The organism is Longimonas haloalkaliphila (genome assembly GCF_055379825.1).
This window is the reverse complement of record NZ_AP043948.1, coordinates 288358-346028: the sequence shown is the minus strand read 5'-3', so window position 1 is coordinate 346028 and position 57671 is coordinate 288358. Positions and strand designations below refer to the sequence as shown.

The following is a 57671-nucleotide window of genomic DNA, read 5'->3' as shown; positions in this document are numbered from 1 at the left end:
TAGACCAGGGTGCAGTAGTAGGTCCGGGCAGGGTCATCCGGGTAGGGTCATCCGTACCGTTCCACGAAGTCGTGGTACTGCTCGTCGGTGCCCACCATGAGCAGTTCGCGTTCGGGTTCGAGCGTTGTACCGGCGTTTACTTGCGTAATAACATCTTTATTCGGGCAGAGCACGGCAACAACCGTGAGCCCTGTTTGGGCACCGATGTCGCTCTGAGCCAGCGTTTTGTGATGCAAGGAGGGGGGAACCTCTCGGGTAAAGAGGTCGAGCCCTTCGCCCATCACGACCAGCTCTTTATCCATGAGCACGGCCCAGACAGATTCGATGCCGAGCATTGCGTATCCGAGTACAAAGTCGGCCCCTGCGCGATGAATGGCTTCCATGTTACGCCGGTGCACGATTCGACTTACGATGCGAAGGCGCTCGTTCAGGCGGCGGCAGTACGAGGCCAGGTAGATGTTGACGGCATCGTCGTGGGTAGTGAGAAGCACCGACGGGGCATTCTGGATGCCGGCTTCGTCGAGCAGGCTGTAGTCGGAGGCATCGCCCTCAAATACGTTGACATCCAGGCGGCGCAGTGCCTTACACCGGGCGGGATCACGCTCTACGATATTTACATCAATGCCCCGATCAAGAAGCGCCCGGGCTGTTGATTCGCCCACGGTGCCGCCTCCGATAACTAGCACCGGGTGGTCGCTGATATCGTACGAGTTGAGGCGCTGGTCGAGTGCGTCGATCTGATCCTGCATTCCGATAACGACGGGCACGCTCGAGGCGGTAAGTTTATGGTTTGGCCGTGCAGGTTCAAGCGCGCCTCGTTCCCATACGCCGATAATGCTTACTCCTGTGTCGGCACGCAGGGTGGTTTCGCGGATCGTGCGTCCTTCCAGCGGGGTATTCTGAACGGGAAGTTCGGCCAGGACCAGTTCCTTATATCTACCGATGGGATGCACCTCGCAGTGCCGTGCATTAATGCGATTGGCGAGCTGTTCGCCCAGCATCTGCTTGAGCGACAAGACATGGGTGCATCCGACCAGTTCAAGGATGTCTACGGCATCGCGCGAGTGGGCGATCGCGGTGATCGGAGTATTGGGGGCAACCTCACGGGCGGTAAGGGCGATATTCGTATTTTCGACATCGCTTCGATTGGCAAGGATCATGCGGGCCTCGGAAGCACGCGCATTCTCGAAGGTCTCCTTGCTGTCAAAGTCGCCAAGAATGACCGATATGCCATCCAGGTAGTAGTCGGATGCCTGATCGGCATCGGTCTCAATAAGCACATATGGGATACCATCGGTCTCCAGACGGTCGATAAGTCCGGGGTGATCGGGTCATTGTTGCAGATAACGACGTGGTTTTGCATATCGCTGGACACGAAGCGCGGCGCCCGCGCGTGGATCTGGGCTTCCAGCCACGGCGCATAGAAGTACCGGATAAATGCAAACGGGAGCACAATGAGTAGCAGCACGATGCCCGACCCCACCACAAACATGCTGTAGAGGCGCCCGATGTCAGTGTAAAACGTAATATCCCCAAACCCGAGCGTACTCATGGTGACCAGGGTCCAGTAGAATGCAGAGATCCAGCTATGATCCTGGCCCTCCACATGCCACATGATCAACTGGAAGCCTACCGACAGCAGAATCATTGAGACGATCAAAAAGGCAATGTACTTGGAGAGCGCAATAAGATTGCGCCGGGCCTCCTTGTCATCAAATAGATACGCGAGCTGGGTGCTGTAGAACTTCATGAGGTATGGAACGGGGCGATAGGTTACGATGGTGCCAACGAAGACCAATGGGCGAATGCTCTTAATGGGAGCGTTACCAATGGTTCACCTGTGGCGAAGTGAAAACAGTGCGTGCAACCAAAATATCCCGACACCTCGATTGCAGGAGAAAGGAATGGGCTGTCTTTCGCCATTATCATACTGTTAGCGCTTCCAGATTCGTTGAGATTACGCGCACGGGGTCTTAACAAAGTAAGTTGCAATCACTATAAATATGTATGCTGCACACCGTAGCTTATCGCGCACCGTGCAGCACCCACCGTTGCTCCGTTTTACTGTACCTGTTTCATTATGACGCTTCGATACGCCCCGGCGGTCTGGACCGCCGCATTGTTTTTCGTGGTTGCTACGCTGGCTCCGCCAGCCGCCGCCCAGGACCTGCTCCACTACTGGAACTTCAATGACCCGGTGGAGAACGGCAATCCCTGGCCCGCTCCGATAGCGGCTACGCAGGGAAGTGGCGAGATTACGTACTCGTTCGACACAGAAAGCCTAAACAGCTTCGGGGGTACCACAAATAACGCGCAAGGGGGCGACTCGGCTGGATCGAGTTTCGTGCCGACAGGACAGAGCGAAAACGGGGAGCATTTCGACCTCGCCGTTTCGACTGAGGGCTTTGAAGCAATCGAAATGGTCTACGCGACCCGCGGCACGGGTACCGGATTTGATACACAGACGATCTCATACAGCATAGACGGAGGCACCTCATTTAGCGAACTGACGACGTTCACCGAGCGGAACAACACCGGATCCTCTTTTGAGATTCTTGCCGCCGATTTATCTGATATCGAGGCGGCCAATGACAATCCCGACCTTGTCATACGCATCACGGTTGATGGTGCCTCGTCAGGCCCCGGCAACAACCGCTTCGACAATATCACCATCGAAGGCTTTCCGCTCGGGGATGCCCCCGATGACGGGGACAATGGCGACAATGGTGACGACGGCGGCGGAGACAATGATAATGGAGATGGCGAAAATGGGGATGATGAGGGGTACCAGCCGCCGGGTGACGTAGACACGATCAACGAAGCCCGTGAGCAGGGCGAGGGAGCTACGGTTACGATTCAGGGCGTGGTAACGCGTGCCTTTGGCGACTTCGTTCGCCTGCAAGACGGCACCGGCTCCACTGGGGCGAGTGGCATGACGGTGCGCCAGAACGACGGCGCCTTGGCGGATGCGTTTCAGAACGACATTGCGGATGGCACCATCGCTCCAGGTACCATCCTGCGTGTTGAAGGCACCCTATCGGCATTCAACGAACTGCTTCAGATCAACGACGCCGACCTGGAAAGCTACTCGGTTGAAGGGACAACCGAGGTGCCAAGTCCGCAGAACGTAACGCTCTCTACGCTGGATAGCGACGGGGTCAACTATGAGAGCGTCCTGGTGCGGGTCGATGGCGTGACGATTGATGAAACAGGACGCTTTCAGGAAGCAAGCAACTACACCGCCCGGGATGGCACCGGATCGCTAACCCTGCGGGTACAGCGTCCGGGCGAAACCGACGTGATCAACCTGCTGATTCCCTCTGAACCGTTCGACTTTGAAGGCGTCATCGGCCAGTTCAACGGCGATATTCAGCTCATCCCGATGCTGGCAAGCGACTTCATTACCGATGAAAACCTCGACGACCCGGGCGATGCCAACGTCATGCCCGTCGCCGATGCCCGTGCTGAGTCCGACGGCACGCAGGTGACCGTGGAAGGCATCGTGACCCGCGCACGTGGACGCTACGTGCGCTTCCAGGACGACAGCGGAGGGCTTACGATCTTCGACGGCGGTGCCAACTTTAGCGGCACGGTATCGCCCGGCGATAGCATACGTGTTACGAGCACGCTCAATTCGTTCAACGACGCGCGCCAACTCGATACGCCTGTAGACGATCTGCTCATCCTGTCGTCCGGCAACCCGCTTCCTGATCCGCAGGAAATTACGCTCGAAGAGCTTAACGCGAACCTTGCCGACAACGACGGACTGCTGGAGTCGCAGCTTGTGCGCGTAGAAGGCGTCACGATCAATACGAACGATATCGTCTTCCAGTCCAGCACCACCTACGACATCGAAGACGCTACCGATACAGGCTCGCTGCGTCTGCAGCAAGATCGCGATACAGCACTCGACGGCGAGCCGGTGCCGCAAGACGCCATTACATTCCAGGGTATTGTTGGTCGTTTTCAAGACAACTTGCAGCTTGAGGCGGTGCGCGTGAACGATGTGCTGGGGGATAGCGAGCCGATCGACCTGGCTGATGCGCTCATCTGCGAGATTCAGGGGACCAGCTTTACCACGCCGGTCGATGGCGAAGAGGTAACCACCCGAAATAACGTGGTAACCGTACTCGCCGACAACGGCTTCTTCATGCAGATGACCGAGCGCGAAGAAGAGTGCGCCGAACAGGCCTCGCGCGGACTCTTCGTGTTCACCAGCGGAAGTCCCAGCGTGTCGCCCGGCGACCTGGTCGACATTACGGCCACCGCGGTTGACTTCAACGGCTCAACGCAGCTTACCGACAATCCCAACATTAATGTAGTCGGCAGCGCGCCCATTCCAGAGCCCGTTACGTTCAACGCAACCACCCCCGACCCCTCCCCGCGCATCGTGCCCGACCTGTACCGCTACCAGAGCATGCTGGTGCGCGTAAAGAACGCGATCTCGACAAGCGGATCGGACCGCTTTGGTAACTTTTATGTGGATGCGGGCGGTGAGGTTGATGTGGAGCGCAACTTCCGCCAGCCCGGGCTTCCGTTTCCGGGCCAGCCCGGACTGCCAGTGTGGGGCGGAAGTCAGCAGCTCTTTGAGATTGCCACGCGACCGGGTGACTTCCCAAGCAACTTCGACATTGAAGTGCCGCGTGGCACAACGATCCTCGAAGCCGAAGGCCCGCTCACCTTCGCTTTCGGCGAGCATGTGCTCTGGCCTTCGGATCTCGTTATCGAAGACTTTGACATTGAAGACACCGTTTCCGGTGTTCGTCCGCTTGAGGATAACGAGTTCAGCATCGGCACGCTGAACCTCTTCGATGTATTCGGGCCCAGCGGAGGCGGCTCAACACCAGGCGGATACAACGACCGGCTGGCCAAGCACGCGGCTTACATATGCGACTTGATGCAGGCGCCTACCATTCTCGGCGTTCAGGAAGTGGGCGGCCAGGAAACACTTGAAGAGCTCGCCGACGAAGTTGAAAGTACATGCGCTGTTTCCTACGACGCATATACGCCCTCCACACAGCCCACGGCGTTCACAACCGGGGCACTGGTGCAGACCAGCGTGCAGAACGTAACGACGGAAGGACTCGGCGCCGGTGAGACGTTTGGCAACAACAGCCGCGTGCACGATCGCCTGCCCTTTCTCGTCAACGGCGACATTACGACCGACGAGGGCCTCTTTCCCGTAAGTGTGCTCGTGCTGCACAACCGATCACGGATCGGGCTCGATAGTGGCGATCAGTTCGTGCGCGATAAGCGCCTGGCGCAAAGCGAGTCGATAGCACAGATGGTGCAAGACCTGCAGGATGCGAACCCGGGCATTGCACTCTCGGTTGTCGGCGACTTCAACGCGTTCGAGTTTACCGATGGCATCGTTGACGTCGTCGGCGAAATCAGCGGCACGGTGACGCCCGGCGACCAAGAGCTTGAAGGCAACGTAGCGGTGTCTCCGCCGCTGGTCAACCAGGTTACCGAGCTCCCGCCGGAAGAGCGCTACTCGTTTATCTTTGAGGGGGCGGCGCAGGTACTCGACCATATTCTGACCAGCGAAACGCTCACTGCGGGCGTTACTGGGCGCCAGTACGTTCGGGCCAACAGCGATGCGCCTTCGTCCAACACCTTCCTGTCGGATCCGAACACCACGCTGCGCTCGTCCGATCATGATGGGATGGTCGTGTACGTGAGCCCCGGTGCCACGGAGGTCACCAGCGTATCCATTGACGTAAACCGCACCTTTGACGACCCGACCAGTAGCGCCAGCTACCGACTGGTCGGGCTACCCGGGCAGGTGAGCGCTGACCTTGCGGATACGGTAACCGGCGAGCAGGGCCCCGACTGGCGCGCCTTCCGCGAAACGGGCACCACCGACAGCGCAGATGCCTTCCTCGACGCGTACGACGGGAGCGCGGCCTTCACCTTCCGCCCCGGACGCGGCTTCTGGATGCTCGCGCAGAACGGCTGGAGCTTCACTGGAGACGTGGTCACGCTTGAGTCTGCCGTTGCAGGCGACCCCTCGATTGAACTGCAGGACGGATGGAATATTATCTCGAATCCTCTCCTCGCTGATCTCGACTGGGATGCGGTGCAAACCGCAAACAATATCGATGTGCCGCTCTGGCAGTGGAATGGGGCCTGGCAAGAGGCCAGCACGTTTGCTAGTGCATCCGTCGACGGCGAAGCCTACTACGTGCTCAACGAGGACGATCTCGGCACGCTTACGCTGCCGGTCGACGAGGCTGCATCTGGAACTGCCGTGCGGGCTGCTGCTACCGAGCAGGGCTCCGACGAGGCGGAAGCCCGATCCATCGCCCTCACAGGCACCGTAGCGGGCGAACCGTTCTCCGGGTTTACCCTCACGTTCGATGCAAACGCGACAGGCACCCGGTCGCACCTCGCTCCGCCCGCCCACTTCGAACAGGGCGCGCTTCGTGTTGAGGAGGGCGATGCGCGCTATGCATCCCGCGTTGTGCCCGCCGACACCGACCAGCATCAGCTTACCCTTACGCTGCGCGGTACCCCTGGCGCCACCGCTTCTATTGACCTAACGGCACGACACGGCTGGGAGACCAGCGCCGACCTGCCCGGTGTGCGCCTCACTCATGCCGACACCGGACGCGAGTACGCGCTAAACACCGGACCGGCAACCGTCGATATCGGCGATACCGGTACCGTGACCCTGCGTGCTGAAATCGGTGCTCTCGACGCCGTCAGCGAGGTGGTACCTGAGCAGCTCGCACTGCGCCAGAACTACCCGAATCCGTTTCAGGGGCAGACCACCCTGGAGTACGCGGTCCCCGAGTCGATGGATATAGAGGTCTCCGTCTACAACGTGCTGGGGCAGCGCGTCACCACGATTGAGCGCGGCACGAAGACAGCCGGCACGCACCAGGTCGTGTGGGATGGCAAAGCCGACGGACGGACGCTGGCCAGCGGGGTCTACTTCGTGCGCATCACCGGCAATGGGGATTCAGATGTTCGCCGGGTGACCATCGTGCGATGACCTGGCACCCCCCAACCTCTTTGCTGCCTTTTGGATACGAACGCTCTCTTATTATGCATACTCCGTCACTCTTCCGCGCCCCTTTCGCCCCCTGGATGCTTCCCCTCATGATCGTAGGGGCGCTCCTCTTCTTGCCCGCATGTGGCGACGATGGACTAAGCCCCAACGAACGCCCCCCCATTGTCGATAACGAGATCGAGGACCAGCGCGTGAAAGCCGATGACGGGCCGCTCACCGTCGACCTCAACACCGTATTTCGCGACTCTGAAGGGCGCTCCCTTAGCTTTGAGGCCTCGTCGTCCGACGAGGCGGTGGCTACCACTGCCGTGAGCGAAGCAACACTCACGGTCACCTTTGTCGGCGGCGGCTCCACAGAGATCACAGCAACAGCGACCAACGACGACGGCTCGCGCGGAACCAGCTTCATGCTGGAGGTTGATCTGCCCGATCCACCCACCCGTCCGTAAGACATCCATCCACAAGACGGGTGGGCGATATTTGTATGCGGTGCGCTGGCGCTACATATCTGCAGAAGCAAGCGGAGTGACCTGGTGCGGCTGAGGCGGCTGCGGGTCGCTCAGCAGGCCGTGCTCTTCGGCGTATGCACGGCATGCCTGCACAAACGACTGGAAGAGCGGGTGCGGATCGCCAACGGTGGTGCGGTACTCCGGATGAAACTGCACACCCACAAACCAGCGCTTCTCAGGAAGCTCGATGATCTCTACAAGATCCAGATCTGGGTTAATGCCGGTAAACCGCATGCCGCCCTCGCGCAGTCGGTAGCGCAGCACATTGTTCACCTCGTAGCGGTGGCGGTGGCGTTCATGTACCGTTTCGGATTCGTAGACACGGTGCGCTGTAGAGTCGGGATACAGGTCACAGGCGTACTGTCCCAGACGCATGGTGCCGCCCAGCTCCGATACCGTTTTCTGTTCCTCCATCAGGTCGATAACGGGATGCGGCGTATCGTCTTCGAACTCTGTTGAGTGGGCATCGGGCCAGCCGCACACGTTGCGTGCATACTCGATAACGGCACACTGCAGCCCAAGGCAGATGCCGAAGAACGGAATATCGTTTTCGCGTACGTACTGAATAGCGGTGAGCTTTCCTGCTACGCCGCGCTCGCCAAACCCGGGGGCAACGAGCACGCCACTTACATTGCCAAGAAGTTCGTCGACGTTTTCTTCGGTCAACGTATCCGACAGCACAAACCGGATGTCGACCTGCAGTCCGTCGGGGACGCCCGCCAGCATCAGGCTTTCTGTGATCGACTTGTACGCGTCCTGATGTTCTACGTACTTACCTACGAGCGCAATGGTGAGCGTGGACTCCGGGTTTTTCAGGCGTCGAAGGAATTCGATCCAGTCGCTCAGGTCGGGCACCGCCATCATATTCGACTGCTCCTCGTCGCTGAAAAGCGATTCAACGACGAGCGTCCCCAGCCCTTCTTCTTGAAGCAGCAGCGGCACTTCGTAGATAGTCTCTGCATCCAGCATAGGCGTTACCGCCTCGGGGGGCACGTTGCAGAAGAGCGCAATCTTCTCGCGGATGGCCCGGTCCAGGGGCTGCTCAGAGCGGCACACGAGCATATCGGGCTGCAGGCCGTACCCGAGCATGGTTTTGACAGAGTGCTGCGTCGGCTTCGTCTTGAGCTCGCCAGCCGCGCGCAGGTAGGGAACCAGGGTAAGGTGAGCGATGAGCGTATGCGGACGCAGCTCGTTACGCAGTTGGCGAATGGCTTCCAGGTACGGCTGGCTTTCAATGTCGCCGACGGTGCCTCCAATTTCGGTGATGACCACGTCGTAGTCGCCACTGGTGCCCAGCTTCCGCATCCAGTATTTGATCTCGTCGATAATGTGGGGAACGACCTGCACGGTTTTGCCAAGGTAGGCGCCTTCGCGCTCTTTGGTGATGACCTCCATGTATACGCGGCCGGTCGTCACATTATTGGCCTGGCTCATGGAACGCCCCAGGAAGCGCTCGTAGTGGCCGAGGTCAAGATCCGTTTCGGCACCGTCGTCGGTTACGAACACCTCTCCGTGCTCGTATGGGTTCATGGTGCCGGGGTCGACATTGATATACGGGTCGAACTTCTGGATGGTAACGCGCAGACCGCGTGCTTCAAGCAGCCGCCCCAGCGACGCGCTAAAGATGCCTTTGCCTAATGACGACGTGACGCCGCCGGTCACAAAAATGTATTTTGTTTCCACGGGTAGATGCGATGCAATGCAATAAAGTAAGCGAGCGAAAAACCTTGCATACAAGGTACGCTACGGAAGCGGTTGGAATCAATGCAGGCATGCGTCGGGCACGGGAAAAGCGCGTGGAGAGCAGCCTGAATTTGCACTATACCGGTCTGAGAGCATGAGCACCGCTGCCTAACTTTTGTCAGAAGGTGCATCGTGCACGCGCATGAGTCCCTCCTGCGCCACCGAGGCCACCAGCGTACCGTCTCGGGTAAAGACCTGCCCACGCACGAACCCACGCGCGCCATGCGCGGCCGGACTCTCGGCGCTGTAGAGCAGCCACTCATCCATTCGAAACGGGCGATGAAACCACATCGCATGGTCGAGCGACGCCAGCTGCAGGTTGGGCTGCAAGAACGAGCGTCCGTGCGGACGCAGGGCGGTGCTCAGTAGGCCATAATCTGACATATAGGCAAAGATCGCCTGATGAAGCAGTGGGGTGTCGGGCAGCGTGCCGCGCGTGCGTATCCACATATGGTTGATCGGCGATGAGGAGGTGGGGTTGAATGGGTCAACCGGATCAACGCGTCGCACTTCAATGGGCCGCTCTTCCGTGTAGAACGAATGCAGGTGCTGGGGGATGCGATCGGCAATCTGTTCGAGCAGCTGCATGTCGGAGTCGAGTGCATCGGGAGGCGGCACGTCGGGCATCGGCGTCTGATGCGTATCGCCCGGTTCTGGCGTTTGGAACGACGCGGCCATGTTGAAGATGGCGCGTCCGTGCTGAATCGCAATGATGCGGCGCGTGGTGAACGACGACCCATCGCGCAGGCGGTCGACCTCGTACACAATCGGGGCGTCTACGTCGCCGGGCAAGATAAAGTAGCCGTGCATGGAGTGGGCCACGCGGTCGGCGCTGTCGAGGGTGCGTTGTGCTGCTACGAGCGATTGCGCGAGCGCCTGTCCGCCAAACACGCTTCCCGATCCAATGTCGTAGTTCGTGCCGCGAAAGATGGTGTCTTCGATGCGCTCCAGGTCGATGAGCGTGCGCAGATCGTTAAGCGTGTAAGCCATACAGAAGAGAAAAATGTGAAGGTAAGTAAGTCGGTAAAGATACGTTTACACCTTGTCATCGCGAGGAGGGAGCTTGTGACCGACGCGGCGATCTCATGCGCCAGTTAGAGCGGGTCTATCCGGTTCATAAGGCCCAAGATTGGCGCGTCGATGGCGCTCTTCGCAGTGACATGCAAAAAGATGCTTGTGGGGCTCTACTTAAGAGGAGGCGACATACGAAGCAGCAACAAACAGAGCGTTGCTCCTACGTAAAGCGCGGGGGCAGGTGGAGTCCGCCAAGACGGGCAGAGGCGCTTGCACCGGTCACCGAGGGCATAGCCGTTGCCACGCCATTCACCCATTCGTACGCCAAGACAGCCATGCAGAGGGCCTCTTTCATATCGGGGTTAACGCCCACGGTTGCAGTAGAAGCGACCGGAATGGGCGAAAAGGCATCGCATAGCATCTGCATAAGCGCTTTGTTATGCAGTCCGCCGCCGCTTACGAGAACGCGCTCGGCCGGTGCTTCAGGACGAACGAACTGCGCGTAGGCCTGATAGACCGATGCGCTTGTAAGCAGCGTAGCCGTGGCCAGTGCGTCATCCGGATTTCCGCCGGCTGCCTGTACTGTCTTCCAGAGCTGCTCTGCAAACGAAGCACCAAACTGACGGCGCCCGGTAGAGCGCGGCGGTGGCTGCTGAAAGAACGGATCTTGCAGCAGATCGGCGACGACTTCAGCATGTGCGCTGCCGGCCTGAGCGTGCGCGCCGTCTGCATCGTATGGCATGTCGAGCAGAGACGATGCGAGCGCGTCCATCACCATATTGGCGGGACCTGTATCGAAGGCGTTCACATCGTGGCGCGTGCTGTTGGCCGGCACCACCGTAAGGTTTGCAATGCCGCCCAGATTGAGCATAAGGCGTGTCTCGTTCGTATCCCCAAGCAGCATGTAATCGAGATACGGCACGATGGGAGCGCCCTGTCCGCCAAGCGCCATATCGGCGGGGCGGAAGTCGCCAATGACCGGACAGTCGAGGAGCGCGGCAAGAGCGCCGGGGGCCCCGAGTTGCAGCGTGCCGCGTCCGGTTGGGTTGGTGCGGGATGCAGGCGTAGGGCAATGCGCCAGGGTCTGGCCGTGCACGCCCACGAGGTCTACATCCGAAAGCGTGCTATTGGTTGCTGCGAGAAGCGCCCGGGTCGCCACAGCGTATTGCGCCGACAGGCGGCCCTGCAGACGGGTTACATCGTCCAAGGAAACCGTGCGGGCCGTGCTCAGCGCATGGAGCTGCTTCGTTAGATCGTCGGGGTAGGCGATGTGGCGCGCAGCAACCGTATCGACCTGAAGCGTGTGCTCAGATCCCGAGAGGTCGACCAGGAGTGCGTCTACGCCATCGAAAGAGGTACCGCTCATCAGCCCGACAACCCGAAGCGTGGAAGCCGAGCAGAGCGAATCGAGTAGTTCAGGGAGCGACATGGAAAACAGTGCGCAAAGACAGAGTGAAAAAGATTGGCTGCGTGGTGCATGCAATACGTAGACGCGGGGGCTAAACGTTCATCTGGATGTATGTCCGGGTTCCAACACCTCTCCAACGCTACTGTAGGCGTTGCGGTTGGCAGCATTGTGGTTAGTAACCCCTTTGTGCGTAGCGAGACCATGCTCAGGTGTCCGCCATACGAGTCGCTCAGAGGCGACTCAACGTATTGCTCAACGTGGTGCGCTTCAGCGTGTGAAGAGCAGTAGCCATAGCTACCTTGACATTTGAGTTCCTGATATTTCCTGTACAGACCGTACGATATACAAGTTGACCACGTTATGAGGTGGATATACCACAAAAACCACACAGGTGGTCTCTTGGGGCGCTTCAAAGTGAGAGAATTAGCGTACCAGGAGCGGGTGCATCTGGGGGCAGGTGCGGACTGGTGGTAGGATTGATGGGTTGTGCTAATGGGTTGTGATTTGGAGCTATGCTGCAGTGCTGTAGCCAGCCGTTTCCTCGTGCACAAAAACAGCCAGACAAAGCACCTACGCACACTTTGCAGCGCGCTGCGCATCCCCTTAGGCAGGTTACAGACGGAACGTTGCATTCTTCGCGGTGTAACGGAAACGTCCATTGCGAATCTGCAACACATGTATTTCCCTCTTCTGCTCATCGACAACATTTGACGCCTGTGATCCCGTTTCGGTCTTCTTTCTTGTGGTGTGTGGCCTTATGGTGGATTATTTTGGGGATGAGCGGCGGAGCCGTTGTGACATCTGCTTCGGCACAGAGTTTGGACCGTCTGCAGGAGACCGAGACCAGCGTAGCGTACCACTACTACGCACGTCCGGGGGATGCGACCGTGCAGGTATCGGTATGGGGCACCATTGGCAACACCGGGATCTATGAGGTGCCCGAAGATACGCAGTTAGACAAGCTCGTGACAATGGCTGGTGGCGCACCGATTGACGCGCGGCAGCGGGGGCAAGACCCGGATAACATCCAGATAAAGCTGTACCGGACTGCCGAGAACGGGGAGCGCAGCGTGATCTACGAGGCTTCGCTGGAACGCCTCATCGCAGATACGCAGTATCCGGTGCTTCAAGACGACGACATACTGGTTGTCGAACTGGAGCGCGCGCGCACCCCGTTTCGTTTGCGAGACGTGCTCAGCATTACAAGCAGTCTTGCCAGCCTGACGCTGCTCACGTTGCGTCTGATAGACTTTTTCTAAATGCATTGATTGGGCAGTACCGGTGCGCGTTGTGTTTGAGAATGCGCTCTGGAGAATGCGCTCTGGTCCGTAGAGTCGGTGTCGCGGAACCTGCATCGCATACGCCAAGACATTAAACGCGGCTTGCCGGCATCTCTCCAGCCAATCAGTGTACTTAATTTACATACGGGGCGCTACGCTTCTGTCGCATCAGAAGGGAGACGACTCGTACAGAAACTGACAGACCTATGGCCTCTTCTTCGCTGCCTTCATCGAACGGACATAACGGACAGCATGGGCCGAACGGCGCCAACCCTGCTCCATGGCCGGCGCAGGGCCAGCTGTACGACGATCCGTACAGCCAGGAAACCGGTGCTTCGCAGCTGCGCGACCTGCTCGCGATGCTCTGGTCGTACAAGTGGTTCATTCTGGCCGTGCTGATCGCCGTCGTCGGGGTTGCAGCTGTATATACCTACTCGCTACCGAAGCAGTACCAGACGTCGAGTACGGTGCTTATCAAGCCCGATGACCCGACGGTTATGACCACGCGTGCTGGGTCGCGGCTCATGGGCGACCGATCGATTGCCAACCAGCTCTTCGTGCTGCGCCAGTCCGACGAGCTGGCCGAGCGCGTAGCTGTGCGCATGATAGAGGAGTACCCGGAAGGCGAGCGCGCAGGGCCGCCCATCATGTACTGGGGAGAAGAGGATGAACAGGAGCGCCTCTCGCAAGAACAGTTAGCCCGCCGGCTTTCGGGGCGCATACAAGCGCGTTCGGGGGGGGAAGAGATTGACGTGATTCGGCTGAGCACCACGAGCACCAACCCACAGGAAGCTGCGCTTATCGTCAATCTGTTTTCGGAAGAGTATGTTGAGTACTCACGTGACCAGAGCCGGCAGAGCGTGCAGGCCTCGTATGATTTTCTGGAACGACAAGCCGAAACGCTACGCGAGGAAATCGCGGAGGCCGAGCAGCGTGTCGTTGACTTCATGCGTGAAGAGGAAGCGGTTGCCCTCGACCAAGAAACCAACTCAACGGTGTCGCGCATCACCAGCCTGGAGACGGAGCGTGCTCAGTTGAGCATTGAGCTGGATATGCACCGTTCGCGCTTGCAGGCGCAGCAAGACAACGTGGAGTCCATCGAGCCCCAGCTGGCCGAACGGCTCGCCTCCGACATCGACCAGGAGCTGGCTCGCATTCAAGAGCAGCGCGCCGAACTCAAGGCGCAGCTTGAGCGGGCCCGCGAGCGGAATCCAAATCTTGTGGCCAACGCAACGGGCGGACCGCTGGAGCGCGAGCTGGCGCGGATTGAAGAACGCCTGCAGGCGCTCGATGAGCGCGCCGAAGAGGTGGCCACGCAATATGTAGACCAGGCGCTGGCAGCCGGGGGCGCCGGGCCCGGGGAGAGCAGCAGCCGGGGCGTAGGATACGTTGCCCAGCAACGCGAGCAGCTGGTGCGCCAGCGCATTGAGATCAGCGGTATAGAGGCACGGCTGGCGAACATAGACAGCCAGCTCAGAGAGAACCGGGCGCGTCTTCAGGAGCTGCCGGCTCAGTCGCTTCAGCTTGCACGCCTGCAGCGCGAGCGACGCTCTTCGGAAAGCGTGTACAACTTTGTGCAGCAGCAGATGCAGGAAGCCCGCATGACCCTGGAGTCGGAAATGGGCAATGCCGAGGTGGTACGCTTCGCCGGCGTGCCCCGTACACCCGTCTCGCCCGATCCGCAGCAGAACATAATGCTTGCAGCGCTTCTTGGACTGGTGCTGGGAGGCGGGCTCGTCTTCATCTGGGAGATGATGGACACCCGCGTGCGTCAGCCGGAGGACGTTCGGGAGACGGGCGAGAACCTGATGGGTGTCATTCCTTCAATGAAGACACTCATTGAGCGCGACTTCGACGGAGCCGATCACATCACGATCGATGGGCGTAAAGTGCCTACAACGCTGCCCATGCTCGTAAGTCCTATGTCGGCAGTGGCCGAGTCGTATCGTCGATTGCGAACCAACTTGCGCTTTGTACGCCCTGACGACGAGGTGCGCACAGTGGCTGTTACTAGCTCCCACAAAGGCGAAGGCAAAACAACAACCGCTGCAAACCTGGCACTTGCACTGGCCAGTGCAGGACAGCGCACGCTTCTTATCGACGCTGACCTACGCCGGCCACGCCTGCATACCATATTTAACGCGTCTGACGCACTTCCCTTGATTGATGTGCTGTACGACGGCCTCGCTGACCCCGAAGCCCTGTCTACTTCCGTAGACCACCTCTACGTAATGGCCGGAGGCGAGAAGGTGCCGAACCCGGCAGAACTGCTGGGTTCGCAGCGAATGAAGACACTCATCGATGACATGGAGGCCGAGTTTGATTATGTCATCATTGATACGGCGCCGGTGCTACTGTTTAGCGACGCTATTGCGCTGTCGCCGTTCTGCAAGGGCGTTGTCATGGTTGCCTCAGCAGGCCAGACCGATAGCCGGGCGCTCGATCATGCCCTGCACCAGTTGCGCGACGTGGAAGCGCCACTCATCGGGTGCGTGCTTAATGCATACACATCAGATCAGAGCGGAAGCCGGTATGCGTACAATTATGACAACTACGGGTATGCACAGAGCCTGAAGAGCCTGGGCGAGTATTACAACGAAGACACCTCCTCGAAGAGCCGCCTGCGCCAATGGCTCGGGCGTTAAGCGACGTCTGAAAAGTGATTGCGCCAGCCGCCTACAGTTTGTGAAGCGGTCTCAAACGGAGTGCGCACTTGCCCCGCATCGTTCCTCCTGCGCGTTGAGCAACGGCTATCTCCATAGGTGGAGTACGACAGACACACTGGCTTGCACGTGCGTGCAGGACAGATACCACTTGAACGTGTTTCGTCGCGTATTACAGCGCTGTGTTATAAAACAGGTTGCGCGGATGAGGTGGGTGTTCGTACCTTACAGCAATTGACCCCCCGCCAAACCAACTATGCTGTATGATTCGATCGCTGTTACTCACTGCACTTCTCTGCTGCATTGTCGGAACCGCCGCCGCGCAGTCTGACGACGACTGGGACGTAAATACCGCGCTTGACCCCGAGATCGACGTGTCGTTCACCGTCGACGAGGGCACATGGATGAACGTAGATGTGCATCCCGACGGTGAGGAGGTCGTCTTTGACTTGCTGGGCGACATCTATACGCTTCCCATTGAAGGCGGCACAGCTACCCGCATCACCAGCGGTCCCAGCATGACTATCCAGCCACGCTACAGCCCGGATGGGAGCCGCATCGCGTTTACCAGCGATCAGAGCGGGGGTGACAACATCTGGACGATGACGCGCACCGGAGATAGCCAGCAGCAGGTCACCGACGAGTCGTTCCGCCTGCTCAACAATCCGGCGTGGACGCCCGATGGCGACTACATCGTAGCGCGCAAGCACTTTACCTCTCGACGGTCCCTTGGTGCTGGCGAGATGTGGATGTATCATCGCGCAGGCGGTACCGCGGGCATCCAGCTGACCGAGCGGCGCACCGACCAGAAAGACGCCGGCGAACCGGTCGTTTCGCCCGACGGACGCTACCTGTACTGGAGTGAGGATGTTACGTCTGGGCAGACGTTTGAGTACGATAAGGATCCGAACGGGGTCATCTACGCCATTCGGCAGCTCGATCGCGAAACGGGCGATATTACCACGTTGATCAGCGGACGGGGCAGCGCCATGGGGCCACAGGTGTCGCCCGATGGCGAGCAGATCTCGTTTGTCCGGCGTGTGCGCAACGAGAGCGTGCTCTTCCTTTACGACATGGAAACCGGTGCGGAGACGCCGATCTTTGAGGGACTGAGTCGCGACCAGCAGGAAACATGGGCGATCTTTGGACCCTATCCGAGCTACTCCTGGCATCCGAACGGCGAAGAGATAGTCATCTACGGCAAAGGTAAACTGCATCGCGTCGATGTTGAAACGGGCGATAGCCAGATCATCCCCTTCGAAGCAGAGGTTGAGCAGCAGCTGGCCGAGACCGTTCATTCGCAACAGGAGCTTCCCGGCGATACCTTCCGCGCACGCATGCTGCGCGACGCAGTCACTTCGCCCGGCGGGCAGACGCTCGTTTTCCATGCAGCAGGCCATCTGTACCGCATGACGCTGCCAGATGGCACGCCCGAGCGCCTCACGTCGACCGATCACTTCGCATACGCCCCCGCGTTCAGTCCAGATGGGCAGCGCATCGTGTATACCACCTGGAGCGACGAAGACTTCGGCACCGTGCGTTCGATTGGAGTAGACGGAAGCGGCGCACGCACACTGGTGGATGCGCCAGGGTACTACCACAGTCCGCAATTTTCGCCCGACGGGGCAACCGTCGTCTACAGACGTGCGAGCGGAAACAGCCTGATCGGTACGCTCCATAGCACCGATACCGGGCTCTACACAGTAGATGCCACGGGCGGCGAGCCGACACACATTACCGACGACGGGCGGGCGCCTCGCTTTACGGCTGATGGCGAACGTATTTACTACCTGACAGGCGGCGGACTCAGCAAAGCATACCGCAGTGTGGACCTCAATGGTGGCACGGAGCGCACGCACTTTACGATGCGCGACGTAAGCGCTGTGGTGCCCTCTCCTGATGGCAACTGGGTGGCCTTCCAGGAGCTCTTCCATGTCTACGTGGCCCCGTTCCCCCAAACAGGCGGTTCGCTGGAGCTCACCAAAGATACGCCGGCGATTCCCGTTGCAAAAGTGAGCGAGCAGGGCGGTAGCTATCTGCATTGGTCGGGGGACAGTGAGCAGCTGCACTGGATGGCGGGCCCTGAGCACTTCACGCTGAATCTGGACGATGCATTTGCATTTCTCCAGAACGGCGATGATGTAGATCCGACCTCGGCGGCAAGAACTACGGAGGTAGACCTGACGCTTCCCGTTGACCGGCCCAGCGGGCAGGTCGCGTTCACGAATGCGCGTATCATTACCATGAACGGTGATGAGGTCATTGAAAACGGCACACTCATCGTTGAAGAAGATCGCATCGCCGCAGTGGGCGCGGCCGATGCCATTGACGTGCCATCAGGGGCGCATGTCGTAGACGCTGACGGCCATACCCTGATACCGGGCCTGATCGATGCCCACGCCCACGAAGGGCACTTCTTTGGCGGCATAATGCCGCAGACCAACTGGTACTACCACGCCAACTTGGCGTTTGGTATAACAACCATCCACGACCCATCAGCAAACACCGAGAACGTGTTCAACCAGTCCGAGATGGTGCGAGCCGGGCATTCCGTCGGGCCGCGCGTGTTCTCGACCGGGCGCATCCTCTACGGCGCTGATGGTGACTTCCGGGCCGAAATCGACGGGCTCGACGATGCGCGCTTCCACCTGAACCGGTTAAAAGCGGTAGGCGCCTTCTCAGTAAAAAGCTACAACCAGCCGCGCCGCGACCAGCGCCAGCAGGTGCTCCAGGCCGCCCGCGAACTTGACATGTTGGTCTATCCAGAGGGCGGGTCAACCTTCTATCATAACATGAACATGATCCAGGATGGACATACTGGAATCGAGCACAACATCCCGGTTGCCCCGCTCTACAGCGACATGCTTCAGATGTGGGAGGCGACTGATGTTGGCTACACTCCTACGCTGGTGGTGAGCTACGGGGGCTACCGCGGCGAGCACTACTTCTATCATCACGACAACGTATGGGAGAACGACCGATTGCTCACGTTCGTGCCGCGCCCGATGGTTGACGAGCGTTCTCGGCGCCGCACAATCGTGCCCGAAGAGGAATACTTTCACTTCGAGACGGCTGCTGCAACTAAAGATGTGTACGACCTGGGGCAGACCGTTCAGATTGGTGGGCACGGGCAGATGCAAGGCATCGCCCCTCACTGGGAGCTCTGGATGTTTGAGCAAGGTGGCATGACCCCCCACGAAGCGCTCCGCAGCGCTACAATGCACGGCGCGACCTATCTCGGCATGGATCACGAGCTCGGGTCGCTTGAGGCAGGCAAACGTGCCGATATCGTTGTGCTCCGTTCAAGTCCGCTCGACGACATACGCAATAGCGAGGACATCGCGTACGTGATGAAAAACGGACGTCTCTACGATGCGGAAACCATGAACGAGGTGGGGAATCACCCGCGTGAGCGTAGCACATTTTACTTTGAACGTGACGGAATGAGCGATCACATGGTGTGGGACGACCAGGCCCTGCAGCAGTGCACCTGCGATGCACACGGCCATGTGCATGCTGCACACTGAAGAACCGCTGGAGTAACGTGGTGACCTCCATACGCGTATCGGCATCCGTCCATACAGACCAGCCGTGCCCCTCATTACAAAGGAGCACGGCTGTTTTTTACGGACCTACTTTGCGCAAGTATACCATACAGCGTTTGCAGGCCATCTGAGGCCGCATTAACTGCTACGAATCCGGGTGAAAGAGACATATTGTGAAGAAAAGAAAAATGAGTAGGCGCCCCTGTTACCTTGCTGTTTTCACGGGCGGCTTCGCCGTTGTCTGCAAGTGCACTCAAAGTTGCCTTGATAGATAAACGACATTAAACAACCTGGCCGGTTTGCCCCCACACCGCCAGCTGGGTAGCCCCTGTTGAGCAGCACGCTATCGCACCAATCCTGCATCTGTTCTGCGAGAAGTTGTTACGACATCTTGCAGAGGCTGTAGGTCTGGAACGCCAGAATTACGGATCAGCCTTCCGGGCAGGCGGTTTGCACGCTCAGAGAAACGCCATGCTATACCCTCCAAAAACGCAATAGCGCACAGCCGAATGTCTCATCCGCTTGCCATATCGGATCAAGAAGCAGCCGCACCCAAACGGGTTGCGCTGTTCGCTGGGGCATACAACCACATTGCAGATGGTGTGTCGCTTACGCTCAACCGACTGGTAAAGCACCTTGCAGCGCAAGATGACACGGCGGTGCGGGTCTTTGCCCCAACCGTCGAAAACCCTGCACTTAATCATGCAGGTACGTTCTGTCCGGTGCCTTCGGTGCCGGCGCTCGGGCGCCCGGAATACCGGATTTCTCTGGGACTGTCTACAGAAGCCCGACAGGTTATCCAGGCGTTTGAACCGACGATCTTCCACATTGCTACCCCCGACCTGCTGGGCTTTCATGCGCTCCAAACAGCGCGACGAAGAAAGCGCCCTGTAGTGGCTTCCTACCACACACATTTCAGCTCGTACCTGAAATACTACAAGCTTACTGCGCTTGAGCCGGTACTTTGGAGCTACCTCCGCGCGTTTTACACGCAGTGCGAGCACATCTACGTCCCTTCTTCTGCGATGGCCGACATTCTGCGAGCACACGGAATTACGGAGGGACTCCGGCCGTGGGAGCGCGGCATTGATACCGAAGCGTTCCACCCGAAGCACCGCAGCCTATCGTGGCGACGCGAGTGTGGGATTGAAGACCGCGAGGTCGTCATCGGATTTGTGAGCCGGCTTGTATGGGAGAAGGGGCTGGCGCTCCTTCCAGAGATCCATGATACACTCAAGCAGCGTGGATGCGATGCGCGTATGCTTATCGTCGGCGATGGCCCCGCGCGCGAGGAGCTGGAGGAAGCGCTCCCCGATGCCCATTTTACAGGGTTTCTTCGTGGCACAGAATTGGCAACAGCATATGCCAGTGCCGACGCATTCGTCTTTCCAAGCGATACCGAAACCTTTGGAAACGTAACGCTCGAAGCCATGGCCTCAGGCGTTCCCACCGTATGTGCTGACGCGGTAGGAAGTCGTGACCTCGTGGACCAAGGGACTACCGGCTTCCTCTGCCCGCCCGGAAACGTACACGCCTTTACGGATGCACTCGCCCGGCTTATTCAAGATGATAGCGGCCGCGCTGCCATGGGAGAGGCAGCTCGCACACGCGCCCACAAGTACGAATGGGCAACCCTCCTGAAGCGCATGGACCGATACTACGATGAGCTGATCGCTCGTTCTGAAGAGCCGAGCGCGGAACGAGCCCCGGCCCTTGCCTCGCAACCTGCTTAACAGCCCACCTTGCATCGTGCACCTTCTGTACGTTTCTCACTCGTTGCCGCCCAAAGGACGCCCCATGGCAAATGTTGGGGGGATGCAACGCGTTTCGCTTAAACTGCACGAGGCGCTGAATGCGCGCAGTGCGCCACCACATGTCGATGCCGTTCTGCTTCGCAGTTCGTGGAAGTGGACACCATACAAGGTGCCGTTCTTCCTTGGACGGGCTGCCTGGCGCATCCGCCAAGCCGTGTTAAAGCAGGAAGCCGACGTTGTTCTCTTCTCCTCGATGGTAACCGCGTCGCTCGCGGTACCACTGCGCCGCTTCTTTGACCGGCATGGCGTGAAGGCCGCAACCATTGCACACGGACGTGACGTAACGCTCGACTTTCCCCCTTATCAATGGTTCGTTCCCAAAGTGTTCAACGCGTTGGACGCAGTTCTTCCGGTAAGCCGGGCCACCGGTGCGGCATGCACGGAACGAGGCATGGCCGCGGAAAAAGTGCACGTGGTACCAAACGGAATTGACTTAGATCGCTATCCTCAGCCGCAGAGCAAGTCAGAGATGCGGGGCGTACTTGAGGACGCTCTCGGCACACCGTCGGCGCCTCTTCCCGACGATGCGCTGCTGCTCTGCAGCGTAGGGCGTCAGGTGAAGCGCAAAGGCTTTGCCTGGTTCGCCGAGAACGTCATGCCAACGCTGCCCGAAAATGTGCATTACTGGATTGCAGGCGACGGCCCCGAGTTCGATAAGATCGGACACGTCATCCGGCGCAACAATCTGGGGCATCGCGTGCGCCAGCTCGGTCGCATCTCAAATGCTGATCTGGCACGCCTGTATCGGGGAGCCGACCTCTTTATTATGCCGAACATTCCGGTGGAAGGCGACATGGAAGGCTTCGGCGTTGTAATGCTCGAAGCTGGGCAGTGCGGATGCCCCTCGGTAGCGTCGCGCCTTGAAGGCATTCAAGACGTCATCACCGAAGGACAGAATGGGCATCTCGTGGAAAGCGAAAATCCGGACTCGTTCCGCGAGGCAATCATGCAGTACAAAAACGCGCCACAGCGTCTCAAGCGTGCTTCTGCGCGGGCCGTGCGCCACACAGAAGACACGTTCGGGTGGAGCGCTGTCGCCGAACAGTACGTTGACACGCTCTGCCAGCTCGTTACGTCGCCGGCGTTCTCAGGAGACACACTCCCAACTGCTGAAGTCGACGTTGCACTTGCATCATCCCCAGATGCATCATCCCCAGATGCATCATCCCCAGATGCATCATCCCCAGATGCACTATCCTCGCAAGCATCATCCTCAAGCGAGGCATGCGAGACAGCCGCAGATCACGAAAACGCGTCAGCGCCTGTCTCCAACACCGTTTCGTAAGTTCAACATTGATTCTGTGCAGGACAGATGCGCCGCAAACTGGACCTGCGCCGAACCGGGTGTTGCACAGAAGTATGCCATCTCTCAGCTTTTGCGTGAAGCGTGAACTGCATGTGGGTATCGTGCATTACAAACCCGCGAAAGTGCCTATGCAGAGGTGCTCTTTCAGCCACGCGCTGCAGATCATGCCGAATAGCCTGATGGTGGTACCGAATCAGCCCACGGGTATCCGGTCTATCGGTTTGGAATGAGCGCGCCCGTTGTGCTTCTCATGCTTGTACGTTGCTTATGTCGCGTCGCAACCTTACCCGCGAACTCGCCGAACTCCGAAACCTTCTGCTCACGATGTCAGACATCGTTGCAGAGCAGTTTACAGATGCGACCGAGGCATTGCTCAGTCGCGATATTGAAAAAGCCAACGCCGTCATCGAGCGCGACAATGAAATCGACAGTCTTGAGCTGCAGATTGATCGGCAGTGCGAGCGTATCCTGGCACTCTATCAGCCCGTAGCAATTGATCTACGCCTCATTATTGTCGTGGTGAAGATCAACACAGATCTGGAGCGCATGGGTGATCACTGCCGCAATCTGGCGCGTAACGTAAAGCACGTAGAAGACGTGCCTGAGGTGATTGAGCATACCCGGCTGCGTGAGCTTTCGGAGGCGTGCAACGATATGCTTGTGGAGGCGCGTCGCTCGTTTCTGGAGCGCGACCATTCGCTGGCAGAGCAGGTGCCTTCGTTTGATGAACGCATAAACGCGCTTCACGAAGAGAACTTCGACCGCCTGGTAGACTTCTGCCGCTCACATCCAGAGAAGGCTGAGCCGGCAGCGTATCTCATCACCGCAAGCAAAGCTATTGAACGCATTGGCGACCATGCCAAAAACATCGCTAAGTGTGTCATTTTCCTGATTGAGGGCGAAGACGTGCGCCACGCTTCGCTGCAAGAAGAGGCCGAGGAGTAAAGAGAAGAGAGATAACCTCTGGCCCCAGCGTTTGGCCCCAGCGTTTGGCGGGGAGCTGAGTGAGGTTGCGCCTACAAGCATATCGTCTTACTCATTTTCAGCAATCTGCTCCATGCATCGCACAATGCGTGCGGGCGTTCGCTCCACGCGATCACGGTATGCAGTGCTGCGGAGCGTGTATGAATGCTCGCTGTGTTTGAGCAGGCTGCTTAAGTCGAACCGATCGGCACGCACACCTGCACCAGACCGTACGGTATCGTAGGCGTTGCACAGTTGCTCGTAGTGATTCGCTACCGGCACGACCTGAACGGGCGTGTTCAGATACATCGCCTCGGCTACCGACTCAAATCCAGATGTGCAGGCGAGTCCGCGCGCGTTTGCCATTGAGGTGACGAAGCAATCATCGCTCAGCGGGTAAATCGTAAGGGTGCGGTCTACGGATTCGGGCTTGTCGATACCGGGGCGGGCCCAGAAGCAACGTAGCGGCACATGAGGGTTTGCCTTGTGCCACTGCATGATCTGCTCCGCATAGCTGCGGTTCATCAGGTACACTTGTAGGTACGTGTTGCGCTGCCTTACAGCGGACTTTTCCCGTATCAGAGGGCGTACGAGGGGGGCCACAACGATAAGGCCCGAAGCAGGAGAGTCAGGGGCCGGGTAGAGCGAAAGGGCAATGCGTGCAGAAGCGCCCCAGGCGGTAAGGCGGGTAAACCAGTGGGTGAGCACGCGCTTGCCCCGGTGCCCCGGGGGAAACCGGTAGCCAGGATGCAAGAACATGTATTGATGCGCTATCGCGACAATCGGAGGGGAGATACCCCGCTTGGCAGCAAGCACCCCCAGCATCGGCTCGAAGAAGTTCACGATGATGTCGGGCCGGGTGCGCTCAATGGCCTTCTGCAACGTATCGAGCGACCGATCGTCGCACAGCACGCGCCGGGCCCCACGCGCAAGTGTTGCAACAGGGCGTACGTGGCCGTGCTTCGGGTCGGTTGCAATGGTGAGACTGCGAAGCGGAATGATGGGGGGCATCGCCTCCACAAAAAACGCAGGCCAGTCAGCGTCTCCGCTGTGTCCGACTACGGCCTCCACAACGCGGTGCCCGTGTGCGCGAAGCGCATCATAGAGCGTAAGGGCCTGGGTGAGGTGGCCTCGCCCTTCGCCTTGGATCACAAACAGACATCGCATATATCGACTGCTTTTTGTTGGGCAGGTTGAACAGGTTCGTTGGAAGCCGGACTGTACGCCGGATGTATTCACAACGAAAGCAGACGTTCAAAAACGAAACTCCGTCATATCTGCGCCTATGCCAGTCGGATGCCGAAACCCCCGTGTATCCGATTCGTTGAGCCTCCGATCTTGAAGGGGACCCTCTCGTGCCGTGGCCGACCAAAAAGGCAATACGTATTTCATCCTGTTTGCGCTCTGGCTGATGATGTTTTCAGCCAGCAGCCAAGTTGTTATTGTTATCCCCATCCTTCCCGAAATCAGCCAGACGCTCGGAGTCAACGAGTTCTGGCAGGGGGTGCTGCTCGGGTCCTACGCGTTTGCGTTGGGCGTATCAGCCGTCGTAACGGGACCCATATCTGACCGCATCGGCAGGCGGCGTATCCTGATTATTGGGTCGGCGCTCATGGCGGTGGCGCTTACGCTCCACACGGTGGCTGCCGACTTCACGCTGCTCCTGGTGATGCGCACACTGGCGGGCATCGGCGGCGGTATCTTGAGTGGGGGATCGGTCGCCTATATCGGCGACTACTTTCCCTACGACCGCCGCGGGTGGGCTAACGGATGGGTGATGAGCGGCACAGCGTTCGGGCAGATCGCTGGCGTACCCATCGGAAAAATCTTGGCCACATCGTACGGCTACCGGTGGCCCTTCCTGCTGTTTGCTATCACGATGGGGGGAGCAACCGTGCTCATCTGGTACTTCCTGCCTGCAGTCAATGCATATCTTGATCCGAAGCGCCTTACGCTGCGCCGCATGGTTACAAAGTATGTGCGGCTTGTGCGGCGCTCCGAGGTTGTAGCCGCAGTGGCCACCTACTTTCTTATGTTTCTGGGCATCGGGCTCTTCGCTTCGTTCTTGCCTACCTGGCTGGAGGTGGAAATCGGCATCTCAGGTCTCCAGATTGCACTGCTCTTCGCCATTGGGGGAATGGCTAACATCGTGGCGGCGCCCGTAGCCGGACATGTCTCCGACACAATCGGACGTAAGCCGCTCGTCATTGCCTCCTGTATCGGGCTGAGTGCCGCTATCGTTGTGGCGCCTTACCTGATTGACGGTTTTGCTATGGCCGCTTTCCTCTTCTTCCTGGCTATGGTTGCTGTAGGCATTCGTATTAGTCCGCTACAGGCGCTTATGACGGCGCTTGTGAAAGACGAGCGGCGGGGACTCCTGATGGGGCTTGCTATCGGGTTTGGGCAGGTTGGGTTTGGTGTTGGTAGCTTCATCGCCGGCATTACGTATGGTCCGTATGGATACGTAAGTAACACGTTCATGGGGGCGGCTTCTGTGCTGGTTATGGCTGCCATCGTAAAGTGGGGGCTCCCCGAGCCCGACTTGAATGCGGCCCGACCGGCCCAGGTCGAAGACGCAGCATCTTCCGATGATCGCGACACCCCTCCAGATGTCGTGAAGGCTTCGTCGTGAAAGGTGCTCAAGCAGGAGGCAACGGGTGTAACGGTGGATGGGGGAGGCCAACGTAGTCTGCGTACGCTTCTCATCCAACAACATCTGCAGCCTCATGGCAACGTCATATGATCTTCTGGTAGTAGGAACGGGGGGCGGCGGGTCGGTCGCAGCACGCCGGTGCAACGACGCGGGCTGGTCGGTCGCCCAGATTGATAACCGTCCGTTTGGGGGTACCTGTGCGCAGCGCGGCTGCGACCCCAAGAAAGTGCTCGTCGGAGCCTCGCATATTGTCGACCAGGCGCGCCGGCTCGAAGGATACGGCATTGCCGGTGCGTTGCAGGTCGACTGGCCTGCCCTGATGGCCTTCAAGCGCACCTTCACGGCACCCGTCTCAGAGGCGCGCGAGCGGTCGCTCCACGATGCAGGTATCGACGCCTATCATGGCACCGCACGTTTCGTAGATGAGTCGACGCTTCAGGTCGGCGAGCACACCGTGCACGGTACACACATCCTGCTTGCTACAGGCATGCGCCCGGCTCCGCTGCCGTTTGAGGGGGGCGATCTGCTCGCGACGAGCGATGCATTCATGGAGCTCGACGAGCTGCCCGGATCCATTACCTTTATCGGTGGGGGCTATATCTCGATGGAGTTCGCGCATATGGCGCTTCGAGCAGGCGCCTCGGTGCGTGTCATCCAGCGCGAGTCGCACGTGCTTCCGCCCTTTGATTCCGACTGCACCGATCGTCTGGTTACGCACTCGCGTGAGCTCGGCATGCAGATTCATCTGAACACCGACGCGACGCACGTCCGCCAGACCGAAGAGGGATTCGAAGTAGGCACACGTAGCCGCGACGGCAGCGAACAGACGTACGCTGCCGACCTGGTGGTGCACGGGGCCGGGCGCGTCCCCAACGTAGATGCGCTCAACCTGGAGGCCGGGAGCGTTGCAGCCGGGCGCGGAGGCGTTACGGTGAACAAGTACCTGCAGAGCACGACGAACCCCCGCGTGTATGCTGCTGGAGACGACGCCGATACGCCAGGCCTGCCGCTCACGCCGCTCTCTGGGCACGAGTCGCACATCGTAGCCGACAACCTGCTGAGCGATACGCCGCAGCCCGCCACGTATGGACTACAGCCCAGCGCAGCGTTTACTCAGCCGCCGCTGGCTACCGTCGGACTCACTGTTGCGGAGGCCGAACAGGCCGGCCGCAGCGTGCGCATCTCCGAAAACGACCTGAGCAGCTGGTACAGTTACCGGCGTATTCGGGCCGACGTAGCGTATGCCAAAGTGCTGATAGATGAGGAAACGGATGCGCTTGTTGGTGCACACCTTGTTGGCGAGCAGGCCCCCGAACTCATCAATCTGTTTACCCTCGCTATCCGTCACGAGATGACGCCAGACGACATTCGCGATACGACATTTGCGTATCCCACCCACGGGTCTGATCTCAAGTATATGGTATAGCGCAGCGCGCTACCTTCGTGCTACAGCAGCACTGCGGCTGAGCCTTGTGACACTGAGAGGGCATTCAGTCGGGGATGAGCGTTGTAGTGACTTGCACCGACTCGGCCTCGCGCAGAGGGACGGTAAGCCGGGTGCGGAAGCGGAGATCGCGGGGGAGCCATGTGCCATCGGGGCGGGCCTGAAGCGCAATGTAGAATACGCTGTCTTCGCTATACAGCAGCGCCCGCTCAGCACGCACGAGATAGGTGCTCACCACCGTGTTGGTGCCTGGGAGCACGTCGACGCGCGCGTAAGGAATTGGCACGTCGCGCCCATCGTCGGTGTCACGGGCCACCACCTCGATGCGGTCGACAGGGATCTGCGGATCCAGCGTGTCGCGGCGTATTCCGTAATGATAGGCGGGCTGGTTGCGGGCTTCCAGAAACGAGGGGGTGTCGGGATACGCGTCGCGCACCACGTTCTGGGGCAAGGCCGATGCATCCGCGCGCGGCGCCAGTCCCCATAGGTCGCGGTCGGGCACCGTGCCGCTGCGTTCCTCATCAAGCAGTTCAGAAGCCGCATCGGGGCGATGGGCCCAGGTCTGACGCAGCCGTCCACGCAGCGAGTCGTCGGGCGTAAATATATCGGTGCGGGTATGCCGCGTCAGGGGGATGCGGGGGAGGGCGGCAAAGGCCGAGTCCATCACTGCAAAGTCAAGCGTCTCTAACCGGTCGATCACAGGCGCCCCGGTGGACGTCCAGGCTGTGGTATCAGCTGCCGGTGCATAGCGTGGTGGAGTCCCCTCGTCCGAAGAACAGCCCGAGGCTCCTACAAACGCAGCCAGCGCTGCACCAATGAGCAGAACGGGGCGTATCCAAACAGAAACGGAAGGCATACCAGAGAGGCGAGAACAAGCAGGAACGCGAGGGGGCGATTCGACGAAAAATCGAGAGAGCGCAGGGGTACGGCCTGCACGAGTCGGCGCCGATGCCTATGTTACAAATGTTGTAGCTAGCACAACTGGTACAGCACAACGTTGATCAACGACCTACCCCACACCCGCACCCGCTGAAAAGTTTCGGAAGGCGGGTATTTGTTTCAACTGGTTGTACACACTACGTTATGGATACCTCTGCTTCGCATCGACATGCACGTTCGGTCGCTGAGGCGGCAGCGCGTGCTGCGGGCGCCGTTATTCGCCGCTATGTTGGGGCCAACCCGTCAGTAGAGGCGAAGGGCACCAACGACTTCGTGACCGAAGCCGACACAGCCGCGCAGCATGCCGTCGTGCGGGTGCTCAACGACGCGTTTCCTGACGACGCCATTCTGGCTGAAGAGCAAGACGACGCTGAGTCGGCCTCGCCCGATTATGACGGGCGGCGCTGGATCATCGACCCCATCGATGGCACCACGAACTTTATGCACGCGTTGCCCCCGTATGCGGTGAGCATCGCGCTGCAGGAAGGCCCCGAGATCGTGGCTGCCGTGGTGTACGACGTTGCACATGACTGGCTCTACGCTGCTGCCAAAGATGAAGGCGCCACCCGCAACGGGGAGCCGATCCATGTGAACGCGTCGGCTGAGTTGTCGGATGCGCTTGTCGCAACGGGCTTTCCGTATCGGCGCTTCGAACATATGGATACGTACCTGCAGGTGCTGCGTGACGTGCTGCTGACAACACGCGGCGTGCGGCGCCACGGGGCTGCAGCCATTGACCTGGTACGTGTGGCAGCCGGACACGTAGGCGCCTTCTACGAAACGGGTTTGCGTCCGTGGGATGTAGCCGCAGGTGCGCTCATTCTGCGCGAGGCAGGAGGAACGCTCACCGATTTTGAAGGAAACGGAGCCCTAACACCGGTCTTCGGTCGGCAGGTTATGGCTACAAATGGCATTCTGCACGAGGCGCTGCAACCCACGCTCGCACCGCTCATTGATACCCACGCTTAACGACTTACGTAAGTCGGCAAAAATACGTTTACACCTTGTGGTAGCGGTTCAATGGTAAGTGATTGTCGTATAGCTGACATGATCGGATCCGGCTCAACCCCCTCTGTCTACCGAGCTTCGCCGCAGGCGTGATCCTGTGGACATCTCCCCTTGGACAAGGGGGAGAAACCCGACACGAGCCTGCAAACCAAAACCCAAACAGGTTATAAGAGGGAGAGGGTTCGAACAAGACAAACCTACAGTGTCTGATAGCTTTATCACTTAGCGTCTACCCACTACCCACCTTGTCATTGCGGGGAGGGAGCCTGCGACCAACGCGTTGCTGGCGCGCCTCGCAGTGACAGACTCGAAGACTCTTTTGTGGACCTACTTAACCGCTCCCCTTGCGTTCTTACGGCATCGTTAGGCGCGCTCTCTACACACTACTTTCCCTCCAACCCCTATTTGTATGTCTGATTCTGGATATGGACTCCTCGAAGGCAAAACCGGCATCATTTTTGGCGCACTGACAGAAGACAGCATCGCCTGGCATGTGGCTGAGGCCGCCCACCGCGAGGGCGCGAAGTTTGCGCTCTCGAATGCGCCCGTGGCACGCCGCCTCGGCAGCATGGATGAACTCGCTGATGCCACCGATAGCCCCGTCATCTGGGCCGACGCGACCAGCGACGAGGATCTCGAGTCGCTCTTCAACGAGCTCAACGAAACCTATGATGGCGGCATCGACTTCATCGTCCACTCTATCGGCATGGGCGTGAACGTGCGCAAAGACAATCCTTACGAAGACCTGAACTACAACTGGTACCAGAAGACGCTCGACATTTCGTCGGTGAGCCTGCACCGGATTGTGCACCACGCGCTCGAAACAGGTGCGCTTAACGATGGCGGATCGGTCGTAGCCATGAGCTACATTGGTGCACAGCGCATCTTCTCGAAGTACTCCGAGATGGGCGATGCCAAGGCGCTGCTCGAAAGCATCGTACGCTCCTTCGGCTATCGCCTCGGCAAGCGCGACATCCGCATCAACGCCGTGTCGCAGAGTCCGACTCGCACCACAGCCGGTTCAGGCATTGAAGGCTTCGACGCCATGTTCGAATTCGCCGAGCGCGTGTCGCCCATGGGCAACGCCGACGCCGCCAGCTGCGCCGACTATACAGTTACGCTCTTGAGCGACCTCACGCGCATGGTCACCATGCAGACCCTCTACCACGACGGCGGCTTTAGCACCATGGGCATCTCCGATGAACTGGTGGAGGCGATGCGCGATGCCTTCGAAAACGCCGACGACGCGTAATTCAGTACGCCTTGCTTCGCTTGAAACCGTATGCCTCGCATCCGCCTGTTTGTTTCTGATATTGACGGCTGTCTCGCGGCCCCGTACACGCCGTACGACCTGGACACGCTGCACACGCTGGCCACCTACGCCCATAAAGCAGGGTCTATGGAAGCCCGTGCCGATACGGCGCTTCCCGTGCTTTCGTTGTGCTCTGGGCGCCCGTATTCGTACGTCGAAGCCATGGCACAGGTGCTGGGACTTACCACGCCGGTCCTCTTTGAGAGCGGCGCGGGGATGTTCGACCCGGTCGCGGCACAGACAACCTGGCATCCGGCGTTTACCCCTGAACTACAGGAGCAGGTAGCCGCCATGCGCGACTGGTTTGCGCGTGAGGCCGTACCTGGTACCAAAATATCGATCGATTATGGCAAGCGTGCCCAGGCAGGCATCGTAACACCCGATCCCGACGAGATTAAAGCCGTGCGACCGCGTACGATCGCGTTTGCCGAAAAGCATCTGCCCGATCTGAAGGTTTGCACGACCGACGTCTCGATTGACGTGATTTCGCCTGCTATCACGAAAGAGGTCGGGTTGCAGTGGCTGGGCGAGCATCTGGACGTGAGCCTCAGCGAAATGGCGTTTATCGGCGACACCGATGGCGATATCGAGGCGATTCAGGCAGTAGCCTATGGCTTTGCTCCGGCCAATGCCCACGACGTCGTGAAGGATCAGGCTGACTACGTAACAGAGAAAGCCGTTGCAGCCGGTACGCTGGAAGCGTATCGGTGGTGCGTAGCCTCCTACAAACAATCTGTATGAGCGTTAAGCCCGCAGGTCCTCAAGCAGGTTCGTACCGTCCTCAAACCGTTCCCCACCGCTGAAACGCTTATGTGTGTAGTTCGCCCGCTCCTTACCGCATGGATCACTGTCTGTATCGGCATCCTATTCGGGGTGGATGTATACGGACAGCCCGCTTCAGAGCGAATGGAGCGGGCCGTGGCCGAAGAAGAAATATCCGACGTCAACCTCTACTACGTAGCAGGGCATCGAGGGGCTACGCTCTACCGGTACGCAAATGAAAATGCGCCGCTACGCCGCATGCCGGTACGTACGCCCCTGCACGAGCTGGGATGTAACGGTGACTGGTGCCAGGTGCAGCTGGAAGATGGAGAGCAGGGATACGTGCGCGAGGAGGCGCTTTCGAATATCTGGATTCGTGTCGACAAAGACCAGCGCCGTGTGCGCCTCTACGCCGGCCCGGATCTGATCAAAACCTACAACGCCGACTTTGGCCCCAACGTGTTTCTCGACAAAGAGCGCCGGGGTAGTCAGCAAGATAGCGACCACTGGCGTACTCCCGAAGGGCTGTTTCACGTTGTAAATCGCAATCCGAATAGCATGTACTACAAAGCGCTGGTCATTGACTATCCGGGACGCGACGATGCCGAGCGTGGCCTGCAGCAAGGCATTATCTCTGAAGCTGAATATGCGTCGATCATAGAAGCGCACGACGAGCGCCGCATGCCGCCTATGTCCACGAAGTTGGGCGGGTGGATTGAGATCCATGGCGATGGCACCGGCGCGTCGACAGACTGGACGCGCGGATGCGTTGCGCTCCATAATACCGACATGGATCATATCTGGCAGTACGCGGAGGTGGGCACACCGGTGCTGATAGAGTAGCGGCCGGCTCGAACAGGCTCGCGATGTGACGGAGGCGGAACTGCCCCGATCCCGCTTGGATTCATGCGCATAAACGAGCTTCACCATACGCAACAAGACGATCCTCCATGCGGGCGTGCGCACTGCTATGAGGTGTCTGTGCGGCCCCCATCCAGCACAATCTTTGCCATTATCCTGAAGAGCTTATGCACCGACTTTCTTTTTATGCGATTTCGACCTCTCTGCTGGCGCTTATGCTTTTGCTGACAGCCTGTGGCGAGAGCGACCCTACTGCTCCCCCAGACGGATGGGAGACAAACGGTGACCGCTGGTGGACCGCCGACGCCGATACTGCAGAAGCCTTCCGTGATCTAAGCGACCTGCGTGCCATGGGCGTATTCAGCGAGGAAGAAGCAGCTGACCTCGCCATTGAAGGCGATCAGGTGAGCGGCGAGCAGTTCATTCGCGGCGTGAAGCAAGGCCTGAACGACTTCTATCAGAGCAATCCACAGGTCATTGATGATCTGTTCGAACAGTATGCGCGCGAAGAAATCGGGGAAGAGCCCCGCACCGGCGATGTAGAAGAGCTGGTGCAAGAAGCTGTTCAGGAAGCTCGTAACCTGCTCGACAGCTACTACCAGCGTCCACAGGTACAAGAGCAAGAGCCGATTAGCTACCCGCGTGATCTTTACGAAGAAGGCGTTACCGGTACTGTAGAACTGCAGGTGCGTGTAAATAGCTCCGGCGAGCCTGTCGCCATAAAGGTGGTCGAGTCCGTTCATCCTCAGCTCGATGCGATTGCAATGCGGTCGGCCGCGTTGATGCGCGCCTCCTCGCCGCAGGTCCGCTACTCGGAAGACGAGGAGTGGGAAGATATCGAGGGCTGGATTCACTTCAGCGTGCCGTTCCAGGTGTAGCGACAGCCATTCATTCTCTTTAACGTTGCCTCCAACGGTCGTAACCACCGCAGGGCGAGCCTCCATCTGGAAGCTCGCCCTGCTTTGTTGTGCTCATTGGCGAAACAGGCTCCTATACGGCTACCGCCTCTCGCTTGTCCTGGTACTCCGCCGGGTCGTACGCGAGACGGTCGGCCAGCCACTGCTCGATTTCGGCCACCTTCATGTTTTTGCGGGATGCGTAGTCTTCGATCTGGTCGCGCTGGAAGGTGCCCACGTTGTAGTAGCTCGCTTCCGGATGCGCAAAGTAGACGCCGCATACCGACGCACTGGGGTACATCGCAAGGTTCTCGGTGAGTGAGATATCGGTGTGCTTCTCCACACCCATCAGGTCCCAGATAAGCGGCTTCTCGGTGTGGTCGGGACACGCTGGGTAGCCCGGCGCCGGACGAATCCCGCGGTACTGCTCGCGAACCAGCTCCTGGTTGGCGAACTCTTCGTCGGGGGCATACCCCCAGTAGTCGGTGCGCACCTGCTGGTGCAGGAACTCGGCAAACGCCTCCGCCAGCCGGTCTGCCAGCGCCTGTGCCATGATGACGTTATAATCGTCCTGCGCGGTCTTGAAGTCCTCGATGATGTGCTCCAGGCCGATGCCGGCAGTAACAGCAAAGGCACCGATATAGTCGTTGACGCCGCTGTCTTTGGGAGCTACGTAGTCGGAGAGTGCGCGATTGGGCATATCGCCGCGCTTCTCGGTCTGCTGGCGCAGTGCGTGCAGCACGGTGGCCACTTCCGTGCGGGTGTCGTTGGTGTACACCTCGATGTCATCGCCTACGCGGTTAGCCGGATATAGCCCGATGATGCCATTGCAGGTAAGCGAGCGGCGCCGTGAGAGCCGGTCAAGCATCGCATTGGCATCCTCATAGAGCCGGCGAGCTTCCTCGCCTTTCTCCTCATCGTCGAAGATCGCCGGATACTTGCCGCTGATGTCCCACGCGATGAAGAAGGGCGTCCAGTCAATGTAGTCGCGCAGGGTACTCACGGGTACCTTGGGGAGGACGGTGGTGCCGAGCTTGTTTGGTTTCGTGATGGGCACCTCGTCCCAGTTGCTGGTGAAGCGGTTGGCACGCGCCTCGTCGATAGGCAGATACGTCTTGCGCCGCCCGCCCCGCTTATGACGCTCGCGGAGCGTCTCATAGCGCTCCTCCACTTCGCGCAGGAACGTGTCGCGCAGGTCCTCGGCCACCAGGTTGCCCGTTACGTTCACGCTGCGTGAGGCATCCAGTACGTGCACAACCGGACCGCTATAGTGCTCGGCGATCTTTACAGCGGTGTGGATTTCGGACGTGGTGGCGCCGCCAATCAGGAGCGGAATATCGAATCCCTCTCGCTCCATCTCTTCGGCCACATGCACCATCTCATCGAGCGACGGCGTGATGAGTCCGCTCAGCCCGATGATGTCCACATCGTGCTCGCGCGCCTTAGCAAGGATCTCCTGGGCCGGCACCATCACGCCCAGATCCACCACATCGTAGCCGTTACACTGCAGCACTACCCCGACAATGTTCTTGCCGATGTCGTGCACATCGCCCTTTACCGTGGCCAGGAGCACCTTCGGATTGTCGGTGTCTTCGCGCGGAGCCTCCCCAGCAGCCTCGCGACGGGCGTCTTCAGCTGCCTGTTCCTCTTCGATATACGGACGCAGGTGGGCCACGGCTTTTTTCATGACGCGCGCGCTCTTCACGACCTGTGGCAAGAACATCTTGCCATCGCCAAACAGATCGCCGACCACGTCCATGCCGTCCATGAGCGGGCCTTCGATCACGTCGAGCGATTCGTCGTATTTCTGGCGTGCCTCCTCCGCATCGTCTACAATATGATCGAGAATGCCTTTTACAAGTGCGTGCTCAATGCGCTGCTCGACCGGCTCCTCGCGCCATTCAGCGGTTTTTTCCTCCTGCTCGGTATCGTCTTCTTGCGCGGCAATTTCTTCAGCCAGGTCCACTAAGCGCTCGGTGGCATCGTTGCGGCGGTTGAAGAGCACGTCTTCGATGTGCTCACGCAGGGTCTCGTCGATCTGGTCGTACACCTCGATCTGCCCCGCGTTGACGATCGCCATGTCCATCCCGCGCTTGATCGCGTGGTACAGGAAGATCGTATGCATGGCCTCACGGACGCGGTTGTTGCCGCGAAACGAGAAGCTGATGTTGGAGAGTCCGCCACTGACTTTGGCGTGGGGCAAGTTCTCCTTAATCCACTCGGTGGCTTCGAGAAAGTCGATGCCGTAGGTGGCGTGTTCTTCGATGCCGGTCGCGATGGCAAAGATATTCGGGTCAAAGATGATGTCCTGCGGAGGAAAGCCGACTTCGTCGACGAGCAGGTTGTAGGCGCGCTCGCAGATCTCGATTTTGCGTTCGTACGTGTCGGCCTGACCGTCTTCGTCGAAGGCCATCACGATAACGGCGGCGCCGTAGCGGCGGCAGAGGCGAGCGTGTTCTAAGAACTCCTCTTCGCCCTCTTTCATCGAGATCGAGTTTACGACCGGCTTGCCCTGCACGCAGCGTAGTCCAGTTTCGAGCACCTCCCACTTTGAGGAGTCGATCACGATAGGCACGCGCGAGATGTCGGGTTCAGCGGCTACAAGCTGTAAGAAGCGCTTCATAGCGGCCGGGCCGTCGATCATGCCCTCGTCCATGTTCACGTCGACCATCTGCGCGCCGTTTTCGACCTGCTGGCGCGCCACGTTCAGGGCGGTCTCGTAGTCATCGTTCTTGATGAGGCGCTTGAAGCGACGCGAGCCCATCACGTTAGTGCGCTCGCCAATGTTCACAAAGTTGAGGTCGTCGCGAAAGACCAGCGGTTCGAGTCCACTCAGGCGGAGCGTAGTCGAGGGCTCCGGACGCTCGCGCGGCTCGTGGTGGGCCGCCACCTCCACAAACTGCTCGATGTGATCGGGCGTGGTGCCGCAGCAACCGCCGACGATGTTGAGCCAGCCTTCGCTCAGATAGCTGTCGAGCTGCTCGGCCATGAATTCAGGCGTCTCGTCGTATCCGCCAAACTCGTTGGGCAAGCCCGCATTCGGATAGAGACTCGTGAACGTTTCAGCCGCATTGGCCAGCTCCTCGATAAACGGACGCATCTGCTTGGAGCCGAGCGCGCAGTTGAGTCCCACGCTCAAAAGCTGCGGCTGGTGCATGACCGACGTGTAGAAGGCTTCGGGCGTTTGGCCCGAGAGCGTACGCCCGCTCATGTCGGTGATCGTCCCCGAAATCATGACGGGCCACTGCTGGTCGCGATCATCGAAGAGGCGCTGAATGGCGTAGAGCGCCGCCTTGCAGTTCAGCGTATCGAAGACCGTTTCCACAAGCAGAATATCCACACCGCCATCTACAAGCCCGCGAGCTTGCTCGTAGTAGGCCGTCTGCAGCTCCTCAAAGGTCGCCGCACGGTAGCCGGGGTCGTTGACGTCGGGGGATACCGAGAGCGTCTTGTTGGTCGGCCCCATAGCGCCGGCTACGAACCGGGGCTTGTCGGCGGTTGAGGCATCGTCGGCAGCCTCGCGTGCCAACCGGGCGCTGGCCACGTTCAGCTCGTACGCGAGATGCTGCAGCGAGTAATCCTCCTGCGCAATGGCGGTGGCGCTGAAGGTGTTCGTCTCAATGATATCGCTGCCCGCTGCAAGGTACTGCCGGTGGATGTCTTGAATGACATCCGGACGCGTGAGAGAGAGGAGATCGTTGTTGCCTTTCAGGTCGGCTTCGACATCGGCCACCTGGGCGTTGCGGAAGTCATCTTCTGTAAGATCGTGGCGCTGGATCATCGTGCCCATCGCGCCGTCCATTACCAGGATGCGCCGGGTAAGCAGGGTGCAGAGGGTCTCAAACGTCGTTGCCATAAGAGCGGGAGCGTACATGAACGAGAGGATATCAGGCTAACGTACCTATCTGAAAGCAGGGATGTTGCGACAACTTGAAGTGGAACCGCTTCCACAAAATACTTCACAACATCGGAAGATGTATTCAGGATGTATTTAGGGGGATACGGACCTTTCTGCCCCATCAGATGCATTCAACGGGACGTGTAATACGCTGATCATATGGTCGCTGAGTTCTCTATATAACCCCGGTTTCTCATGCAGGAATCTCCCACGCTTGTCCGTCCTCGCTTTCTGAACGATCGTTTCCAGAGCGCAATTATTCTGGAGCACCCCGATCCCTCGCTCGACGACTACCTGCGGGAGCAGGGGATCACGCCCGAGCGCGTCCCCCACGAAGAAACGTCGGATGTCGATTCTGTCATTGCCCGGCTTGAAGAGGGGCAGCACGACTTGCTCTACAAGCGAAGCAAGTTTCCCGTCACCGAAGAAGTGCTTGCAGCATCGCCCAACCTGGCGGCGATTATGCTTTGCTGTATCGGCGATGACACGGTCGACAAGCAGGCGTGTGCCGAGGCGGGCGTGCTCGTCATGAACGACCCGGTGAGCAACGGGCGGTCTGTCGTGGAGATGGTCTTTGGTGAGATGATTGGTATTGCACGACGTATTTTTACCGCGAATGAAGCGGGACGCCAGCATCTATGGACGAAGTCGAGCTCGCGTCGCTACGAGCTGCTGGGCAAAACGCTATCGATTATCGGACTCGGTAGCATTGGTAAACAGATTGCCAAGCTTGCCGACAACTTTGGTATGGACATCTGTTTCTACGACGCCTCAGAGGTGGCCAGCGAGGTGGGGGAAACGCTGGGATGGACGGCCTGCAACAGCATTGAAGAGGCGTTTGCTAAAGGCGATTTTGTAACGCTGCACGTGTCGGCTGAAGACCCAAAAGGCCGCTCCAACCAGGGCCTTATCACGTACAACCACTTCAAGCGATTGGCCGCCGACCGCCCTGAGAACAGCCCGCGCGGGTTTATCAACGCAGCGCGCGGCTTTCTCTACGACCCGAACGACCTGAAGCGCGCGATCAAAGAAGGCCATGTGCGTGCCGCTGCGATCGATGTCTTTCCGGAAGAGCCGGGAAGTAGTAACGAAGAGTGGCAGAACCCTTATGCAGAGGTCGGAGAGGTCGTTACCACCCCGCACATTGGCGCAGCCACGCAAGAGGCGCAGCCTCGCATCGCGTCGCGCATCGCCACCACCACGCGGATGTTCAACGAACACGCTACGGTGCGCGACACCGTGTTTGCTCCGCAAGAGACCATCGGCGCCCGCGTAGAGCCGCCGTACTGGGCGCTCTCGGTGGTGCACAGCGACGTGCGGGGCACGAAGAAAGCCATCGACGACTCAGTGTATGAAGCCGGAGCGAGCAATCTCAACTCAAATCACTGCGACTTCCCCGAATACGGTATCGCCTACGACGTGAATGCGCTCAACGAGCCGCTGTCGGATGTGCAAATCGACGACCTGGTCGAGCGCGCCGTCGAGCTATCAGGAGATCCGCACGCCATCCGGTCCATCCGGCAGTTCAAAGTGAATGGGGACCAGGCGTGACAGTAGGAACCCACAGGCGCTGTGTGCTCAATCGCACATAGAGCACATAGAGATGGACGTAGAGCACGAAAAGACTTGCCTGAAAGTGCGCACCCCCCTACTTTAGGTGCATGGGTAGTATCCCAGATGAGCAGGCGATTCCGTACTAATGAGCCCCAACGCAGTAATACACAATGTCCTCCTCTCGTGTTGAAGCTCTTCATGCATATGGTATTCTGGACACCCCTCCAGAAGAGGCGTTCGATCGCTTCGTAGAGCACGCGGCGGACTTGCTTGATGTGCCGATTGCAGCGATCAACTTTGTTGATGCGGAGCGGCAGTGGGCCAAGGCAGCCATTGGAACTCACATCCAAGAGACAGAACGCACCCTCTCGTTTTGTGCACACACCATCCAAGATGCCTCGCCGCTTATTATTCAGGATGCGGCAGAAGACAAACGCTTTGCTTCAAACCCACTGGTAGCTGAGCCGCCCCATGTTCGTTTCTATGCGGGAGCGCCCCTCGAAACCGCAGAGGGATATCGTGTTGGCACGCTATGTGTGCTGGATACTAAACCACGCGTCTTTACGGATTCGCAGGTGCAGCAGCTTCGCACGCTGGCTCGAATGGTGGTAGACCGGCTGGAGCAGCGCCGAGAGGCGCTGCAACGCGAGAAAGAGCTGCGAGAAAGTGAGGCCCGCTATCGGGTGCTTGCCTCGCATTTCCCCAACGGCCTTGTTGCCCTTTTTGACAGCAACTTGCGCTACCAACTGGTACGCGGACAGGGACTGCAGGACCACGGGTTGGATCCAGAAATGGTTGAAGGGCGCCGGGTGCAGGATCTGTTCGAAGAGCCGCTGTCAAGTGTGTTGGCGAAGCACTATCGAGACGCGCTTCAGGGCAACACGTCATCATTTGAAGTGACGTATCAAGATCGGCGTCATCGGCTGTACGTAGTTCCTGTTGGAGAAGATGGGACTTACGGGATGGCAATGTCGCAAGACATCACAGAGGCTGAAGAGTACAGGCACCAGCTTGACACGCTCGTTGATAACCTTCCGGGTATTGTGTACCGTGCTCGCCTTGAGGAGGAGTGGCCCCTCGAATTCATTAAAGGAGACGTCGAGGGAATTACCGGGTATACTGCCTCTGAGTTGCTTGATCAGATGGGTGGTGGCATGCTGGTACACCCGGACGACCGCGCGTATGTGAAGAAAACAGTTGACGCGGGCGTTCGGCGCGACGGGCATTACGACCTTACGTTTCGCATCCTGACCAAACAAGGGGAGGTGAGGTGGCTCTGGGAGCGCGGCGTGAAGGTGAGAGACCCTATCTCTGGGGCAGAGCGGGTCGAAGGGTTTCTCACCGACGTAACAGAGCGGGAGAAGGCACGCCAGACGGTACGTGAGCGTGAGTCGCGCCTTCGGGGCGTTGCAAGTAGCATCCCCGGGGTCGTGTTTCAATTCGCCATAGATGACAGTGGCAACCAGGAGATACGATTCGTAGGCAACAGTGCTGAGCGCCTTCTGGGTATTCCGGCGAACCCCAGTCGGTATGGGGATTTTCTGTCTTGCATCCCAGCGCCGCACCTCGACACGCTCATCGCATCTGTCTGGCAAGCGGTTGAGGAGCACCATGTATGGGAGCATGTGTTTCCCTACGATCACCCCCATACGGGAGAGCGTATCTGGCTACAGGGCATTTCAATACCTGCTGATGCTGAGACGGCCAATACCGGAAAAGAGATTGTGTACAATGGGGTCGTAATCGATATCACGACGCGTAAGCAACGCGAGCAGGAGCGAGAAGCGATGCGCGAGCGCATGGAACTGGCGCTGGAAAAAACAGACGCTGTTCTGTTCGAAGTTGACTTCTCTGAAGAGACGGTGGTCCGTATGGGGCCGTTCGAGCGCCTCTTCGGTATCGAACGGGAGAAAGTGAAGAGCCTGGAGACCTTCCTGGCTAAAGTTGTGCACCCAGAAGATCGTGAGGCGCTTCGGTCCTTTCTGTCACGCCTGAAGACTGCAGATCCAAAAACACAGATCGTTACCTATCGCACGCATCCTGACCGAGGCGCCGTGCGGTGGATACGTGGCGAGGTGCACCAGGTAGAGCACACCGAGGCAGGCACGTGGCGGCTTATTGGACTGGAGCGCGATGTTACAGCGCAAAAGGAAGCACAAAAAGAGCGCCGCATGCTGGCTGCTGCAGTAGAGCAGGCTTCAGAAGCCGTTCTGATCACGGAAGCCGCCCCAATCGATAACCCGGGTCCGCGTATCATATACGCGAATCCAGCGTTTGAGGCCATGACGGGATACGAGATCGACGAGATTGTGGGCAAAACGCCCCGCATCCTACAAGGCCCTGATACTGACTCGGCGGTGCTTGAACGCTTGCGCACGCATCTCCAGAATGAAAAGCCGTTTCGCGGCGAGACGGTGAACTATCGCAAAGATGGTACGCCTTACGTCGTTCGCTGGGATATTGCCCCGGTGCGCAATGCCCGCAATGAAGTGGAGTACTGGGTATCGGTGCAGTACGATATAACGGATGAACGCAGGCGTGAGGAAGAGTTGCGTACAGCCAAGAAAGAGGCCGAAAAGGCAGCACGCCTGCAGGAAGCGATGCTTGCCAACATGAGCCACGAAGTGCGCACGCCACTTACGTCCATGATTGGCTTCACCGAGATCCTTCTCGACGAGACCGAGGGCGCTCCTGCCGAGCATGCGGCTATCATATACCGAAGCAGCAAGCGGCTGCACAAGACGCTGGAGTCGATGTTGCAGCTGTCGGAGCTCCGCGGCGGTGCCTATCAGCTATCGGTGGATGACGTTGACCTTCGAGCACTGGCTACCGAGGTCGTTGAAACTATGCATTCCAAAGCAACCCGAAGCGACGTTGCACTCCAACTGGTGGAGCCGGGCTATTCGGTACAAGCGCATGTCGACCCGATTGCAGTGCAGCGCATTATCACTAATCTGGTAGATAACGCGATCAAGTTTACGCCCGAGAACGGGCAGGTGAGTGTTCAGGTCGGCACAGGAAATGAAGACGCGGACCACGATGGCCATTACATAGAAGTTAGAGATACCGGAATTGGTATCGCTCCTGAAGCGGTAAACGATATGTTTATCGCATTCAAGCAAGAGTCAGATGGCTTCTCGCGTACGTACGAGGGGAGCGGGCTCGGGCTGGCGATTGTAAAGCAGCTGGTTGACCAGATGGGCGGTACGATCACTGCTGAAAGCGAAAAAGGACAAGGTACATGTATGCGTGTGTCTTTTCCCGTCCAAGCTTCAGAAGAGGGAGCGTAAAGTTCTCTCCACTCTTTTTGAATATCTGGTTCTGCGGCACCAGGGGCACCCCGACCGTGGGAGAAAGTACTCCTGGAAAGCCCAGATTAAGAAATCAAGACAGGCTCTTTAAACGCATTTTTCATATACGTCAGATAGTCCGCATGAGCAGAAAACGCAAAGCCCTTACTTCTGAAGAAAAAGCGATGGTAGACGAGATGGTCGCGCCGTATATCGATCCAACGGTGCATCCACTTGGCGAAGATACGCGAGGGGTTTCGCGCTATGACAAGCGTGAAGACATGTACGATGGCACCGGTACCGTGTACCTTTTGCAGCTATTTAGCCCCGACGAGCTTGTTAATAATCGCATTGCGGCGTACATGGTGCTGCCAAGTGCAGACGATAGCGTGGGGTTTCATACCCACGGTGATCGAAACGAAGAGGAGCTTTACGTGGTGATGCATGGAAGCGGAGTATACATGGAAAAGGCTTCGGCTGATGGCGAGCCTCGGTCGATACCTGTTCATACAGGAAGCGTTACAAGCGTACGGGGCGAGGCGCTGCATGCAGTCCGCAATACCGGTACAGAGCCGCTCATCGTATTTGTTGTAACGACAAACGAGTCTACATGAATGCGACGGAGGGGGGAGAGCTGTTAGCCACTCGGCGTCTTGGACATTGCGTTTCGCCACGTTTCGCATCGCTTAAAACACTGGGCTTCATAGTCACGTCAAAAAGCATAAAAGTGGCCCTTCGCCTTAGAGATGCCCGCAAACAATGAAGACAGACAGTTACACGGTTTTTCTGGACGCTGTAGGAGTCCGGTCGCTACCCTACGAACATGCTTGGAAGCGATGTGGCATCGTCGTTCTTGCGTACATACTTTTATGGATGGGGACGCTACTTCTTGGTCAAGAAGCCATTGCGCAAGAAAGGGTTGCAGATGCAGAAGACGCGCCTTCCCTGCTTAGTGAAGGGTATGCGTACAACCGGGCAACCGACCAAATGAATCGCTTCCAGTTATATGCTGATAGCACCCTGGTGCTCAGCGTGAGGGGGGATGAAGGGCTACAGACAATTCGAATGCCCGTCTCTCTCTTTGAGCTTGTAGGAGAACGCGTAGAAGAGCGTCTATATGGAGAACGTCCCTCGCGCAGCGAGATCGGGTTGGGTATTGAAGACCGGGCGCTGCATCTGAGCTTAATCCAGCAATATGACTTGTTGCTGTTCGGTGGGCTTGGAGGGGGCATTTTGATCTTGATGAGTCTTTCCATCTGGCTTGGCGTGCGACTGCGCCGCAGCCGCCGCGAGGAGCAGGCGCTCCGTTTGCGGTATCAGGCTCTACAGGAAGGCGAAGAGCGAGAGCGTCGCCGCGTTGCGCGCGAGATTCACGACGGTCCTGTTCAAACGCTGCACGGCCTGCATCTGCATATGGCGGCTACTCAGCTTGGAGCACGCGGCGATGGAGCCTCTTCAGACACAGAACAGGGTGAAGGGTTTTCGCTCGACATGGAAAGCAGTCTCATGGATGCGGTGCGCGAACTGCGTGCAATCAGTGAGGGGCTGCATCCGGCTAGCCTGGAGCGTTTTGGTTTACTGGCTGCGCTTCGTGCACATGCGCACCGCCTCACCGAAACAGCGACCGCAGGAGCTGATCCAGCTATCCGTATTGAAGGAAGCGAAGACATGCTCTGTCTGTCCGATAGCAAGCGCCTTGCGCTATACCGTATCGGACAAGAGGCACTGTCTAATGCAGTGCAGCATGCCGGGGCAACTACTATTGACCTGCAGGTTCAAACCAAGGATAATCATCTTCATCTTGTAGTGCGAGATGACGGTACGGGGTTTGACGCAACGGCCCATTCCAAACAGCGAACAGAAAAAAATGGAGCACGCGAGCAACTCGGACTCATCGGTTTGCATGAGCGCGCCGATATGATCGGAGCGTCTGTTGAGATAGAGAGCATGTATGGAATAGGCACGACCATACGTGTCACTTGTCCGTATGAGGCCCAATCCGAGGGTGTTAGCCAGAGAAGTAGAGAGCATCCAGAGTCGGTATACACATTGGAATAAGCGTGACGAGCTTACAGAGAATGCCGTGTAAGCCAGCGATGCGAGATCGTCTCGTATTCTTGTATAGCTACCAACCTTTCACCTATGAGTGCGCTTCGCGTTGTTCTTGCTGATGATCATACCGTAGTTCGTCGCGGATTGAGGACGATTCTGGAAGCCAGCGATCCAAGCGGCCTGTTGCCGATTGAAGTCGTTGGGGAAGCCGGAACGGGGCCAGAAGCGCTACGGCTCGTCGAAGTTCATGAGCCTGACGTGCTGCTGCTCGACGTAGAAATGCCAGGGGCTGACGGGGTTGAGGTTGCTCAGACATTAAGCGTACGAGGCACATCGACAGCGGTGTTGGCACTGTCCTCGCACGAAGATCCGATTTATGTGCAGGGGCTATTGCGAGCAGGAGCTTCAGGGTACCTGACAAAGGAGCAAGCACCGACTCTTATTCGCGAGGCAGTGCGTGCGGTAGCAGAAGGCCAGAAGCGGTGGTTCGTATCTGTTTCGCCCGAGACACACCCGCTTAACAATATAACTGAACGGGAGCGTACGGTACTTCGCCTGCTAATTGAAGGACATGCCACCGGTGCGATTGCCGAGAAAATGAATGTAGCTCCTAATACAGTTCGAAAGTATGCTTCGGTACTATACGATAAGATTGGTGTGGAAGACGGCCGGTCTGCTATCGCATGGGCGTGGAAGCAGGGAGTAGCTGAGCGCCTCTGAGGACGAGGGGGGCGCTCTGGAGAGAATCATATCTTAAGATATCATAAGATATCATATCGCGCACTGGCTTTGCGCAGGTCGAAGTAAGCCGTAAAGTTAGACGATACGCAGCAGTGCTGCGTAGTTGTATCGGAATCTATCCACATCTGTGGACTCAAAGAGGGAACAGGTGTGCATAGTTAAGGCGATGAGAGGAGGCTACTTTAAGTGTAAAGCATCCCGCATACGAGACGGGATGCAGGCCAGCAACGCCCGGAGGCACAAACCCTCTTGCACGGCTCCTCTTGCGGGGCAGGCGCACAATTGCCATATGACTGGTCAGAATACTGCGTTGCTTTTTCCTCTCAACATCCACTGCGCTATGTTTAAGTTATCGACCTTTTGGACACTTTTAGCATCCTTCGGAATGCTTTTCATGCTGGTTGGCTGCGATGCAGCTACAGATGTTGAACCTGAAGAAGACGCCATTCCGCATATTGCGGGACAGACATTCGGGTGGCAGGGCTTGAGCGTTTCCATGGATCAGGGAGTCGCTATTCCTGGCAACGAACGGTTGCGTGTGGAAACAGAAGACGACCGCCACGCCCACTTTCAGATACAGCCATCCTCAGGAGAGCGCATGGACCTGCTGTTTTCGCTTGATGCAATCGAGCGGGGCGATCCTTTCTCCATCAAGGTGATCGGGCGAAGTGCTACCGGCGATCCCGTAGTGATGAGCGAGATTCTGCATCGTCCTTCTGGAGAAGAAGGGAGCGTTGATCTTTCGCATGCCATGGCGTACGGACAGCGGGCAGATGTCACATGTCGCATCGGTAACACGGCTCCTCGCTCCATGATTGACGTTACCAGCGCAGATGAAGGCACACTGGAGATGGGTACACTCAGTGACTGGCCCTCCTCATTCCATTACATCCGTCGCGGTGATGACGTTGTAATTGAGATTGACTACGAACGTGAAATGCAACAGGAAGAAAACTTGCAGACAGCACATCTTTCGCTGAATCCCAGCCTGGCAGCGAGTCAACTGAACGTTACGGGCCAGTTCGAGCCGCAGCAACAGGAATGCTCCCACATTGGATTCCAGATGGCGGGAATCCCTGCTTCGACCGAGCTGCATGCCGTTGAGATGTCGCTTCCCAGTGCAATAGAGATTGCTCGGGCAGAGCGTTAAGAAAGATGCAATCGGCTTGTTAATATCATACACATGATCCAGTAGGGGGGAGTCAGATGCCAGGAGTACGTCTCTCAGGACATAAATACCCGCTATACTCTGTTTCTCGCGAAGTAGACCCAAGGAGACTGGTTATGGCTAAGCGTCGGCAGGAAGTTGTTGAACAATACAACATCGTCGGCACTCCCCCTGAAGAGGCTTTCGACTCTGTGGTGCGCCACGCAGCGGATGTGATTGAGGCACCCACTGCGATGCTAAACTTCTCAATAGAAGCAGAGTGGTTCTGGTGCAAAGCTGCCACCGGCATAGATCAAGTTGGCCACACGTTCCGGTCGGCACTCTGCGAGCAGACCATGGAAGCCGGAGCGCTTACAGAGATCAATAGAGACCTGGAAGGTGAGCCTTTTTCAGGAAAACAGTCTTCGTTTGAACTATGCATCTTCAAGGCGTATGTCGGAGTGCCCTTGCACACATCTGGCGGAGTCTGTATTGGTACGCTCTGCATTCTTGACACGGTCCTGCGATCCTTCTCAGATGCCGATTGCAGACGCCTGAAAGACATTGCAGCACTGGTTGTGCATCTTTTAGAGCAGCGCCGAAAAGCGCTTCGCTCGGGCACGCACTCAGGCACAGGGAGGGCATCGGGATTGCGTCCTCGAAAAAGCCGACAGGCAAAACAGCACCGGCCTCCCTCTGAGCAAGACTTCAAGACCCTCAAAACGTCGCTACTTGCCAATATAAGCCACGAAGTGCGTACGCCGCTTACCGCGATTATCGGATTCGCGGAGATTCTGGAGGATGAACTTGATACTCCGATGGCTGAACGCGCTTCGATCATCAAGCGATATGGCAAGCAGCTGAATCAAACGCTACAGGCTACGATGCGGCTTTCTGAACTGGAAAGCGGTACGCACGCCATCAGGGCATGCGAAATAGACATCGCCCGGGTTGTGCGCAGCACCGTAAAGGCTTACGAAGAGGACGCATGCCGTGCAGGCATAAAGGTCAACGAGAACATACCGTTGCAGCCGGTGCACGCCTGGGGCGATCAGGAGGCTCTCATGCATATCGTAGCGAACGTGATCGACAATGCGATCAAGTTCAATCGACCCGGAGGCCAGGTGAAGGTCCGTATAGAAAACGTAGAAAATGAGGGTGTAGAGCAGGCGCAGGTTGTTGTCGAGGACACGGGGATTGGAATCACTGAGGAGGCTATCCCGCGTGTATTTGAGGCGTTCCGGCAAGAGTCAGAGGGAACAGCACGATCCTACGAAGGGGTGGGCATTGGGCTCACCATTGTAAAACATCTGGCAGAGCAGATGGGAGGATGCGTGCACCTGCAGAGCAAAAAGGGACAGGGTACGTCTGTTGCAATCAATCTCCCAATACATTCACCCGGGTAAGTGATGCTGTGTCATGTGATGCTGCGTCATATGTCTGATCGTTTCACTCCTGTGATATAGTAGAAGTCTGATTGATAACTTCTATCTTTATACCGCGAGGGGAAAGACGTAGTACGGCAGTTATTTCTCCTTACGAAAGACATACCATCTGTTTATTCAGGAAGCTTTAGTCCGGTCGCATCGATGTTTTACGCATGTCTTATCCCATTCTCATCCTACCACCCTCTTTGTTCATTCTCCCTGCGTGCAAATGGGTTACTTAAGTAGCGAAGCATACTGGAAAGCTGTTCACGCGCACATCGATGCTCTCCTTGACCTCCCAATAGAAGAGCACGATGCATATCTTGATGCCCACTGTGGCGATATTGCAATGCGTCGCGACGTAAAGTCCTGGCTCGGCTACATTTACTCCCCATCAAATGTGCTTGACGAGTCGGTGGTAACCTATGCACAGGCGCTGCTTGCCGATCACCGGCCTCCACGTCGCCCCCCGCTCTGGAGCGATCCCTCAACCATGCACGAGTCGGATGCTGAAAACAATGGCTCCTCGCAGGAAAATCAGTCCGGTCAACGTTTAGAGCAGCCAGGCCCCTTTTTGCAAGACGAACTTGAACAACCGAGACCGCGCTCTGTCACAGAATCAGAAAGCGGGTGCAAAGGGGAATCGGTCGCTAAAGAAGAGAAAACGGGTGTATCCTCGAAGCGATCTGAGTGGATGCTCTGGGCTGTTAGCGTTATTTCGATTGTTGGAGCGCTGTTCTGGTGGTATACACAAGGGTGAGCAGCCGCTCGGAGCCCAAATCAAGAAATCAAAACGGACTCTACAGAGCGTAGAAAACCGAAAGGCCGTGCATGGCGTGCACGGCCTTTTGTCATACGTGTCAATACGTTCTGATGCATCAGGGGACCCCGGAGGACCCGGGGATACGCACAGGCCGTGTTGTCTGCTCTACGCGTTAATTACCGAAGTAGCAGCCATGCTATCGCCCCAGCGCTGCTGATCGCTGCGTGTGAGCACGCGATAGGCCTCGTACAGAACAATGATCAAAGCCGCAAACGAGAGCGGAAGCGCCAGCAACCAGCCGAGAAAGGGGATCTCTGCGAGCAGTGCGGTAACACCGCCAATCGCAAACATCCAGTTCCGACGCACCGATGTTTCGATGTCCATGGCACGTCCATCGGCACGCTTCACCTTGAGGCCCATCAGGTGCTTCCCGATAGAGCGCTGGTTCATGAAATCGAGCGAGAGACCGTCGCGCACGAGGAAGTAGGCTGCGCCGAGCACGGGACCGATAACAGGAATCCATGTGACTACCATGGCAAGGATAGAGTCGATAAGCAGGGCCAGAAATCGGGTACCTTTGCCAGGAGACGTTTCAGACGTTTCAGACGTTTCAGACGTTTCAGACATAGTAGATGACGCGTTGATGTTTGTAGGGTCCGGGGGAGACGTTGGCATCAGGGGGGGCAGCTTGTGAGCAAGACGGAAACAAGAGAACCTGTATAATCATGCGTAAAAGGCAATCCAAGCAGGACACGCCCGCCCGGAGGCCCTGCTATCACGGCAGAACGGCCAACGGCTCTAGAAGACGCTACATAGACAGCGAAGCCCCCGGCAGCGTTGACGGCTGCTGGAGGCTTCGCGTTGAATCGTACGACCCGGCGGCGCAGAGCTCAAGAACTGGGCGTTATGTTACACCTCGACTGGCTCCGCCTTGGGCTCTGTTTCGAATGTCAGACCGCTTTCGTCGTGGGCGAGTTCGATGTGCACGGTGTCGCCATCGCTGATCCAGCCGCTGAGTAGCTCTTCAGCGAGCGGATTGGCCACCTGGCGCTGCATCACTCGCTTGAGCGGACGCGCGCCAAACGCGGGATCGTAGCCGCGGTCGGCGAGCCAGTCTTTGGCAGCGTCGCTTAGCTCCAGCGTAAGATGGTGATTCTTTGCCGCGATCCGACCGATACGCTCCATTTGAATCTCCACGATCTGCCGGATCTCTTTGCGTCCGAGCGAACGAAACATTACGATGTCGTCGATGCGGTTCAAGAACTCGGGGCGCAGCTTCCGCTTCAGGAGCTGCATGATCTTCTCTTCGAGCTCCTGCTGCTCCGCATCCGACAGAAAGCCGTCGTCGGCGCGGTCCATGCGCTCAGTGATAACTTCAGAGCCCAGGTTGCTCGTCATGATGATGATCGTGTTTGTGAAGTCGACCGTGCGGCCCTGGTTGTCGGTCAGGCGCCCGTCGTCGAGCACCTGCAACAGCGTGTTGAAGACTTCGTTGTGGGCTTTCTCGATCTCATCGAAGAGCACGACCGAGTACGGCTTACGGCGCACCTGTTCGGTGAGCTGCCCGCCTTCTTCGTAGCCCACGTAGCCGGGCGCAGCGCCGATGAGGCGGCTCACGGTGTGGCGCTCCTGGTACTCGCTCATGTCGATGCGCACCATTGCGTCTTCGTCGTTGAAGAGGAAGTGCGCGAGCGACTTTGCGAGTTCGGTTTTGCCTACGCCGGTCGTCCCCAGGAAAATAAACGAGCCAATGGGACGCGACGCCTCCTGCAGGCCTGCGCGTCCGCGGCGCACGGCATCAGAGACGGCTTTGATCGCTTCAGGCTGCCCCACCACGCGCTGTGCAAGCTCGTCCTCCATGCGCAGCAGCTTCTGCCGTTCGCTTTCGAGCATACGGCTCACCGGAATGCCCGTCCACCGCGACACGATGTCGGCGATATCCTCATCGTCGATCTCTTCCTTCAAGAGCGCACCGTCTTCTTGGATCGAAGCCAGTTTCTCGTTGGCTGCCTTCGTCTCCTCTTCCAGGTCAGGAATGCGTCCGTAGCGGATTTCGGCGACGGCGTCGTATTTGCCCTCGCGCTCCAGATTCTCCGCCTCCACGCGCAGCTGGTCGATCTCTTCTTTCGCAGCGCGCACCGTCTGAATCAGGTCTTTCTCCTCTTTCCAGCGCGACCGCAGCGCATCCCGCTCATCTTCAAGGTTTGCAATTTGCTGGTTGATAGAGGCCAGCTTCTCGTCGTCCTCGTCGCGCTTGACCGCCTCGCGCTCAATCTCAAGCTGACGAATATCGCGCTCCAGCTGGTCGAGCTCAGCCGGCATCGAGTCAATTTCGATGCGTAGCTGCGCCGCCGACTCGTCGATCAAGTCGATGGCCTTATCGGGCAGGAAACGGTCGGTAATGTAGCGCTCGCTCAGTTCCGCCGCTGCTACCAGCGCGCTGTCCTGGATGCGAATGCCGTGGTGCACCTCGTAGCGCTCCTTCAGCCCGCGCAAAATCGAGATGGTGTCTTCGATGCTGGGCTCGTCAACGACCACCTTCTGGAAGCGGCGCTCCAGGGCACGGTCTTTCTCAAAGTGCTTGCGGAACTCGTCGAGCGTGGTGGCGCCAATCGCGCGCAGCTCGCCCCGCGCCAGCGCCGGCTTCAAGATATTGGCAGCGTCCATGGCGCCCTCGGTAGCACCTGCCCCGACGAGCGTGTGGATCTCGTCGATGAAGAGGATCAGCTCGCCATCCGATTCGCTAACCTCTTTGACGACGGCCTTCAGGCGGTCCTCAAATTCGCCGCGGTACTTGGCTCCGGCAATGAGGGCCCCCATGTCGAGCGCCACAATCCGCTTTGACCGCATGCTCTCGGGCACGTCGCCCTGCACGATGCGCGTGGCAATGCCCTCGGCAATGGCGGTTTTACCCACGCCGGCCTCGCCAATCAGTACCGGATTGTTCTTCGTGCGCCGCGACAGAATGCGCAGCACGCGCCGGATCTCCTGGTCGCGCCCAATCACCGGGTCGATCTTGCCCTTGCGCGCCAGCTCGTTCAAGTCGCGTGCGAAACGGTCGAGCGCCTCATAACGGCTCTCGGCGTGCGGATCGTCGGCGCGCTGCGTACCGCGCACGTCATCCATCACGTCGAGCAGCGTCTCCTTCGACGCGCCCTGATCGCGCAGCGCCTGCCCGGTGGTGTCTTTGCCCTCAACGAGCCCCACGAGCAGGTGCTCGGTCGATACGTACTCATCGCCCATCACGTCGGCCTCGGCGCGGGCCCGGTCGAACACCTTTTTCAGGTCATCGCCCAGGTACTGCCCCGATACGCTGGCCCCTGACACCTTGGGAAGCTTATCGAGTGCCGTATCCGCTTGTTTTTGCAGGCGATCGATGTTGGCACCAATGCGCCGCAGAATCGATACAGCAATCCCTTCCGGATCGCTCAGTACGGCTTTGAGCACGTGGGCAGGCTCTACGCCCTGATGCTGGTGCGAGGCCGCAATCTCCATCGCCTTCTGCACGGCCTCTTGCGCCTTAACGGTAAACTTCTGTAGATTCATACTATATCTCTTATGCTGCCGAGTAAACAATTCGATATCGTGCAATGCAGGCCATCATGCACCTGGGTACTTCATGGCTCGCACGCACCCTGCAAACAGGTCGAAAAGCATACCACGCTATACAATGCTGCCAGCATGACAGAGGTAAGCAGGCCCAGCCCCACTCTCACTTCCGATCGTGCACCGAATGTCAGGTCGGGTTGCCGGGGCGTCAGGAGGAGTCAGAGGGATGCGTCAGCGCGGCGGCTTCGTGCTGCGTACCGAGCCATTTCGGCAGGTAAGGGTCTTCATGAAGCGCATCGTCTCGTAGGCGCGCCGCATGCGCCCGCTCCAAAATTCGGATGCTCGCCGGACACCGGATCAACCAACGCCGCAGGCCGCTGAAATCGCTCCGGGGCGGTACCCGTTTGCGTGCTGTAAAACAGAAGACGGGGTAAGCCAGAGCGAGCAAGACCGGCCCAATGCCTTGCATATGCAAGAGATCGTCTGAAATTCCACAATTCTTTGTTGCCTTTCCGCACTTTGACCACGAAGGCAGGAAGCAATTGATGGGTCGCTCTGCTATGTTCATGGACGTGCCGCCTGCGCTATCTCTTGGCGCATCTGCGCGGTTGCGATGCGCTGCCGACCGAATCACTGGACTGACCATTTCCTCATGGACGTACAAACAGCAACAGACACAGGCTCTATCGTCGAAATCGTAGGCCCGGTGGTGGACGTAGAGTTCCCGCCGGATGCGGTGCCCGACATCCTCAGTGCGCTCGTTATTGAGCGCGAAACGGGTGAGGATCTCATTCTCGAGGTGCAGCAGCACCTGGGCGAGCGCCGCGTGCGCTCCATCGCCATGGATACTACCGACGGCCTCCAGCGAGGCCAGGCGGTGAAACAGACCGGAGGTCCGATCTCGGTTCCTATCGGCGAATCCATTCGTGGGCGCCTGTTCGACGTTACCGGTCAGGCGGTTGACGGGCTGCCGGAGCCCGAGACCGACGAGCGCCGTGCCATCCACCAGCCGTCGCCTGCATACGACCAGCTGGCGTCGTCGGTCGAGATGCTCGAAACAGGCATTAAGGTGATCGACCTCATCCAGCCGGTCCCGAAAGGCGGTAAAGTTGGTCTGTTCGGCGGTGCTGGCGTGGGCAAGACCGTGCTCATCCAGGAGCTGATTAACAACATTGCGAAGGCGCACGAAGGCCTCTCGGTGTTCAGCGGCGTGGGCGAGCGCACCCGCGAAGGCAACGACTTGCTTCGTGAAATGCTCGAATCGGGCGTAATGACCTACGGCGAAGAGTTCGATGAGGTCATGGAAGAAGGCGGCTGGGATCTTGACAAGGTCGACATGGACGCCGTGAAGACCTCAAACCTGGCGCTTGTATTCGGCCAGATGAACGAGCCGCCGGGAGCACGTGCCCGCGTTGGACTCACAGGCCTCACCATTGCAGAGTACTTCCGCGATCTGGGCGGACGTGACGTGCTGTTCTTCCTTGACAACATCTTCCGCTTCGTCCAGGCAGGTTCAGAGGTGTCGGCCCTCATGGGGCGCATGCCGAGTGCTGTGGGATACCAGCCTACCCTGGCCAGCGAAATGGGCGACCTGCAGGAGCGCATTACCTCCACGCAGAAAGGGTCAATTACGTCGTTCCAGGCTGTTTACGTACCTGCTGATGACTTGACTGACCCCGCTCCGGCCACTACGTTTGCTCACCTCGATGCCACTACGGTGCTGTCGCGTCAGCTGTCTGCGCAGGGTATCTATCCGGCTATTGACCCGCTCGACTCCAACAGCCAGATTCTGAATGAGCGTACCGTCGGGAAAGAGCACTATCGCACCGCGCAAGAGGTGAAGCGCATTCTGCAGCGCTACAAAGAGCTGCAGGACATCATCGCTATTCTCGGAATGGACGAGCTCTCTGACGAAGACAAGCAGGCCGTGAACCGCGCCCGCCGCGTACAGCGCTTCCTCAGCCAGCCGTTCTTCGTGGCCGAGCAGTTTACGGGCACGCCCGGCGTATACGTCTCGATCGAAGAGACCATTCGTGGCTTCCGCATGATCCTGGATGGCGAGCTTGATCACCTGCCCGAACAGGCGTTCCTGCTGAAGGGAACCATCGAGGAGGTCATCGAAGCCGGCGAGAAGATGCTGGCTGAAGACGACGCGTAACGTTCATCCCTGGGCCGCCTCAGTTAGGGGCGGCCTGGCCCTATCCCTCTGTTTCTATGGCCGACCAACTCCAAGTTGACATTGTAACCCCCGCCGGACGCGCGTTTGAGGGCGAGGCCCGTGGCGTAAAAGCACCGGGTATCAAAGGGTCGTTTGAAGTGCTGCGCAACCACGCGCCCATGATCGCCGCGTTTGGCATCGGGCAGCTGGTTGTGAAGACGCAGGACGCGTACGAAGACCTCACGATCAGCGACGGACGCATCGAGTTTGCGACCAGCGGTGGGTTTCTGGAAGTGCTCGATAACCGCGTTATCGTGCTAGCGGAGACGGTTGAACCGGCCTCCGATATTGATACCGAGCGCGCCGAAGCCGCCGAGCAGCGCGCGCTACAGCGCCTGCGCGAAAGCACCTCGCCCGACGAGCGCGAGGAGGCGCAGGAGGCTCTCGACCGGGCACGCAACCGCCTGCGCGTCTCAATGAGTGGCATGTGATGAGCGGCGTGTGATACCGTCTCCGCGTGCTCCGATGCGAGATAGAGGTATGGTAATGTGTGAACGGCCAAACGAGTACTAACGCCTCTCCTTCCATTCCCACACGAGGCCGACTGACGAAGAGTACCTGGGGCACCGTCTCTGCCTTCGACCAACTGCTACTTGCCTGCGCCCATCTCGACTTTCGGGATGGGCGTTTTTGATGGTTTTGATGGAGACGCTCCACGTGTGTCCGCTGTCGTGCCCAGTACGGGAGTCCCAGCACGGAGTCCCAGCACGGAATCTACATGCGGACTTCTGCCACATTCACTGTTTTTAATACTGCACCCTGTGTCTATGCTGATCGACGATCTTTCTACCCCCGCCCTGCTGGTTGACCTGAATCGCCTGACCGACAACATCGAGCGGATGCAGGCCAAAGCCGTTGACCAAGGGGTTGCGCTGCGCCCACATGCCAAGACACACAAGTCCCCCGATATTGCCCGGCGCCAGCGCGACGCGGGCGCTGTGGGCCTGACCGTTGCGACCGTCGACGAGGCGGAGCAGTTTGTTGACGCAGGCTTCACCGACATCACCATTGCGTACCCGATGGTAGGCCGGCATATGCATGAGCGGATTCAGGCCCTGCGCACCCGGGCTACGATCCGCTTCTGCGTGGATACGCCCGAAGGCATCGAGCAGGCTGCAGCCGCCTACACGGCAGACGACCCGGTTGAGGTGCTACTCGAAATCGACACGGGACACGGGCGCTGCGGGACCGCGCACGATAGCGATGCGACTGTCTCCTGCGCGCGACATGCTATCGAGGCGCCATCGCTGCGGCTGGCGGGCGTGCTCACGCATGCGGGGCAGGGATACAGCGGTCCACAGAATGGCGAGACGCCTGAGGAGGCGCTGCGCCGCGCATCCCACCAGGAAACCCGCGGCATTCTGCACGCGGCGGCACGAATCTATGAGGAGGCGACGCCGCAGGTGCCGAAAGACGCGTTTATCGTGAGCACTGGGTCGACGCCAACGATGCGGTTTTTTGAGAACACCGAGCACGAGGGCCTGCACATCACCGAAATACGTCCGGGTAACTACGTATTTTACGACGCCATGCAGCAGAGCCTGGGTGTGTGTCCGCTCGACCATTGCGCGCTTACGGTTTACACGCAGGTCGTAAGTCGCCACCGGGCGCCCAACGGCACCGAAAAGGTGTTTCTGGATGCGGGCAAGAAGGTGATGACGACGGACACCGGGCCGCGGACTACGGGGTTTGGGATTCCGCTCTACAACGCAGCATACATGCGCGAGCATCCGCATGCGCAGATTACGAATCTGTCGGAGGAGCACGGCTGGATGCAGGTGCCAGGCGGCGCCACGATGGGCGTCGGCGACCGGCTGCGGGTGGTGCCAAACCATGCGTGTGTGACCGTGGCCACGCAGCCGGTGCTGTACGCTGTAGATCGCGACGAGGTTGTGGATACGTGGCCCGTGCTGCAGCGCCAAGTGCAAGCGACGTAAGTCACGGCATGTGCAGGTTTCCTTCCTCCTTTGTTGATCGCCGCCTTGTCGCAGAATGCGCGGTCCTCACATCCCCCATTCCCTCACGCTGTTCGGGATTTCCCCCTTCGCGAAGGGGAAATGTCGCGTAGCCACAAAGGGGGATATACGCCCAAAAGGATAATGGAAAACTTGCACACGGCGTTAAGTCCGCCCTGAGTACTCAAGAGGCGGTATGGTGTACGCGAATGCTTCGCGCGAACGTTTGGGGGGTTGACGCGTGCGCTTATGCTGCATTCGCATTGCTTGTGTTCGTTAACCTGCTCGTGGCTTCATGACCCCCTCGCTGTCTCCCTTACTCGACGACCGTTTGTATGCCGACTTGCTTGTGCGCATCGGCGAAATTGCGCAGCACGAAGGCATTGAAGCATATGCGGTAGGAGGACTCGTGCGCGACCTGCTCCTCGATCGCTCCACCACCGACCTGGACTTCGTGACGGTGGGGGAGGGAACCGGCATTGCGTTGGCCGAAGCGGTAGCGGACGATCTGGGCGGCACGAAGGCGCACGTGTATCCGAACTTCGGTACGGCTGCCATTCGGCTGCCCGCGCCGTGGGCGCCTGGCGTTGACGAAGACGCTGATCCGCTTGTGTTGGAGTTTGTGGCGGCACGCAAAGAGAGCTATCGGCGTTCCTCGCGCAAGCCGATCGTGGAAGACGGCACGCTCGAAGACGACCAGCACCGCCGCGACTTCACGATCAACGCGATGGCGATGCACCTGCATCCCGCCCGCTTCGGGGCGTTGATCGACCCGTTCGACGGGCAGCGCGACCTGGACCGCGAGACGATCGACACGCCCCTCGACCCGGTAGAGACGTTCGACGACGATCCGCTGCGCATGGTGCGCGCCGCGCGGTTTGCTACGCAGCTCGCGTTTCGGGTGTCCGACCGCGTGTTCGAGGCGATGAAAGACCGCGCCGACCGCGTCGAGATCTTGAGTCAGGAACGCATCACCGACGAGCTCAACAAGATCTTGCGGGCCGATACGCCTTCGATCGGATTCAAGATTATGGAGGCGACAGGCATTCTTGCGCATCTTCTCCCACTCGTGCAGCGCCTGAAGGGCGTAGAGGAACGCGACGGGCGTGGCCACAAAGACAACTTCTACCATACGCTCAAGGTGCTCGACAACCTCGCCGAGCGCACCGCCGACCGCGATGATGAGAATGTATTGTGGCTGCGGTGGGCGGCCCTTTTCCACGACATCGCCAAGCCCGACACCAAGCGCTACTCCAAGAAAGACGGCTGGACGTTCCACGGGCACGAGCACAAAGGGGCGCGCATGATCCCGGACCTCTTCCGGCGTTTGAAGCTGCCAATGGATGAGCGCATGCAGTATGTCAAAAAGCTGATCTACCTGCACCATCGCCCCATCGCGCTGGTTGATGAGGACGTGACCGACTCGGCTGTGCGACGCCTACTCTACGAAGCGGGCGACGATGTCGATGACCTGATGACGCTCGTACGCAGCGATGTGACCTCGGGCAATCCGCGTCGCCGCCGCCGCTACCTGCGGGCGTTCGACCGCGTGGAAAAGAAGATGGCCGAGGTTGAGGAGAAAGACCGCCTGCGCAACTTTGAGCCGCCCGTCGACGGCTACGAGATCATGAAGACGCTTGGCATCGACGAAGGCGTAGCCGTGGGCATTGCCAAGACCTGGATCCGCGAGGCGATCTTAGACGGCAAGATCCCCAACGAGCACGACGCAGCGTTCGACTACCTCATGCAGGTCAAAGACGAAGCGCTGCGGCGCGGTGAGCTGTTTGAGACGATGCTCCACCGGCTCAGTGGTCCCGAGCGCCGGGCCACGGGCGCGATCAAAGAAGCCGTGTTCAACGACGATCTGCCGGATGACGAAGACGACGCGCTGGCATATCTTGAACGCGTAAAACGCGATACGCTGACGCCCGCCGAACCTGCC

General features: G+C 58.6%; 38 protein-coding genes (2 of these 38 only partly in view). 28 read left to right on the top strand and 10 right to left on the bottom strand.

Annotated features, from left to right (window positions below; all coding sequences use genetic code 11):
* Nucleotides 1-3, top strand: partial view of an OsmC family protein gene (locus ACZ48V_RS01315; protein ID WP_464540877.1) — the end only. 429 nt of this gene lie to the left of the window's left edge; 3 of the gene's 432 nt are visible here — the last part of the coding sequence; its start codon lies off the left edge, out of view; its stop codon occupies nucleotides 1-3.
* Nucleotides 4-47: 44 nt separating this feature from the next.
* Here ACZ48V_RS01315 and ACZ48V_RS01310 read toward each other — a convergent pair whose 3' ends face one another.
* Entirely contained in the window at nucleotides 48-1274 is a 1227-nt protein-coding gene (locus ACZ48V_RS01310) for an NAD-binding protein (protein WP_464543155.1), read from the bottom strand.
* Nucleotides 1157-1750, bottom strand: coding sequence for a potassium channel family protein (locus ACZ48V_RS01305; protein WP_464540875.1), 594 nt, complete (start codon nucleotides 1748-1750; stop codon nucleotides 1157-1159). Before ACZ48V_RS01305 ends, ACZ48V_RS01310 begins: the two co-directional genes overlap by 118 nt.
* A 330-nt stretch (nucleotides 1751-2080) precedes the next feature.
* On the opposite strand from ACZ48V_RS01305, the gene ACZ48V_RS01300 reads away from it, so the two are divergent.
* Both ACZ48V_RS01300 and ACZ48V_RS01295 read left to right on the top strand, forming a co-directional pair.
* Nucleotides 2081-6997: a T9SS type A sorting domain-containing protein gene (locus ACZ48V_RS01300; protein ID WP_464540873.1), complete on the top strand. Its 4917-nt coding sequence runs from the start codon at nucleotides 2081-2083 to the stop codon at nucleotides 6995-6997.
* Nucleotides 6998-7050: 53 nt separating this feature from the next.
* On the top strand, nucleotides 7051-7464 hold the full coding sequence (locus ACZ48V_RS01295) for an Ig-like domain-containing protein (protein WP_464540871.1): 414 nt from the start codon (nucleotides 7051-7053) through the stop codon (nucleotides 7462-7464).
* 51 nt (nucleotides 7465-7515) lie between these two features.
* Here ACZ48V_RS01295 and ACZ48V_RS01290 read toward each other — a convergent pair whose 3' ends face one another.
* The 3 genes from ACZ48V_RS01290 to ACZ48V_RS01280 form a co-directional block, all read right to left on the bottom strand.
* Nucleotides 7516-9207: a CTP synthase gene (locus ACZ48V_RS01290; protein ID WP_464540869.1), complete on the bottom strand. Its 1692-nt coding sequence runs from the start codon at nucleotides 9205-9207 to the stop codon at nucleotides 7516-7518.
* Between the two features lie 168 nt (nucleotides 9208-9375).
* Nucleotides 9376-10257 (bottom strand): acyl-CoA thioesterase II, encoded by an 882-nt coding sequence (gene tesB / locus ACZ48V_RS01285; protein WP_464540868.1) that lies wholly within the window; start codon nucleotides 10255-10257, stop codon nucleotides 9376-9378.
* Nucleotides 10258-10501: 244 nt separating this feature from the next.
* Entirely contained in the window at nucleotides 10502-11710 is a 1209-nt protein-coding gene (locus ACZ48V_RS01280; protein ID WP_464540867.1) for an anhydro-N-acetylmuramic acid kinase, read from the bottom strand.
* A 797-nt stretch (nucleotides 11711-12507) separates the two neighbouring features.
* Here ACZ48V_RS01280 and ACZ48V_RS01275 point away from each other — a divergent pair.
* From ACZ48V_RS01275 to phoU, 6 genes are all read left to right on the top strand, one after another.
* A complete protein-coding gene (locus ACZ48V_RS01275; protein ID WP_464540865.1) occupies nucleotides 12508-12948 on the top strand; it encodes an SLBB domain-containing protein in 441 nt (146 codons plus the stop codon).
* Nucleotides 12949-13175: 227 nt separating this feature from the next.
* Nucleotides 13176-15614, top strand: a complete 2439-nt coding sequence (locus tag ACZ48V_RS01270) for a GumC family protein (protein WP_464540863.1) — start codon at nucleotides 13176-13178, stop codon at nucleotides 15612-15614.
* A 281-nt stretch (nucleotides 15615-15895) separates the two neighbouring features.
* Nucleotides 15896-19159, top strand: coding sequence for an amidohydrolase family protein (locus ACZ48V_RS01265; protein ID WP_464540861.1), 3264 nt, complete (start codon nucleotides 15896-15898; stop codon nucleotides 19157-19159).
* Between the two features lie 527 nt (nucleotides 19160-19686).
* Nucleotides 19687-20910, top strand: coding sequence for a glycosyltransferase family 4 protein (locus ACZ48V_RS01260; RefSeq protein ID WP_464540859.1), 1224 nt, complete (start codon nucleotides 19687-19689; stop codon nucleotides 20908-20910).
* Between the two features lie 64 nt (nucleotides 20911-20974).
* Nucleotides 20975-22276, top strand: coding sequence for a glycosyltransferase family 4 protein (locus ACZ48V_RS01255; RefSeq protein WP_464540857.1), 1302 nt, complete (start codon nucleotides 20975-20977; stop codon nucleotides 22274-22276).
* Between the two features lie 288 nt (nucleotides 22277-22564).
* Nucleotides 22565-23242: a phosphate signaling complex protein PhoU gene (gene phoU, locus ACZ48V_RS01250; RefSeq protein WP_464540856.1), complete on the top strand. Its 678-nt coding sequence runs from the start codon at nucleotides 22565-22567 to the stop codon at nucleotides 23240-23242.
* Nucleotides 23243-23329: 87 nt separating this feature from the next.
* Here the strand turns inward: phoU and ACZ48V_RS01245 are convergent, their stop codons facing one another.
* Nucleotides 23330-24427, bottom strand: a complete 1098-nt coding sequence (locus ACZ48V_RS01245; protein ID WP_464540854.1) for a glycosyltransferase family protein — start codon at nucleotides 24425-24427, stop codon at nucleotides 23330-23332.
* A 193-nt stretch (nucleotides 24428-24620) separates the two neighbouring features.
* Here ACZ48V_RS01245 and ACZ48V_RS01240 point away from each other — a divergent pair, with 193 nt between their 5' ends.
* Both ACZ48V_RS01240 and ACZ48V_RS01235 read left to right on the top strand, forming a co-directional pair.
* Nucleotides 24621-25892, top strand: coding sequence for an MFS transporter (locus tag ACZ48V_RS01240; protein WP_464540852.1), 1272 nt, complete (start codon nucleotides 24621-24623; stop codon nucleotides 25890-25892).
* 94 nt (nucleotides 25893-25986) lie between these two features.
* A complete protein-coding gene (locus ACZ48V_RS01235) occupies nucleotides 25987-27339 on the top strand; it encodes a dihydrolipoyl dehydrogenase family protein (RefSeq protein ID WP_464540851.1) in 1353 nt (450 codons plus the stop codon).
* Between the two features lie 64 nt (nucleotides 27340-27403).
* Here the strand turns inward: ACZ48V_RS01235 and ACZ48V_RS01230 are convergent, their stop codons facing one another.
* The gene (locus ACZ48V_RS01230; protein WP_464540849.1) at nucleotides 27404-28213 is read right to left on the bottom strand and encodes a hypothetical protein; all 810 of its coding nucleotides are present in this window, start codon (nucleotides 28211-28213) and stop codon (nucleotides 27404-27406) included.
* A 227-nt stretch (nucleotides 28214-28440) separates the two neighbouring features.
* Here ACZ48V_RS01230 and ACZ48V_RS01225 point away from each other — a divergent pair, with 227 nt between their 5' ends.
* The 5 genes from ACZ48V_RS01225 (at nucleotide 28441) to ACZ48V_RS01205 (ending at nucleotide 33117) form a co-directional block, all read left to right on the top strand.
* Nucleotides 28441-29265: an inositol monophosphatase family protein gene (locus ACZ48V_RS01225; RefSeq protein WP_464540848.1), complete on the top strand. Its 825-nt coding sequence runs from the start codon at nucleotides 28441-28443 to the stop codon at nucleotides 29263-29265.
* 448 nt (nucleotides 29266-29713) lie between these two features.
* A complete protein-coding gene (locus tag ACZ48V_RS01220; protein WP_464540846.1) occupies nucleotides 29714-30556 on the top strand; it encodes an enoyl-ACP reductase FabI in 843 nt (280 codons plus the stop codon).
* 30 nt (nucleotides 30557-30586) lie between these two features.
* Complete coding sequence (locus ACZ48V_RS01215; RefSeq protein ID WP_464540844.1) at nucleotides 30587-31357, top strand: HAD family hydrolase; 771 nt, start codon at nucleotides 30587-30589, stop codon at nucleotides 31355-31357.
* A gap of 69 nt (nucleotides 31358-31426) precedes the next feature.
* Complete coding sequence (locus ACZ48V_RS01210) at nucleotides 31427-32221, top strand: L,D-transpeptidase family protein (RefSeq protein WP_464540842.1); 795 nt, start codon at nucleotides 31427-31429, stop codon at nucleotides 32219-32221.
* A 185-nt stretch (nucleotides 32222-32406) separates the two neighbouring features.
* Nucleotides 32407-33117 carry an energy transducer TonB gene (locus ACZ48V_RS01205; RefSeq protein WP_464540840.1) on the top strand — a complete coding sequence of 237 codons (711 nt, stop codon included), beginning with the start codon at nucleotides 32407-32409 and terminating at the stop codon, nucleotides 33115-33117.
* 112 nt (nucleotides 33118-33229) lie between these two features.
* Here the strand turns inward: ACZ48V_RS01205 and metH are convergent, their stop codons facing one another.
* A complete protein-coding gene (metH, locus tag ACZ48V_RS01200) occupies nucleotides 33230-36991 on the bottom strand; it encodes a methionine synthase (RefSeq protein ID WP_464540838.1) in 3762 nt (1253 codons plus the stop codon).
* A gap of 237 nt (nucleotides 36992-37228) precedes the next feature.
* Between metH and ACZ48V_RS01195 the strand changes: the two genes are divergently transcribed.
* The 8 genes from ACZ48V_RS01195 to ACZ48V_RS01160 all read left to right on the top strand — a co-directional run bounded on the left by ACZ48V_RS01195 (nucleotide 37229) and on the right by ACZ48V_RS01160 (nucleotide 48004).
* On the top strand, nucleotides 37229-38584 hold the full coding sequence (locus ACZ48V_RS01195; protein ID WP_464540836.1) for an NAD(P)-dependent oxidoreductase: 1356 nt from the start codon (nucleotides 37229-37231) through the stop codon (nucleotides 38582-38584).
* Between the two features lie 173 nt (nucleotides 38585-38757).
* The gene (locus tag ACZ48V_RS01190) at nucleotides 38758-41877 is read left to right on the top strand and encodes a PAS domain S-box protein (RefSeq protein ID WP_464540834.1); all 3120 of its coding nucleotides are present in this window, start codon (nucleotides 38758-38760) and stop codon (nucleotides 41875-41877) included.
* 143 nt (nucleotides 41878-42020) lie between these two features.
* Nucleotides 42021-42491 carry a cupin domain-containing protein gene (locus ACZ48V_RS01185; protein WP_464540832.1) on the top strand — a complete coding sequence of 157 codons (471 nt, stop codon included), beginning with the start codon at nucleotides 42021-42023 and terminating at the stop codon, nucleotides 42489-42491.
* Nucleotides 42492-42750: 259 nt separating this feature from the next.
* Nucleotides 42751-43935 carry a sensor histidine kinase gene (locus ACZ48V_RS01180; RefSeq protein ID WP_464540831.1) on the top strand — a complete coding sequence of 395 codons (1185 nt, stop codon included), beginning with the start codon at nucleotides 42751-42753 and terminating at the stop codon, nucleotides 43933-43935.
* An 84-nt stretch (nucleotides 43936-44019) separates the two neighbouring features.
* Complete coding sequence (locus tag ACZ48V_RS01175; protein WP_464540829.1) at nucleotides 44020-44649, top strand: response regulator; 630 nt, start codon at nucleotides 44020-44022, stop codon at nucleotides 44647-44649.
* A gap of 361 nt (nucleotides 44650-45010) precedes the next feature.
* Nucleotides 45011-45820: a hypothetical protein gene (locus ACZ48V_RS01170; protein ID WP_464540827.1), complete on the top strand. Its 810-nt coding sequence runs from the start codon at nucleotides 45011-45013 to the stop codon at nucleotides 45818-45820.
* 134 nt (nucleotides 45821-45954) lie between these two features.
* Nucleotides 45955-47223 (top strand): GAF domain-containing sensor histidine kinase, encoded by a 1269-nt coding sequence (locus tag ACZ48V_RS01165; RefSeq protein WP_464540825.1) that lies wholly within the window; start codon nucleotides 45955-45957, stop codon nucleotides 47221-47223.
* A gap of 250 nt (nucleotides 47224-47473) precedes the next feature.
* Complete coding sequence (locus ACZ48V_RS01160; protein WP_464540823.1) at nucleotides 47474-48004, top strand: hypothetical protein; 531 nt, start codon at nucleotides 47474-47476, stop codon at nucleotides 48002-48004.
* A 168-nt stretch (nucleotides 48005-48172) separates the two neighbouring features.
* On the opposite strand, the gene ACZ48V_RS01155 is transcribed toward ACZ48V_RS01160, so the two are convergent.
* Together ACZ48V_RS01155 and clpB are read right to left on the bottom strand one after the other, a co-directional pair.
* Nucleotides 48173-48634 carry an RDD family protein gene (locus tag ACZ48V_RS01155; protein WP_464540821.1) on the bottom strand — a complete coding sequence of 154 codons (462 nt, stop codon included), beginning with the start codon at nucleotides 48632-48634 and terminating at the stop codon, nucleotides 48173-48175.
* A 282-nt stretch (nucleotides 48635-48916) separates the two neighbouring features.
* Nucleotides 48917-51553, bottom strand: coding sequence for an ATP-dependent chaperone ClpB (gene clpB, locus ACZ48V_RS01150; RefSeq protein WP_464540819.1), 2637 nt, complete (start codon nucleotides 51551-51553; stop codon nucleotides 48917-48919).
* Between the two features lie 655 nt (nucleotides 51554-52208).
* On the opposite strand from clpB, the gene atpD reads away from it, so the two are divergent.
* The 4 genes from atpD to ACZ48V_RS01130 all read left to right on the top strand — a co-directional run.
* The gene (gene atpD, locus ACZ48V_RS01145) at nucleotides 52209-53714 is read left to right on the top strand and encodes a F0F1 ATP synthase subunit beta (RefSeq protein ID WP_464540817.1); all 1506 of its coding nucleotides are present in this window, start codon (nucleotides 52209-52211) and stop codon (nucleotides 53712-53714) included.
* 56 nt (nucleotides 53715-53770) lie between these two features.
* A complete protein-coding gene (gene atpC, locus ACZ48V_RS01140) occupies nucleotides 53771-54205 on the top strand; it encodes an ATP synthase F1 subunit epsilon (protein WP_464540815.1) in 435 nt (144 codons plus the stop codon).
* Between the two features lie 336 nt (nucleotides 54206-54541).
* On the top strand, nucleotides 54542-55711 hold the full coding sequence (locus ACZ48V_RS01135) for an alanine racemase (RefSeq protein ID WP_464540813.1): 1170 nt from the start codon (nucleotides 54542-54544) through the stop codon (nucleotides 55709-55711).
* Nucleotides 55712-56024: 313 nt separating this feature from the next.
* Nucleotides 56025-57671, top strand: the 5' portion of a protein-coding gene (locus ACZ48V_RS01130; RefSeq protein ID WP_464540811.1) for a CCA tRNA nucleotidyltransferase. The gene runs 12 nt beyond the window's last position; only the first 1647 of its 1659 coding nucleotides appear in the window; the start codon lies at nucleotides 56025-56027; its stop codon lies beyond the right edge, outside the window.

What these genes read in the sequence shown, in the direction of transcription:
- ACZ48V_RS01185 (WP_464540832.1), top strand. Translation starts at nt 42,021, where the DNA reads ATGAGCAGAAAACGCAAAGCCCTTACTTCTGAAGAAAAAGCGATGGTA.
- tesB (WP_464540868.1), bottom strand. Translation starts at nt 10,257, where the DNA reads ATGGCTTACACGCTTAACGATCTGCGCACGCTCATCGACCTGGAGCGC.
- ACZ48V_RS01205 (WP_464540840.1), top strand. Translation starts at nt 32,407, where the DNA reads ATGCACCGACTTTCTTTTTATGCGATTTCGACCTCTCTGCTGGCGCTT.
- ACZ48V_RS01300 (WP_464540873.1), top strand. Translation starts at nt 2,081, where the DNA reads ATGACGCTTCGATACGCCCCGGCGGTCTGGACCGCCGCATTGTTTTTC.
- ACZ48V_RS01245 (WP_464540854.1), bottom strand. Translation starts at nt 24,427, where the DNA reads ATGCGATGTCTGTTTGTGATCCAAGGCGAAGGGCGAGGCCACCTCACC.
- ACZ48V_RS01220 (WP_464540846.1), top strand. Translation starts at nt 29,714, where the DNA reads ATGTCTGATTCTGGATATGGACTCCTCGAAGGCAAAACCGGCATCATT.
- atpC (WP_464540815.1), top strand. Translation starts at nt 53,771, where the DNA reads ATGGCCGACCAACTCCAAGTTGACATTGTAACCCCCGCCGGACGCGCG.
- ACZ48V_RS01225 (WP_464540848.1), top strand. Translation starts at nt 28,441, where the DNA reads ATGGATACCTCTGCTTCGCATCGACATGCACGTTCGGTCGCTGAGGCG.
- ACZ48V_RS01165 (WP_464540825.1), top strand. Translation starts at nt 45,955, where the DNA reads ATGGCTAAGCGTCGGCAGGAAGTTGTTGAACAATACAACATCGTCGGC.
- ACZ48V_RS01215 (WP_464540844.1), top strand. Translation starts at nt 30,587, where the DNA reads ATGCCTCGCATCCGCCTGTTTGTTTCTGATATTGACGGCTGTCTCGCG.
- ACZ48V_RS01175 (WP_464540829.1), top strand. Translation starts at nt 44,020, where the DNA reads ATGAGTGCGCTTCGCGTTGTTCTTGCTGATGATCATACCGTAGTTCGT.
- ACZ48V_RS01180 (WP_464540831.1), top strand. Translation starts at nt 42,751, where the DNA reads ATGGGGACGCTACTTCTTGGTCAAGAAGCCATTGCGCAAGAAAGGGTT.
- atpD (WP_464540817.1), top strand. Translation starts at nt 52,209, where the DNA reads ATGGACGTACAAACAGCAACAGACACAGGCTCTATCGTCGAAATCGTA.
- ACZ48V_RS01210 (WP_464540842.1), top strand. Translation starts at nt 31,427, where the DNA reads ATGTGTGTAGTTCGCCCGCTCCTTACCGCATGGATCACTGTCTGTATC.
- clpB (WP_464540819.1), bottom strand. Translation starts at nt 51,553, where the DNA reads ATGAATCTACAGAAGTTTACCGTTAAGGCGCAAGAGGCCGTGCAGAAG.
- ACZ48V_RS01295 (WP_464540871.1), top strand. Translation starts at nt 7,051, where the DNA reads ATGCATACTCCGTCACTCTTCCGCGCCCCTTTCGCCCCCTGGATGCTT.
- ACZ48V_RS01195 (WP_464540836.1), top strand. Translation starts at nt 37,229, where the DNA reads ATGCAGGAATCTCCCACGCTTGTCCGTCCTCGCTTTCTGAACGATCGT.
- ACZ48V_RS01280 (WP_464540867.1), bottom strand. Translation starts at nt 11,710, where the DNA reads ATGTCGCTCCCTGAACTACTCGATTCGCTCTGCTCGGCTTCCACGCTT.
- ACZ48V_RS01235 (WP_464540851.1), top strand. Translation starts at nt 25,987, where the DNA reads ATGGCAACGTCATATGATCTTCTGGTAGTAGGAACGGGGGGCGGCGGG.
- ACZ48V_RS01260 (WP_464540859.1), top strand. Translation starts at nt 19,687, where the DNA reads ATGTCTCATCCGCTTGCCATATCGGATCAAGAAGCAGCCGCACCCAAA.
- ACZ48V_RS01135 (WP_464540813.1), top strand. Translation starts at nt 54,542, where the DNA reads ATGCTGATCGACGATCTTTCTACCCCCGCCCTGCTGGTTGACCTGAAT.
- phoU (WP_464540856.1), top strand. Translation starts at nt 22,565, where the DNA reads ATGTCGCGTCGCAACCTTACCCGCGAACTCGCCGAACTCCGAAACCTT.
- ACZ48V_RS01230 (WP_464540849.1), bottom strand. Translation starts at nt 28,213, where the DNA reads ATGCCTTCCGTTTCTGTTTGGATACGCCCCGTTCTGCTCATTGGTGCA.
- ACZ48V_RS01155 (WP_464540821.1), bottom strand. Translation starts at nt 48,634, where the DNA reads ATGTCTGAAACGTCTGAAACGTCTGAAACGTCTGAAACGTCTCCTGGC.
- ACZ48V_RS01190 (WP_464540834.1), top strand. Translation starts at nt 38,758, where the DNA reads ATGTCCTCCTCTCGTGTTGAAGCTCTTCATGCATATGGTATTCTGGAC.
- metH (WP_464540838.1), bottom strand. Translation starts at nt 36,991, where the DNA reads ATGGCAACGACGTTTGAGACCCTCTGCACCCTGCTTACCCGGCGCATC.
- ACZ48V_RS01305 (WP_464540875.1), bottom strand. Translation starts at nt 1,750, where the DNA reads ATGAAGTTCTACAGCACCCAGCTCGCGTATCTATTTGATGACAAGGAG.
- ACZ48V_RS01170 (WP_464540827.1), top strand. Translation starts at nt 45,011, where the DNA reads ATGTTTAAGTTATCGACCTTTTGGACACTTTTAGCATCCTTCGGAATG.
- ACZ48V_RS01270 (WP_464540863.1), top strand. Translation starts at nt 13,176, where the DNA reads ATGGCCTCTTCTTCGCTGCCTTCATCGAACGGACATAACGGACAGCAT.
- ACZ48V_RS01160 (WP_464540823.1), top strand. Translation starts at nt 47,474, where the DNA reads ATGGGTTACTTAAGTAGCGAAGCATACTGGAAAGCTGTTCACGCGCAC.
- ACZ48V_RS01255 (WP_464540857.1), top strand. Translation starts at nt 20,975, where the DNA reads ATGGCAAATGTTGGGGGGATGCAACGCGTTTCGCTTAAACTGCACGAG.
- ACZ48V_RS01265 (WP_464540861.1), top strand. Translation starts at nt 15,896, where the DNA reads ATGATTCGATCGCTGTTACTCACTGCACTTCTCTGCTGCATTGTCGGA.